Here is a 56,360-nt window from a genome sequence, read left to right on the forward strand (position 1 = left end):
GGATCCTCACCTCCATTCCCGACAAGGGCCATGTGCTGACGCAAACGGCGCGCTACTGGTTCGAGGCCACCAAGGATATCTGCCCCAACCACGTGATCGCCTACCCGGACCCGAATGTGGTGATCGGCAAGCGCCTCGACATCCTGCCGGTTGAGATCGTCGTGCGCGGTTATCTCGCCGGAACGACAGGAACCTCGCTCCTCACCCTCTATAAGAAGGGCGAACGCACGATGTATGGTCTCGACTTGCCCGATGGCATGAAGGACAACCAGGTCCTGCCGCATCCGGTGATCACCCCGACCAGCAAGGCCTTCGACGGCGGCCACGATGAACCGCTGACGCCGGCGGACATTGTCGAAAAGGGTCTCCTGACCAAGGAGCAATGGGAACAGGTGTCGAATTATGCACTGGCGCTTTTCAAGCGCGGGCAGGAAATGGCGGCAAAACGCGGCTTGATCCTCGTGGACACCAAATATGAGTTCGGCACCAACGAAAACGGCCGCATCCTGCTTGCCGACGAGATCCATACGCCCGACAGCAGTCGCTACTGGATCGCCGACAGCTATGACGCCGCTTTCCAGGCCGGCAGCCGTCCGAAAAGTTTCGACAAGGATTTTATCCGCGCATGGGTGGTGGAGCGTTGCGACCCTTACAAGGATGACATTCCGGCCATTCCGCAGGAACTCGTGGAAGAAACGGCTGCCGTTTATCGGACGGCCTATGAGACCATCACCGGCGAGCGTTTCGTGCCGGACACGACAGGGGAAACCGTGCTGGAGCGGGTTCGCAACAATCTGAAGCGCTATTTCGTTTCCAGCTGACCTCGAACAGCTGGAAGAACCGATGCATCAAGAGGTGAGCGTGCGCAGACCACGGCGGAAGGCTGAGGAGACACGGGAGGATATCCTCAACACGGCCGAAGCCATGTTCCGTGAGCGCGGCATCGCTAAATGTTCGATCGCCGACGTGGCGCAGGCGCTCAGCATGTCGCCTGCGAATGTCTTCAAGCATTTCCATTCGAAATCCGCGCTGGCGGACGCGATCTGCGAACGGCACATCAGCCGGATGATCGGCCGCTTCGAAAACCTGCACGAAACGGCGCCGGCGCCGCAGCGGCTCGAAATCGTCGTGCGCAAGCTGATGGAAGCGCATCTACAGGACCTGCGCGACAACCCTTACCTCTTTGAGATGATCTTCATCATGTCGGAGGCGGACCTGCCCAGCGGCCATCGCTATAAGGAACTGATCGATGCACTGTTCACCGAGCTTGTCCGGCATGGAACCGAGACCAGCGTCTATCGATGCGATGATGTGGTCGCGACCAGCCGGTATGTCGCCGCGGCCTTCGCCAGTGTCCTGCATCCGGCGCTTCTGGTAAAGTCGAGCGCGGAGGAACTGCGTGACCGTTGCGCCGGTCTTGCCAAACTCGTGAATGCCGCACTGCAAAATCAGCTTGTAAAGTGACGTTTTGTCAATTACGTCACCTTCTACTCGCGCTGATGAATCGGCCCGCGACCGCTGTTTTTCGTGAGGCAGCGCGTTAATCTTCTTCATACTCCCGCCGACGCAAGCTTGCGCCATGGCGGCCGCCAATCGTTTTTCTTGGATGACGCCATGACCGGACGCAGACTTCTCCTTCCCCTGTTCCTTTCCCTGGCGCTTGCGGCCTGCAGCGACTCCGGCCAGCAAAGCGCTGGTGGCGGTGCAGCGGGTGGCGCCCCCGAGCGTCCACCGCAGCCGGTAAGTTTCGTGGCCATGAAGAAGGCGGAGCAGCCGATCACCGCCGTGCTGCCGGGCCGCGCTTCAGCGTTCCAGTCTGCCGAGATCCGTCCGCGGGTGACCGGCGAGATCAAGGAGATTGCCTTCAAGCAGGGCAGCGAGGTCAAGGCGGGTGACCTTCTCTACAAGATCGAAGACAGCACCTATGCGGCCGAAGTGGCACAGGCCGAGGCCACCGTCGCGAAGGCTCAAGCCAGCATTCCGAGCGCCCAGGCGAACCTTGCGCGCTACGAGCGCCTGGTGAACAGCGGCGCGACGCAGATCGAATTCGAGAACGCCCGCGTCACGCTGCTTCAGGCGGAAGCCGACGTGGCGCAGGCCAATGCGGCGCTGAAGGCGGCGCAGATCAATCTGGAACTCACCGAGATCCGCGCACCCTTCGATGGCGTGACGTCGATCTCCAATGTCAGCATTGGCAATATCGTGACGGCGAACCAGACGAACGCTTTGACGACGCTGCGACGCATCGATCCGATCTATATCGACCTCATCGATTCCAGCGCCAACCTGTTGGAACTGCGCTCGTCGCTGGAATCGGGCAAGCTGAGCGGCGATCCGCGCAAGGCCGATATTCGCCTCGCGCTGGAAGACGGCACCGAATACCCAACGACGGGCAAGCTCGACATGGCCGACATGTCGGTAAGCGAGACCACTGGAACGTACCAGATCCGTGCGCTCTTCGATAATCCGCGCGACATCATCCTGCCGGGCATGTATGTGCGTGCCACGGTGACGCTCGGCAATCTCAACGGCTACCTCATTCCGCAGCGGGCCGCGACGCGCAACGCCCGCGGGGAACTGTCGGCGAAGTTCATCACGGCTGACAACAAGGTCGAAACCCGCATCTTCGCGAAAAGCTCGGTCTCCAACAACAACTGGCTGGTGACCGAAGGCATCAATGAAGGTGACCGCCTGATCGTTGACGGCTTCCAGTGGATCGGCGATGGCGCGACTGTACAGCCGGTCGAGGCGACCGTGGACGAACGCGGTTTTGTCGTCGAAGCACCCAAGCCTGAGGCGGCTAAGCCTGCCGCGGACGATTCGGCCGCGGAAAAGCCCGCGGACAAGCCCGCGGACAGGCCTTGACGGCTCGGCGGAACGACCAAGACGAAACGCGGCAAGGAAGCATCTGAAATGGCCAAATTTTTCATCCGGCGGCCGGTTTTTGCCTGGGTCATCGCGATCGTCATCATGTTGGGCGGCGCACTTGCCATCGCGACGCTTTCCATCTCGCAATATCCGGACATCGCGCCGACCACGGTGCGCATCAACGCGAGTTATAATGGTGCGAGCGCCGAAACAGTCGAAAAATCGGTGACCTCGATCATCGAGGACGGCATGACCGGTCTCGATGACCTGACCTACATGACCTCGTCGTCTTCGACGGGTCGCGCGAGCGTCGAGCTCACCTTCGGCAACAGCATCCTGCCGGACATTGCGCAGGTGCAGGTGCAGAACAAGCTGCAACTCGTGCAAAGCCAGCTTCCGGATGTCGTGCAGCAGGCCGGCATTGAAGTCGCCCGATCCACATCGAGCATCCTTCTCGTTGGAGCGCTGGTTTCGACTGACAAGAAGCGCTCGTCGGTGGACCTTGGCGACATCTTCTCCACCCAGATTGAAGACCAGGTAAAGCGCCTCGAAGGTGTCGGCAGCATCAATATCTTCGGGTCCGGTTATGCCATGCGCATCTGGCTCGACCCCTACAAGCTGCAGAAGTACCAGTTGACCGCGTCCGACGTGACGGGCGCTATCCAGGCGCAGAACACCCAGGTGTCGGTCGGTTCGCTCGGCGGTCTTCCCGCAACCGACAACCAGCAGCTGACCGTGACGATGACGGCGCAGAGCCAGCTCACCACGGTGGACGAGTTCGAGCGGATCATTCTGAAGGTCGAGCAGGACGGCGCAACGGTGCGGCTGAGCGATGTAGCACGCGTCGAGATCGGCCAGGAAAGCTACGGCGGCACGTCGCGCCAGAACGGCCTGCCCTCGACCGGCTTTGCCGTGAATCTTGCAACAGGCGCCAATGCTCTTGATACCGCAGACCTGGTGCGCGCCGAACTTGCCAAGATCGGGCCGAACCTGCCCGAGGGCGTCGAGATCACCTACCCCTACGACACGACCCCCTTCGTGGAACTGTCGATCGAGAAGGTCGTGCACACGCTGATCGAAGCGATCATCCTCGTCTTCGTCGTGTTGCTCGTGTTCCTCCAGAACCTGCGCGCAACGCTGATCCCGATGATCGCCGTTCCGGTTGTTCTGCTCGGCACCTTTGGCATTCTCGCCGTGGCCGGCTATTCGATCAATACGCTCACCATGTTCGCCATGGTGCTGGCGATCGGCCTTCTGGTCGACGACGCGATCGTCGTGGTCGAGAACGTCGAGCGAATCATGGATGAGGAAAAGCTCGGACCGCTCGAGGCGACGGAAAAGTCGATGGGCGAGATCACCGGTGCCATTATCGGCATCGCGCTGGTTCTGACCGCGGTCTTCATTCCGATGGCCTTCTTCGGCGGCTCGACAGGCATCATCTATCGCCAGTTCTCGATCACCATCGTTTCGGCGATGCTGCTGTCGGCACTGGTCGCTATCGTGCTGACGCCGGCACTTTGCGCCACGATGCTGAAGCCGATCGATCACCACAAGAAGGGTCGCGGCATCGGTGCGATGTTCAACCGAGGTTTCGACAAGACCACACATGGTTATGTCTCGACCATTGGTTACCTCCTGAAGCGTCCGCTGCGCGTCACCCTGGTGTTCGCGCTGATCATTGGCGGATGCGCATGGCTCTTCACCAAGCTGCCCAACTCCTTCCTCCCGCAGGAAGACCAGGGCGTGCTGCTGACGATCATCCAGACGCCGGTTGGTTCCACCACGCCGCGCACCGACGAGGTCGTCAAGAAGGTCGAAGCCTACTTCCTGGAAAAGGAAAAGGAGAACGTATCGGACGTATTCGGCGTGCTGGGCTTCAGCTTCGGCGGCAGCGGCCAGAACAACGCGATCGTCTTCACCAAGCTCAAGGATTTTGCGGAACGCACGCGACCGGAGCAATCGGCAGCCGCCGTCGTCCAGAGGGCGAGCGGCTACTTCTTCAGCCTGCGCGATGCCCAGGTGTTTGCGCTCCTTCCGCCTGCGATCCAGGGGCTTGGCACGTCTAGCGGCTTCTCGATGTATCTCGTCGACAGCGGCAACAACGGCAACGATGCGCTGACCCAGGCCTCGCAGCAGTTGATGCAGGCCGGTACCACCAACCCCAACATCGCGTCGCTACGTAGCAACACGCAGCGTTCCGAAACCCAGCTGAAGATCCTGCTCGACCAGGAAAAGCTCGGTGCGATGGGCGTTGATCTCGCTTCCGTCAACTCGATGCTGGCGACCATCTTCGCCGGCCGCGATGTCAACGACTTCACCCTGAACAACGAACTGAAGCCGGTTTACGTGCAGGCCGATGCGCCGTTTCGCATGCAGCCGGATGACCTGAAGCACTGGTACGCACGCAACAACAAGGGCGAGATGGTGCCGTTCTCATCGTTCAGCACCGTGGAATGGATCAGCGGCACGCCGCAGCTTGCCCGCTTCAACGGCACCAGCGCAATTCCGCTGGAAGGCGCGGCAGGACCCGGTGTCAGCACCGGTCAGGCCATGGAAGAAATGGAGCGGCTCACCGCGCAACTGCCGGGTGGTTACTCGGTGGCGTGGCAGGGCATTTCCTATCAGGAACGCCTGTCGGGTTCACAGGCGCCGATGCTCTACGCCCTTTCGGTCCTTATCGTCTTCCTGTGCCTTGCAGCGCTTTACGAAAGCTGGTCGGTGCCCTTCTCGGTCATCCTCGCTGTGCCGATCGGGGTGTTGGGCGCCCTTGGCGCGGCCTACCTCTTTGGCCAATCCAACGACGTCTACTTCAAGGTGGGCCTGCTGACGACAATCGGCCTGGCGGCAAAGAACGCCATTCTCATCGTGGAGTTTGCCAAGGAAAGACAGGAAGGTGGCATGAGCCTGCTCGACGCGACGCTTGAGGCAGCCCGCCTGCGCCTGCGCCCGATCGTCATGACCTCGCTCGCCTTTATCCTTGGTGTCGTGCCGCTGGCGATTGCGACGGGTGCCGGATCGGCGGCCCAGAATGCGATCGGTATCGGCGTGCTGGGTGGTATGCTTTCTGCAACACTTCTGGGAATTTTCTTCGTACCATCGTTTTTTGTGGTGGTCCGGAGGTTATCAAATCGTAAAAAAGCAACGATACCTGAAGCGACGCCAACAAACTGATTGGCAGTTTTATCGGCACCCTGACTGGTCGGTTCGCCGGTCAGGGCGTAGCGCAGGCGACGTGGCAATAGCCGTGCTCAGGAACCGCCCGAATTTGATCGGACATATGGATAAGATGATGTTGCTAGTTCGTGTTGTTGCTCCGCTTACTACCGCGCTTCTCCTTTCGGGTTGCGTCGTGGGCCCCAATCACACCGCGCCGGAAATTTCTCTGCCGGCCAAGTTTGCCGAAGCCAAGGCCTCCAGCAACGGCGATGTATCGCAGGTTGCCTGGTGGAAGGCTTTCAACGATAGCCGCCTGAATTCCTATATTCAGCAGGGCCTGAACCAGAACCTGAACGTGCTGCAGGCGCTTGAGCGGATCAACGCCGCCCAGGCCAACGTCGTCGTCGCCGGAGCCGGTGCCCTGCCGTCCCTCGACGCAGGCGCCAGCAACACAACGAGCGGGGCGAATACCAGCCCTGACTCGACACAGGAAAGCACGACGAGCGTAACGAGCGGTAACCTGACCGCGTCGTGGTTCCTCGACCTGTTCGGCCTCTACCGCCGGTCCAAGGAAAGCGCGCTCGCTTCGCTTGACGCAGCATACGCCGCGGCCGATGTCGCACGCCTCACCTATCTGTCGCAGGTGGCAGCGGCCTATATCGACGTTCGCTACTACCAGGAGCGCATCGCGATTGCGCGGCGCAACCTCGGTTCCCGCAACGAAACCCTGAGCCTCACCAAGCTTCAGCTGGAAGCCGGTGCAGCCTCGCGCCTCGATGTCGTACAGTCTGAAGGTCTGGTGAACTCGACGATCGCGGAAATTCCGGGGCTTGAAACCCAGTTCCGCCGCGCCGCCCACCGCATCGCAACGCTTCTCGGCCAGCCGGCATCTGCACTTCTTCCGGAACTGCAGCGCGGCGCCCGACAGCCGACTGCCCGCTTCAACGCGAGCGCCGGCGTTCCGGCCGACCTGATCCGCAATCGTCCGGACATCCGTGCGGCTGAACGCCAGCTTGCTTCGGCCGTTGCCGAGGTCGGCGTTGCAGAAGCGCAGCTTTATCCGTCGATCACGCTCGGCGGTTCGATCTCGCCGCGCTACACCGCAATCTCCGGCGCGATGGACACCCGGGCTCTGACCTGGTCCTTCGGTCCGCAGTTGAACCTGCCGATCCTTGATGGGGGTCGCCTGCGCGGCAACGTTCGCATCGCCGAATCGCGAGCACGCGAATCCTATCTCGCCTGGAAGGAAACGGTTCTCAACGCTGTTGAAGAAGTCGAGAACGCCCTTGCTGCCGTGTCGCGTGATCGCCGGACGGTGAACGCCCTGCAGTCGACGGTGAAGTCCTACGAAGAAGCCCTGCAGCTCGCCACCGCAAGCTACCGGGACGGTGCTTCCTCGCTGCTCGACGTGCTTGATGCGCAGCGCCAGGTCTCGCAGGCACAGGCAAGCCTGGCAGACGCAGTCCGCCAGGTCGCCCAGGACTACGTGGCACTGAATGTTGCCATCGGCGGCGGTTACGGCTGGGGCAAGGCCGACGCGGTTGTCGCGACCAAGGTCGTGCTCAAGGATTAAGTGAGGCTCGCAAGAGTCTTTCTTCCAGACAAAGAAAAACCCTCCAGCGCCGACGCACTGGAGGGTTTTTTGTTGGCTTGGCGCCAGATCAGCTCTTGGCGCGTTCCACGTAGGAATTGTCTTCCGTCGCGATGACGACCTTGATGCCGGCATCGATGTGCGGCGGCACCATGGTGCGGATGCCGTTGGACAGAATCGCAGGCTTGTAGGAGGACGATGCCGTCTGGCCCTTCACGACCGGTTCGGTCTCGACGATCTCGAGCGTCACGTGGCGCGGCAGCTGGATCGCCAGCGCAACCCCTTCGTGCATAGACAGGATGCAGGTCATGCCTTCTTGGAGATAAGCCTTCTGGTCACCCATGGTCTCGGCATCAACCACGACCTGGTCGTAGGTTTCCGGGTTCATGAAGTGGAAGCCTTCGCCGTCTTCATAGAGGTACTGGAAGTTCACGTCTTCAACGAAAGCGCGCTCGACCTGCTCGGTCGTCCGCCAGCGTTCGGACACCTTCACGCCGTCAACGATGCGGCGCATGTTGACCTGCGTCACCGGCGTGCCCTTGCCGGGATGGAAATTCTCGGCGGTGAGAACAACATAGAGCTTACCGTCGACATCGAGGACGTTGCCCTTGCGAACAGAAGAGGCGATGATCTTAACCATGGGTTTCCTTATGTGCCTGGCGGCTTGTCACTGCCGAAAATGCATCGTAGATGACCGGCGGTAACCGGTTCACCGGCGGCCGTGAGAGCCGCCTTCGAGTTTGAACTTTTGTTTCCGGGCGCACCTAGCCTAAATTTCGCAAAAGTGGAAGCCTCGCCAGCCAGAAGTGGCGAAGAAAGCCGCAAATGAACGCCTCCAGCACGCCGTCGTTCCGTTCTCCGTGGTGGAACTCAAATAGCCATGCCGACCGCAGACCTTTCCTCCTGGGGCGTAATGCGGTGCAGACGGCGCTGCGCGGCTTCTTCGGCGCTCGCGACTTCATCGAGGTCGATACCGCCACCTTGCAGGTTTCGCCCGGTAACGAGACGCATCTGCATGCCTTCTCCACAGAGGCAATCTCCATTGAGGGCCCCAGGAGCCCGCTCTACCTGCATACGTCGCCCGAGTTCGCATGCAAAAAGCTGCTCGCTGCCGGCGAGACACGCATCTTCACCTTCGCGCATGTTTACCGTAACCGCGAGCGCGGCCCTCTCCATCATCCGGAATTCACCATGCTGGAATGGTACCGGGTTGGCGAGACCTACGAACAGCTGATGGACGACTGTGCTGCGATGCTGGCGCTCGCCGCGGAAACGGCAAAAACCAAGCGCTTTGCCTTCCGCAACATGGAAGTGGATCCTTTCGCCGAGCCGGAACGTGTCACCCTTGCGGAAGCCTTTGATCGCCATGTTGGTATCGACCTCCTCGCATCAGTGGCGGCCAGTGGCGAGACCGATCGCGACCTTCTGGCGTCGCAACTGCACTCTGCCGGCATTGCCTTCGCCGAAGACGACACGTGGGCGGATCTCTTCAGCAAGGTGCTGGTCGACAGGGTGGAGCCGCATCTTGGCCAGGGACGCGCGACGATCCTGTGCGAATACCCGGTTTCGGAAGCCGCCCTTGCCCGCCCTTCGGAGCGGGATCCGCGCGTGGCAGAACGGTTCGAGCTTTATGCATGCGCTGTCGAGCTCGCCAATGCCTTCGGCGAACTGACGGATGCGGGGGAACAGCGCCGCCGGTTCGAGCATGAAATGGCCGAGAAGGCACGCATCTATGGTGAGCGTTATCCGCTGGACGAGGATTTCCTGGATGCCCTCAGTGCGATGCCGCAGGCGAGCGGGGCTGCACTCGGGTTTGATCGGCTCGCCATGCTGGCGACCGGCGCGACTCGGATTGACCAGGTCATGTGGGCACCGGTGGCCGAGGTTCTGGATTGATGGCGGACCGGGCACTCAAGACCGTCGAGGATCTGGCAACAGCCGGTCTGGTCCTGCCGGACCAGCTTCCCGACCTGCGCGCAGTTGCGGAGAAATATGCGGTTGCGCTGACGCCGACCGTTGTGTCGCTCATCGGAAGCGGGAAAACCAACGACCCGGTTGCGCGCCAGTTCATTCCCGATCCCGCGGAACTGCTGACGACGCCCGAAGAACGCGACGATCCGATCGGCGACCATGCCCACAGCCCGGTCAAGGGGATCGTGCATCGTTACCCAGACCGGGTGCTGCTGAAGGCGGTACATATCTGCCCGGTCTATTGCCGCTTCTGCTTCCGCCGCGAGATGGTCGGCCCACAGGGTGACGGCACGCTGGCACCCGACGAGCTTGAGAAGGCGTTAAGTTATATAGCCGGCAATGAAGACATCTGGGAAGTGATCCTGACCGGCGGCGACCCGCTGGTGCTGTCACCGCGTCGTCTTTCCGTGATCATGGAAGGCTTGGCAGCGATCCCGCATGTGAAGATCGTCCGCTTCCATACCCGCGTGCCCGTCGTCGATCCGGACCATGTCGATGAGGCGCTGATCGCGTCGCTGAAGAAGAGCGGCAAGACGGTTTACATCGCCCTGCATGCCAACCACCCAGCCGAACTGACGGAGAGGGCGCGCGCAGCCTGTGCTCGCCTTGTTGACGCGGGTTTCCCGATGATCAGCCAGACGGTGCTGCTTCGCGGCATCAACGACGATCCGGCCGTGCTCGGTGCGCTGATGAAAGCGTTCGTCGAGACGCGGGTGAAGCCATATTATCTTCATCACCCGGATCTCGCGCCCGGCACCAGTCATTTCAGGCTCGACATCGCCGAAGGGCAGAAGATCGTCTCAGCGCTGCGCGGCAATATCTCCGGCCTCTGCCAGCCGACCTATGTGCTGGATATCCCGGGCGGCCACGGCAAGGCCGTGATTTCCGAAGGTGCTGCACGGCCGGCCGACGGCTGCTACGCCGTCAGCGATTTCCGCGGCGCCGAACACGCTTATCCGCCGAAGGCATGACCTCGCCGACCTAGCGAACGCAGGCTGACTTTTCAAAAAGAAGGCGCGACAGCGTCTGCATCTGCGGGCGGTCGCCCCGCGCGGTCGGCTGGATGTTCAGCGGTTCCTCCTGCGGCCACCAGTCACCGCCAGCCCAATAGGACCAGCCGAGCCAGACATCAGGATCTTTCTCGACCGTCCTTACCATGTCTGCAAGAACAGCCTGGCACTGCGGATCCGCGGGCACGGCAAACTCGCCGAGAAAGCCGTGTTTCCCGTTTTCCCGCAGCCAGTCGGCAACGTCTTCAAGACCTTTCACGGCATCGGCTGCACGCGAACATTCGACGTTCTTGCCCGAGAAGTCGGTGTCCGCATATTGATGAACCTCGTAGGCATAGTTGTTTTCCGGATCGGAAACTTGTTCCATGACAGAAGCGTTCGGCGTGCCATAGCTGTCGGAGCGCCAGCTATGGGCGCCGGTCCAGGCAGTCCCGGGCACGAGGATGAGATTTCCCGCGCCGGTCAAACGGATGGCGCCGATGGCGCTATTGGCGGCAGACAGCCAGTCTTCGGCAGAAATGCCATGCGGCTCGTTCATCAGACCGAAGGCCACGCCTTCCCTGCCGGCAAAGGCCGTCGCGAGGCGCCTCCAGAAATCTGAGAATGCACTCTGCGGCACCGCTTCAGAGCCGATAAGATCGCCACGGAAGCGCGCGTAGTTGTGCGGGTCGAGGATCACCGCCATGTTCTGCGCCCGGACCTGCTTTACGGTATCTTGCAGCCGACCAAGCTCCACGGGGTCAAGCTCGTCGTAAAGCTTCGGCTGCAGGCGCTCCCACAGGAACGGCAGCCTGACAGTGTTGAGGCCCTTCTGGGCAAAGTAGGTGATCGTCTCAGCGGAGGGATAAAGGTAGCCCTTGCCATACTCATCCCCCGGGGCGCCGAATTCCGCACCGGCCAGGTTGATGCCGCGCAGGCAATAGACATCCGCTGATGCCGGCGACGCGGCCACGCCAAAACCTGTCATGGCGATCAGTAGCTTGGCCATCCACGCTTGACTTCCCATGCTCTCCCCTTCAAGCGCTTCTCCAGCCGTTCAAGGCAGGCTTTAGCGCATTCTAACCAGATGCGCAGGCTTATTGAATAAACAAGAGGGCGGGCTTGCGCGCTGCGACGGCGCAAAAGGAACGGAATTGGCGTCAGCGTCGGATATGTTAGGTGTGCGACGACATTTCAAAGGCGGATGTGTACATGCCGCTCCTGCAACTGAGACCTATCGCGTCGTAGGCTGGCTTGGCAGTTGTGCCTGTCGCACTAGATGTATACATTGCTGCCAGATTGAGGATGGGGAGATCAGATGAAGAATTATGTGCTGACCGTGTCGTGCAAGACCGCGCGTGGAATCGTCGCTGCCATCTCGGGTTTCCTTGCCGAAAGCGGCTGCAACATCATCGACAGCTCCCAGTTCGACGACCTCGATACCGGCAAGTTCTTCATGCGCGTCAGCTTCATCTCCGAAGAAGGTGCCGACCGCGCCCGGATGATGGAAGGCTTCAAGCCGATTGCTGACAAGTTCGAGATGACATGGGAGTTCTTCGACGCCGACGAGCGCATGAAGGTCCTCCTCATGGTCTCGCGTTTCGGCCACTGCCTCAACGACCTGCTTTACCGCTGGAAGATCGGCGCGCTGCCGATCGACATCGTCGGCGTCGTGTCGAACCACTTCGATTACCAGAAGCTGGTGGTCAACAACGACATCCCCTTCCACCACATTAAGGTGACGAAGGAAAACAAGCCGCAGGCTGAAGCCCAGCTGATGGAAGTGGTCGAATCCTCCGGCACCGAGCTCATCGTCCTTGCCCGCTACATGCAGGTTCTGTCCGACGGGCTTTGCCAGAAGATGTCAGGCCGGATCATCAATATCCACCACTCCTTCCTGCCGAGCTTCAAGGGTGCCAACCCTTACAAGCAGGCCTACCAGCGCGGCGTGAAGCTGATTGGCGCGACGGCCCATTACGTCACGGCGGATCTCGATGAAGGTCCGATCATCGAGCAGGACACCGTGCGCATTACCCATGCGCAGTCCGCAGAAGACTATGTGTCGTTGGGCCGCGATGTGGAAAGCCAGGTGCTGGCGCGTGCGATCCACGCCCATATCCACCATCGCACCTTCATCAACGGCAACCGCACTGTGGTCTTCCCGCCGAGCCCGGGCAGCTACGCCTCCGAGCGCATGGGCTAATCCCATACCGGCACAGATCAGGCCGCGCCGGATTCGGCGCGGCCTCGATCACTTCGATCTTCTACTTCCTCACGCGGAATCTTGCTGACCGGCCCTTGCCGGGTGGGAAGCAGTGCCTATCTTCGGGCCTGCTGATCCGGCGGCAAACAGCGAATGAAATTTCACATTTCCGCCTTCATCCTGTCATCAGCCAGAAAAAAATTCTAGCTAATCTGATTTTCATTGATCGAATCGACGGTTTGGCTTACATAGGCGTTGTGGCGGCTTCAGGCGAAGTCCCCGCAGTGGTGCAACTCAAGAGGGAGTGTGACATGCTGAATAATGTTTTCGTCGCCACCTTTTGCGACGTTGTACTCAAAGTACATGGCACGGATTGCCGCTCCCTTCCGTGCTGTCGAATGTAACGCTTTCGGTTCAACTGTTCCTGAAAATTCCATTCGTCAGTGCTGCATCTCAAGCGGCCAATGCGGGAGTCTGCCATGCAGAAGCAAGTCATAGAGTTCGGCGGCGAGCCGGTCGGCATCGTCATTCCGGATCAAGACCGGCTGAAGTTCATCGCCGTGAAATTCCACGTCATCGATCTCGATGAACAGCGGTTCGATACGCCGGACGACGTACGCTCGGCGATCCGGGATCTCGTGCGCGCGCGCAACGCGGCGCCGTCGGCGCATGTGTGAGCGTCCAGAGCTACAGAAAAAACGAGCCGCCCCAGGGCGGCTTTTTTGTGCCCCGCTAAAACGCCGTGAAGGTGATGGTCGTCAGTGAGCGCTCGATATTCGGGATCGAGGCGATCTTTTCCTGCACGAATCGGCCGATCTCTTCGTCATTGTTGATGTAGACCTTCAAAAGCAGGTCCCAGTCACCACTGGTGGAATAAAGCTCGGACACGAGTTCGGTCTTGTAGATGGCGTCAGCGACCTCGTAGGTCTTGCCGGGCTTGCAACGGAGCTGGACGAAGATTGGCTTCATGATGTTTTCCACGCGGTCGGATCAGGTACGATCAAGATGGATATAAGCGACTATTGGCCGATGCGCCCACCCTGCGCAAGCGTCTCCTCCTCCATCTCCCGGCTGATCCAGTCGCGGAAGGCGGCGAGCGGACCGTAGCTCGCCCGATCAGGTGGATAGGCCAGAAAATACTGCCCGGCCTCGACCGCCGGTGCCTCGACCGCCGGCACCAGCAGCCCTGCATCCAGTTCACGAGCAATCAGGAAGCGCGGCAAGAGTGCCGCCCCAAGCCCCGCCGCTGCGGCTTCCACCATCGGCATGAACTGGTCGAACAACATGCCGTGCAGCGCGTCGAAGCTGATCCCATGCGCCTTGAACCAGCTTTCCCAGGCGTCCGGCCGGCTGCTTAAGTGCAGCAGCGGCGCTTCCAGAAGCTCCGCCGGCGTCTGCAGCGCATGGCGCGTCTTAAACCCGGGACTGCAAACGGCAATCACGTCCTCGCTCATCAGGAACGTTAGTGCTGCGCCCGGCCAGCGCGCCGGGCCGAAATGGATGGCCGCATCCAGGGTGTCGAAGCGGAAATCGAACGGCTCCAGCCGGGTGATGAGGTTCACCACCATGCCGGGATGCGCATCGAGGAAACGGCCGATGCGTGGCGTCAGCCAGCGCGTGCCGAAGAAGGGCAGGATCGCGAGGTTCAGCGTGCCACCCGACGGATTGGCCCTGAGGTTCAGCGAGGCATTCGAAATTCGCCGCAGCGCCTCCCGCACTTCGCGCGCATAGGTGTCGCCGGCAAGCGTCAGGCGGATTGTCTGTCGTTCGCGCAGGAAAAGCGCCACACCGAGTTGCTTCTCCAGGGCCGAAATCTGCCGACTGACGGCGCTCTGGGTCAGGCCGAGTTCATTGGCAGCCGCAGTCACGCTGCCGCTGCGGGCAGCCGCCTCGAATGCTGCGAGCAGCGAAAACGATGGTAGAAACCGCCGGGGAGGCAGCATGTCATTCCCCCCTCGAATGACCTGTTGAGAACACGTCGATATTCATGGAGAACAGTCGCTTGTAAAGTGCGGGAACACGATCCTTCCGGACATTTCATGATGCTGAACGACACCCGCTCCCACGGTCTTTGGGAAAAGACTGCCCCGCCCGCCCCCGCAACACCTGCGCTTGACGAAAACGTTTCCGCTGACGTCGTTATTGTCGGTGGCGGTTACACCGGCCTCTCGGCCGCGCTGCATCTGGCAGAAGCGGGCGTCAACGTTCGGCTTCTCGAAGCGACCGAGATCGGCTTCGGCGGCGCCGGCCGCAATGTCGGCCTCATCAATGCCGGCATGTGGGTGATGCCGGACGATTTCCCCAAGCACCTCGGCCAGCATTATGGCGAGCGGGCGCTGGACCTGCTCGGCAATGGCCCTTACCTCGTTCGCGAACTGATCGAGAAGCACGGCATCGCCTGCGAACTGGAAAAGAACGGCACACTTCACCTCGCCGTCGGGCCTGAGGGTGTTAAGGAACTGGAAGAGCGCGCACGCCAGTGGCAAAAGCGCGGGGCTCCCGTGACGCTGCTGGATGCGGCGGAGACCGAACGACGCGTTGGGACCCGCGCCTATGCCGGCTCGCTTCTCGACATGCGCGCCGGCACGCTCCAGCCGCTCGCCTACGCACGCGGCCTCGCCCATGCGGCGGTGAAGGCTGGCGCCAAGCTGCATACCGGCAGTGCCGTCACCGAAACAACGCAAGCCGGCGGCAAGAAGATCGTCCGCACTGCTGCGGGCGAGGTCAAGGCTGACTGGATCATCGTCGCCACCGACGCCTATAGCCATGGCCCCTTGGCGCAGGTACGTCGTGAACAGGTGCACCTGCCGTATTTCAACCTGGCGACCACGCCGCTGAGCGACAATCTTCGCCGCTCCATCCTGGCCGGGCGTGAGGGCTGCTGGGACACCAAGGAAATCCTTTCGTCCTTCCGCATGGATCAGGCCGGACGGTTGGTGTTCGGCTCTGTCGGCGCGCTCCGCGGCACCGGCCTTCCCGTCCACAAGAACTGGGCGCGGCGGTCGCTGAAGCGCCTTTTCCCACAGCTCGGCGATGTCGAGTTCGAGGCTGAATGGTATGGCAAGATCGGCATGACCGACGACGCGCTCCCGCGCTTCCACAAGTTCGGCCAGAATGTCATCGGCTTTTCGGGCTATAACGGCCGCGGGATTTCGCCGGGCACCACCTTTGGCCGGGTGCTCGCCCAGCACATCCTGGGCCAGATCGCGGAAGTTGACCTGCCTCTGCCTCTGACCGAAGTGAAGGAGCCGGGCTTCCGCCCCATCAAGGAGGCCTATTATGAAGCGGGTGCCCAGATCGCCCACTTCGCCGGCGAACGTTTTTGACGACCACTCCATGGATTGCGTAAACGCAACCCGCCTGTAAATTGACGCACGATCGATACCGGAGACTATAATGACGCTTGCCCAACTGGATCTCGCCGCTGAGGTGAACACCATCCTGAGCGACCTCGGCGTTGCCGCAGACCGCTTTACCGGCGGCACGCTCGCCGTCCGCTCGCCGATCACCGGCAAGGAAATCGGCAAGCTTGCCGAAGTGAGCGCCACCGACGCCAAGCAGGCAATCGATGCCGCGCATGAAGCCTTCCTCGAATGGCGCCTTGTTCCGGCGCCCAAGCGCGGCGAATTGATCCGCCTGCTCGGCGAAGAACTGCGCGCTGCCAAGGCCACACTTGGCCGCCTCGTTTCCATCGAGGCCGGCAAAATCACCTCCGAAGGCCTCGGCGAAGTGCAGGAAATGATCGACATCTGCGATTTCGCAGTTGGTCTGTCCCGCCAGCTTTACGGCCTGACGATCGCCACCGAGCGCTCCGAGCACCGAATGATGGAAACCTGGCATCCGCTGGGTGTCACCGGCATCATTTCTGCCTTCAACTTCCCCGTCGCCGTCTGGTCGTGGAACGCGGCCTTGGCCATCGTTTGCGGTAACTCCACCGTCTGGAAGCCGTCTGAAAAGACGCCGCTGACGGCGCTTGCCACCCAGGCGATCTTCGAAAAGGCGCTCGCCCGCTATATAGCTGAAGGCAACACGGCGCCGAAGAACCTCTCGACGCTGCTCATCGGCGGCCGCGACGTCGGTGAAGTCCTGGTCGATCATCCGAAGGTGCCGCTGGTTTCGGCGACCGGCTCCACAGCCATGGGACGTGCGGTTGGCCCGCGGCTGGCGCAGCGTTTTGCCCGCTCGATCCTCGAGCTCGGCGGCAACAACGCCGCCATCATCACGCCGACGGCCGACCTCGACCTGACGCTGCGCGGCGTCGCCTTCTCTGCGATGGGCACCGCCGGCCAGCGCTGCACCACGCTTCGCCGCCTCTTCGTGCATGACAGCATCTACGATGCGTTCGTGCCGCGCCTGATCAAGGCTTACCAGTCCGTCACCATCGGTTCGCCGCTGCAGGACGGCAATCTCGTCGGCCCGCTGATCGACAAGGGGTCGTTTGAAAAGATGCAGCATGCACTGGAAGCCGCAAAGGCTGAAGGAGGCAAGGTATCTGGCGGCGAGCGCGTGCTCGATGACCAGGCGGCGGATGCCTATTACGTCCGTCCGGCAATCGTCGAGATGCCTGGCCAGACGGGACCGGTGAAGGAAGAGACTTTCGCGCCAATTCTCTACGTGATGCGGTACTCGGACTTCGATGAAGCGCTGCGTCTGCACAACGACGTGCCGCAGGGCCTGTCCTCCTCCATCTTCACCAACGACATGCGCGAAGCCGAAGCCTTCGTATCCGATCGTGGCTCCGATTGCGGCATTGCCAACGTCAACCTCGGTCCGTCGGGTGCCGAAATTGGCGGCGCCTTCGGTGGTGAAAAGGAAACCGGCGGCGGTCGCGAATCCGGCTCGGACGCTTGGAAGGCCTATATGCGCCGCGCCACCAACACGCTGAACTACGGTCGCACCCTGCCACTCGCGCAGGGCGTCAAGTTCGACGTGATCTAAGCGATTCGGTGGCGGAGCGCCTGAACCTGCTGACCGACATCGAGGGCGTGGCTGTCGGCCACGCCACCGATCTCGTCTTGGGGTCCGGTGTCACCGCCATCGTTTTCGACCAGCCGGCCATCGCTTCCGGCTCCGTGCTCGGCGGCGCACCTGGCGGGCGCGATACGGCTCTGCTTGATCCAGCCATGACAGTGCAGGCCGTCGATGCCTTCGTGCTTTCGGGCGGCTCTGCATTTGGGCTCGATGCCGCAGGCGGCGTGCAATCGGGGCTGCGGGAAATCGGCCGCGGCTTCGAGGTCGGCCCGGCGCGGGTGCCCATCGTGCCACAGGCCATCCTCATGGATCTGCTCAACGGCGGCAACAAGGATTGGGGCCTCCACTCGCCTTACCGGGACATGGGCTACGACGCCTTCAAGGCCGCCGCCAAAGGCCCGTTCGCGTTGGGGACCGTCGGTGCCGGAACCGGTGCAACGACCGCGACTGTCAAGGGCGGCATAGGCTCCGCAAGCGCCAAGACATCCTCTGGCCACACGGTGGCGGCGCTGCTGGCCGTCAATGCCATGGGCTCGGCAACCGTGGGCGATGGCCCACATTTCTGGGCCGCACCTTTCGAAGAGAATGGGGAATTTGGTGGCCTAGGCCTGCCGCGGGCTTTCACGCCCGAACATTCAGCAATGCGCATCAAGGGCGTGAAGCTCAAGGCGACCACGATCGGTGTGGTAGTGACCGACGCTGCCTTGACGAAAGCCCAGGCACACCGCCTCTCGATCATGGCGCATGACGGGCTGGCCCGCGCCGTGCTGCCGGCGCATCTGCCGGGTGATGGCGATACCATATTTTCTGCCTCAACCGGCGTCCGTCCGCTGGCCGACATGGCGGAGTTCGCCGAGCTTTGCCACCTCGCCACCCTGGTGACGGCCCGCGCCGTTGCCCGCGGCGTGTTCGAAGCCACCGCACTGCCGGTGCCGAACGCGCAACCTGCGTGGCGCGATAACTCTCCATAGGTTGCATTTTTATTTCTTGCAACTTTTAGCTTTATTGGTACTCTCTCGTGAGCTTAGGCAGCCGATGAACGCTGTCGCTCGTGGCACGGGAGGAAGTCAGGTGGAAGCAAGCGGAGATCTCATCACCGGCATAGCTTTCGGAGAGTTTGGGGCAATCATTTCGGCCATTGCAGCTCTCGGCACGGCTGCATTCGGGCTGGTCGATTCCTCCAAGGCCTTCAAAGGAGGAATATCGAACGTAGGGTACGGCTTCATCAAAGCAGCGTTGAAGCCTTTCGAACCGGCGCTCAGAGTCATCGACCACGATGATCCTTACGCTGTTGCAAAGGCGAACTGGTTAAATGGTTTGCCTCCTGGGGACCAGAAAGCCATTGTCAGGAACCTTATTCGGCTCGGCTTCAACTCACAGACGGCACCAGGGCTCGCCGAGCTTGTTCTTCCCGAGAACAGGGACCTGCTTACCGATATCGCTAGGAAAATAGAGCAGGGCGATACTCCGTCTGAAGCCGAGCTTGCAGTATTGGCACGCTTCGACGCCATCATCGATGCACGTCTGGATGCAGCCTTCGAACGAGCGGACCAGAAATTCCGCAACACGGCGCGCGTCGCCGCCGCGGGCGTGGCTATAGTCCTTGGCGAGGCAGGAGCCATGTTTGTTTATCAGTCGGCGGGTGCCGAGGTATTGCTTCTGGGTCTACTTGTGGGTGTGATCGCTGTACCCGTTGCGCCGATCGCCAAGGATCTCGCGTCAGCTGTCTCAACGGCGGTCATGACCTTCAAGACCATCAGGAGATAGGTGCTATGACCCTGTTCCTGAATTTTCGCACCAGTCCGGCTGGCGGCGCGATCGCGACGGAACCCGCGCTGCAAACCGCAAGCGACAGCTCGCCGCTTGCGCTCATCGACAATGTCTTGTTTCAAAGAGCTATTGCGGGTCGTGACCTGCTGTTTGCCATCCACGGCTACAACAACAATCAGAAGGAAGCGGTCTGCAAGCTGTCTCGCCTTGAGACGCTGCTGAAACTACCGGATCATGCAAACTTCATCGGCGTGTTATGGCCGGGCGATTCGCGTGCCGGGTTCATCAGCTATCCCGTCGAGAAACCGACAGCATCGAGAACGGGCCGCCTGCTGGCGGACTTCTGCAACCGAAGGCTGCAGCAAGCCGCAAGCTTTTCTTTTGTCAGCCATAGCCTTGGGGCACGCGTGGCACTCGAAACCATCCGGGGCCTGAAACGCGAAGCACGATCTGCGTGCCTTATGGCGGCAGCGATCGAGCGCACCTGCCTTGAGAAAGAATATGCCGATGCCTTTGCCAAGACGCACAGTATCTACGTCCTCGCATCAACGAAAGACGATATCCTCCGCTTCGCATTTCCTATGGGAAATTTCTTCGGTTACCTGCTTGATCCCACCAGCAACCCGCTTTCCAAAGCGCTTGGATATTCGGGGCCGCCGCGTGCCGTGGGCAACACGGTTCAGCCGTGGCAGATCGATCCCGAACTTGGATACGAACATGGCGAATACCTCCCACCTGCTCTGCCCCAGCCAGCCTTTCCCAATCCCAAAGGGACATGGATGAAGACAGCGCTTTTTGCCAAACGCGCGTTCAACCTTCAGCGGCAGAATTGGCCGTAAGCCCACCCACGGCCTTTGATCCAAAGGCCCAAGCCGCCTCTTCCACCCGCGCCCAGTCTCCCGGCCCCGGTAGGCCGAAGCGCAGATCACCCGGCCTTCCGTCGAAACGGCGGGTGATGATGCCGCGTTCGCCGAAGTGACGGAAGAGAGACTGCGCCCGAGCATCACGGATAAAACGGAACAGTGACGTCCCGCCATAGACGGGTATTCCGGCGGCAGCCAAAAGATGATCGAGGCGAACAGCATCCTCGGCCAACCTCTGCCGTGTTGCGGCCTGCCAGGCGGTGTCTGAAAGCGCTTCTCGAGCGATGTGCAGCGCGGGCCCTGAAACGGCCCAGGGGCCGAGCCTTGTCTCGACCTGTGCCGCCAGAGCGGGATGGGTGATGGCAAAACCGAGCCTCAAGCCCGCCATGCCGTAGAACTTGCCGAAGGAGCGGAGTACCACCAACCCGCCGTCGCCCGCGGCATCGGCGATTGAATCGGCTGCCGAAACATCGTTGAAAGCCTCATCGACCACCAGCATGCCGCCCTTCGTCCGCATCCTGCCGGCGAGCTCCAGCAAATCGTACCGCGGGATGACCCGCCCGGTTGGGTTATTGGGATTGACCACAATCACGAGATCAGCAGCCGCCAGTTCAGCAGGGTCCCCCGTCTCCAGCACCGCCAACCCGGCGAGACGTGCAGCACGGGCATGCTCGGCATAGGTGGGCGAAAGGATGGCCGCAGACTGAGCCCCCTGGCACAGTCCGGCAATGATCGGCAGCAGGATCTGGCTACCCGGTGCCGCCACGACATGTGCCGCCGACGGCGCGCCGTAAGCCTCGGCAGCAATCTCTTTGAGCCGCCTCACCGCGTCCGGCTCCGGCAGCCGCGCAAAAGCATTGGCGGGAATGGCTGAGTGCGGATAGGAATAAGGGCTGATGCCGGTGGAGAGATCTATCCAAGGCTCGGGCGCTTGCGGAAACAGTGCACGTGCACGGGAAAGGCTACCTCCATGGGTAATGGGATCCAATACCTCGTCTCCACCTGCCGGGCCTGTCACCGCTGATGTTCCTTCTCGCTTTCGCCGCCCTGATCGTGGAGCGGGTTGTCGGTTATCCGGACTGGCTGTTCCGCCGCATCGGCCACCCGGTCACCTGGATCGGCCACCTGATATCGCGAATGGACCGGGCGTGGAACCGCGAAACCGAAAGCTTTGCCACTCGCAGGCGAAACGGTGTTTCCGCCTTTATCGTGCTTCTCGGGATGACCATCGCCATTGCCTTTTTCGTCGAGAACATCCTGCTTTCTGTCCCGCTGGGCGCCATCACGCTGGTCCTGGTTGCGGCCAGTCTGCCCGCTCAGAGAAGCCTGGATGAGCATGTCGCTGCCGTCGCCACCGCTCTGGAAACAGGGGGTCTTCCAGCCGGGCGTAAGGCGGTATCGATGATTGTCGGGCGTGACCCGGAGCAACTCGATGAAGCCGCCGTCTGCCGTGCGGCGATCGAAAGCCTGGCGGAAAACTTTTCCGATGGCGTCGTGGCGCCCGCCTTCTGGCTGGGCCTTGGTGGCTTGGCTGGCGGCGCGGCCTACAAGGCGGCCAATACCGCAGACAGCATGATCGGCCACCGCAACGCGCGTTTCGAAGCCTTCGGCTGGGCTGCGGCGCGGTTCGATGACCTTATCAACCTGCCCGCCTCACGTCTCACTGCTCTGCTGTTCATCTGCGCGGCCTTCCTGGTCGAAGGCGCATCGCCACGGAACGCAGTGCGCGCCGTCCTGCGGGACGCCAAACATCATCGTTCGCCGAATGCCGGATGGCCGGAGGCGGCCATGGCCGGCGCTCTCGGCATCGCGCTCGCCGGCCCGCGCAGTTATGGCGGCCGGATGATCGAAGCACGGTTCATGGGGGAAGGCGGCAACCCACACCTGACGGCCGCGCATATCCATCAGGCCCTGAAGCTCGCGCGTGTCGCAGACGCGCTGCTGATCGGACTGTTCGGGCTCTTGGCGCTAATCATCTGGCTGATCTGAGAAGGGGCATTACCCGACTCACGACTGGAGGCTGAAGGCGGCCCTTCAGGCGCGTCAGCTATGCGGCCGCGAAAGGCCGCACGCAACCGGTCCCGCGACGCGGACGACACGCATCTCGCAACGTCTTTGATCGCGCTCTGCCGCACGTAGATTGTTTACAAAGAAACAATCCGCCTGTAAACAAATACCGGGCGGAGGAGATCGCCCATTGTTGATCTGGGAGGATCTTATGATGAACCGGTTCTTGTCCGGAATAGCGGCCGTTGCGACCGTTGTTTCTCTTTCTGCATTCTCAACGCCTGCCCTTGCCGACATCACCATCGGCGTCACCATTCCGACGACAGGCCCTGGCGCAGCACTGGGCATTCCCCTCAAGAACTCGATCGAGCTATGGCCTGAAGAAATCGGCGGCGAAAAGGTTAAGGTCATCCTGCTGGATGATGCCGGCGACCCATCGATTGCAACAACAAACGCGCGCCGTTTCGCCAATGACGACAAGGTCGACGTGATCATGGGCTCGGCCCTGACGCCGGCCGCCATTGGCGCCGCAGGCGTAGCCGCGGAAGTGGGCGTTCCGCATTTCGCGATCTCGCCGGTTCCGCCACCGGTTGCCAAGGGCAAGTGGACCTTCGTGCTGCCGCAGTATTCAAGCGTGCTGGCCAAGGCGATGTTCAGCCGCATGCAGAAGGACGGCATCAAGCGCGTTTCCTTCATCGGTTTCGCTGATTCCTACGGCCAGCAGTGGGTCGATGAGCTGAAGAACACCGGCAAGGAATACGGCCTCGAGGTCGTGTCTGATGAGCGTTATGCGCGTGCCGATACATCTGTTTCCGGCCAGGTGCTGAAGGCGCTTGCCGCCAAGCCCGACGCCGTCTTCATCGGTGCTTCCGGCACGGGTGCAGCGCTGCCGCAGATCGGCGTGCGTGAACGCGGCTTCAAGGGCCCGGTCTATGTGGTTTCCGGCGCGGTGACCTTCGAGTTCCTGCGCATCGCCGGCAAGGCCGTCGAAAACACCGTCTTCTCGTCTGGCCCGATCATGGTGGCTGAAGACCAGCCGGATGATTCACCGACCAAGGCTGAAGGCCTCGCTTACCTGAAGGCTTACGAAGGCAAGTTCGGCCCCAACACCCGCACGCAGTTCGGCTCGCACGTCTGGGACGCGATGGTGATCCTCAACAAGGCCGTTCCGGTTGCCCTGAAGACGGCAAAGCCCGGCACCAACGAGTTCCGCGCAGCCTTGCGTGACGCAATTGAGTCGAGTGGTCCTTACAACGCCACGCATGGTGTCTTCGAGTTCACGCCCGACGACCACTACGGTCTGGATGAACGCGGCGCCGTGCTGCTCACCGCAAAAGACGGCAAGTTCCAGCTTCTGAAGTAACAGCTGCCGTTCCTGAAAGCTCCGGCCAATCCGGCTGCCCGTCATTCAGAGGCGGTACCGGATTGGCAGGGCCGCCTCATCACATGCCTGAAATACGATCTCTTTTGAGGATATGGATTTTGGACGCCACCATTGCGACCTTTCTGATCCAGGACGGCGTGACCAATGGCGCGATCTATGCGCTGCTCGGTCTAGCCCTGGTTCTCGTCTTCGCGGTGACCCGCATCATCTTCATTCCTCAAGGCGAATTCGTCACCTATGGCGCGCTGTCGCTTGCCGTTCTTGATGGCGGACGTGTACCAGCCACCACCTCCATGCTCGTCTGCTTCGGCATCGCGGCCCTGCTTTTCGACCTCTGGGGCATGCGACGAAGCTTCTCAGCCCCACCACTTCTGCGGGCACTCGGCATCAACATCCTGCTGCCGGTCGCGATCTATGCAGTGGTTACGGTGCTGGCACCGCTTCAGCCGGCGCCCATCCTGCGTGCGGCTATGGCCGTGCTCATCATCGCCCCGATGGGCTACTACATCTACCGCATTGCCTATCGCCCGCTGGCGGATGCGACGGTTCTCGTTTTGCTCATCGCATCGCTTGGCGTCCATCTTGCGATGATGGGGCTTGGCCTCATCTTCTTCGGGCCGGAAGGTCTTCGCGCCGAACCTCTTTCGTCGGAAAGCTTCACGCTTGGCCCGGCACTCGTCAGCTACCAGAGCGTCGGCATCTACATCACGACGATCCTCATCATCATCGGGCTTTATTTCTTCTTCGAGCGGACTCTGATCGGCAAGGCTCTGCGCGCCACCGCCGTCAACCGCCTTGGCGCCCGCCTCGTCGGTGTGCGCACCCAGCTCACCGGCAGCACCGCGCTGATCATGGCCGCGGCCATCGGCGCTGTGTCCGGCGTACTGATCGCGCCGATCACCACCATCTACTACGACACCGGTTTCATGATCGGTCTCAAGGGTTTCGTTGCCGCGATCCTGGGCGGCCTTGGTAACTTCCCGCTTACGGCCGTCGGTGCCATTGCGGTTGGCATCGTTGAAGCCTTCGCCTCGTTCTGGGCCAGTGATTACAAGGAAATCATTGTGTTCAGCTTGATCATCCCTGTGCTCGTCTGGCTGTCGTTCAGCGTCGGCTCCCATGAGGAAGAATGATGAACAGCACCCGGTTGCGTAACATCATGCCGCTTGCCGCCTTTGCGGTCGTCCTTGCCATTCTCCCGCAGTTGCCGATCCCGACCTTCTGGATCACGCTGATGAACAATATCGGGCTGGCGTCGCTGGTGGCGATTGGCCTCGTGCTCCTGACCGGCGTCGGCGGCCTCACCTCCTTCGGGCAGGCCACCTTTTGCGGTTTCGGCGCCTATTTGACCGCCGTGTTGACGACCAACTACGGCTTCTCCCCATGGCTCACGCTGCCGCTCTCCATACTGGTCGGCGCTGGTGTCGCGCTTCCGCTCGGCCTCATCACAGTGAGGTTGTCGGGACACTTCCTGCCGCTCGGCACCATCGCCTGGGGGCTCGCCTTCTATTATCTGTTCGGCAAGATCGAATTTTTGGGCCGGTATGACGGGATCACCGCCGTTCCACCGCTCGAGATCGCCGGCTACCAGTTCTTCAGCAGCTCCTCGATCTTTTATGTGATCTGGGCCTTCGTGATCCTCACCGTCATCTGCGCGCAGAACCTGTTGAGCTCCCGCGTCGGACGCGGCATCCGGGCGCTGCGTGGTGGCGGCCAGGCAGCCGAATCCTTCGGCGTCAACATCGTCCGGGCCAAGCTCATTGTCTTTGTTTTCGCCGCCGCCGCTGCCGCGCTCTCCGGCTGGCTTTATGCCCATATGCAGCGCTCGGTAAACCCGACCCCCTTTGGCCTGAACATGGGTATCGAATACCTGCTCATGGCGGTCGTCGGCGGCTCCGGACATGTCTGGGGCGCGATCTTTGGCTCCGCGATCGTGCTGATCCTGAAGGAAATCCTGCAGCGGGTGATGCCGAGCCTCATCGGCAGCGGCGCCAATGTCGAGATGATCGTCTTCGGGATACTCCTTGTCGCCATTCTCCAGATGGCGCGCAACGGCATCTGGCCCTTCGTGCTGCGTTTCCTGCCCGCAAAACCGCCCCAGGAGATCCCGCCGACCGACGGCAACCTGCCCAAGCGGACGCTGGCCTGCGCGGGCTCACCGCTGATCAAGGTGGAAAAGGCGCGCAAGGCCTTCGGCGGTCTGGTCGCCGTCAACGATGTCAGCTTTGAAGTGCCGGCCGGCCGGATCGTCGGCCTGATCGGCCCGAATGGCGCCGGCAAGAGCACGACCTTCAACCTGATCACCGGCATTGCGTCGCTCACCAGCGGCTCGGTCTACTACCAAGGCGAACCGCTGACCGGCGACAGCCCGCGGCAGATCGCCCGGCACGGCATTGCCCGCACCTTCCAGCACGCCAAGATCCTGCCCGAGATGACGGTGCTGGAAAACGTCGCGCTCGGCGCGCACCTGCGCGGTTCTGCGGGTGTTTTCAAAAGCCTGCTGCACGCCGAACGCGTCGAAGAAGCGACACTTCTGGCCGAAGCGGCCCGACAGATCGAGCGCGTCGGGCTCGGTGCCTATCGCGACCGTTTGGCGGGCGACCTCGCGCTCGGCCAGATCCGCATCGTCGAGATTGCCCGCGCGCTGGCGGCCGATCCGGCGGTCCTGCTGCTCGATGAGCCGGCGGCGGGCCTGCGTCATGGTGAAAAGCAGGAGCTTTCGAACCTGCTCAAGAAGCTGCGGGAAGAAGGCGTGGCCGTTCTCCTGGTTGAGCATGACATGGGCTTCGTTATGGGGCTCGTGGACCACCTCGTCGTGCTCGATTTCGGCACCCTCATTGCTGAAGGAAAACCCGCTGACGTGCGCCAGCACCCCGCCGTCGTCGCCGCTTATTTGGGAACCGCAGCATGACGAAGCCGCTTCTCGAGGTCTCGGATATCCACGTTTCCTATGGGCGCGCCGAGGTGCTGCACGGCATCTCGCTTGAGATGCAGCCCGGCAGTATCGTCACTGTCATCGGCGCCAACGGGGCAGGAAAATCCACGCTCCTCAATGCGATCATGGGCATCGTCCCGTCAAAGGGCACGATCCTCTATGACGGCGCGCCAGTGCCGCGTTCGGTGGAAGAGCGTGTCGCCGCCGGCCTCTGCCTCGTTCCGGAAAAGCGCGAACTCTTCTCCACCATGTCGGTCGAAGACAATATCGAGCTCGGCGGCTTCCTGCGCAACGCAGCCGACCGGGACAGGACGCGGGCGGACGTCTATGAACGCTTTCCGCGGCTGAAGGAGCGGCGCAAGCAGCTTGCCGGCACATTGTCAGGCGGTGAGCGGCAGATGCTGGCGCTGGCGAGAGCGCTGATGGCGCGGCCGCGCCTGCTGTTGCTTGATGAACCGAGCCTTGGTCTCGCACCAAAGATCGTCATCGACATCCTCAACATCGTCTCGGAATTGCGCAAGACCGGCGTCTCGATCCTGCTGGTCGAGCAGAATGCCCGCGCGGCCCTCGAGATCGCCGATCACGGTTATCTGGTGGAGCTTGGCGAAGTGAAACTCTCGGGCGCCGCATCTGACCTCGCCAGCAACCCGGCCCTGATGGAAAGTTACCTCGGCACCCACGCCTGACCGGAAGCAGGACACTTCAGCCGCAATCTCATCAGTGATGCCCTGAAGAGCAGGGACCCTTTCACTAACCACATACGCCAGGATCGCAGCGAGATCATCCTGCCCGGTGCCGAGACCAGCGGCGGCTTCATGGCAGACATCGATTCTTTGGGCAGGTAACTTCGACAGCTATGTCTGGACCAACCGGACCGGGCCTTTGTAAGGGGCATCTAGCCATAGCTGGTAGCGGCGGGGTGACCACTCGTCTAGACGGGTATTGCCCATCAGATGGCGGAGAGGGTGGGATTCGAACCCACGATACGGTTGCCCGTATGCCGCATTTCGAGTGCGGTGCTTTCGACCACTCAGCCACCTCTCCGGTCGATTCTGGTCGGCGCTCTGTGGCGCGGGCTGTCTCATAGCGACGATTGGTGGTGCTGGCAAGAGGCCAATCTCACTCATCTGCATCCATTTATCTTGACAGCTGTTTGTTCGTCGCGTATCGGGGCAAGCAAGTGGGAGTAGAAGAGATTCCGTTCCCCTGCTTGCGCTTTGGCTTCAGGCCGTTGCGCAGTTCACCGGCAGATATCCCCGAAGATTGTTCTTCGAAAACCCTGCTCAAGTCCGACTGATAAAAAGACGGCCGCCTTGCCAAAGGCAGAGCCGGAACGAACATGAAAGGATAAAAAATGTTCGCAGTCATCAAGACCGGCGGTAAGCAGTACCGCGTGGCAGCCAACGACGTGCTTACCATCGAAAAGCTGGAAGCCGAAGCTGGTTCCGTCGTTGAATTCAACGAAATCCTCGTAGTCGGCGTTGGCGCCGATGCCAAGATTGGCGCACCTTTCGTTTCCGGTGCGACGGTCAAGGCCGAAGTGGTCGAGCATAACCGCGGCAAGAAGGTCCTGTCCTTCAAGAAGCGTCGCCGCCAGAATTCCAAGCGGATTCGCGGCCATCGCCAGCACCACACGGTTGTCCGCATCACGGACATCCTGGCTTAATTTCAAGGGTTTCGAAGGTTAAAGGAGCACTCCAATGGCACATAAAAAAGCTGGCGGTTCGTCGCGCAACGGTCGCGACTCACAGTCCAAGCGCCTTGGCGTAAAGAAGTTCGGCGGCGAAGCCGTCATCGCAGGCAACATCATCGTGCGCCAGCGCGGCACGCAGTGGCATCCGGGCGCCAATGTCGGCCTCGGCAAGGACCACACCATTTTCGCGCTGACGGCCGGTAATGTGAACTACCGTAAGAAGGCCAATGGCCGAGTGTACGTGTCGGTAATGCCGAAAGCCGAAGCAGCAGAATAACCGGTGAGCGTTCTTAAGCAGCCGGTGTCACATCGACCCGGTTGAACGCTCAAGGTTCAGTCAGAAAAAAGGGAAGATGGGACACCACCATCTTCCCTTTTCCTTTGCCAACAGGAGGACTGAACCATGCAAGGCGAATTACTGAGGGCGAGCCAATCCCGGCCGCCGGAAGAGCGGTTGCGGCCCGGCGGGCTGGAAACCTTGTCGAGAAGCGATTGCCCTGTCTTACTGTCGCAGAGCCTGGTGCTCCGCGCGCCCCATGAAGAAGACATCGACGCACTTGCCCATCTCGCCAACAATGCGAACATTGCGATCATGGTATCGCGCATGCCGCATCCCTATACGGCTAAGGACGCAGCCGATTTCGTGCGACGCACGAAGACCGGCGAGATCGGCAAATGCGTCTACGCCATCACCTTGGCGGAAAATGGTGCCTTCATCGGCTGCTGCGCGCTGGAGCCGCAGGAGGATGAGCGTACCCTCGAGCTCGGCTACTGGCTGGGCGAACCCTACTGGAACCGCGGTTATGCCACGGACGCCGCTCATGCGCTGGTCGACATGGCCTTCCGCACCCGCAACCACGTCGATTATATCGACGCGCGGTGCCGGGTGACCAACATCGCCTCCCGGCGGGTCATCCAGAAATGCGGCTTCCAGTTCCAGGGTACCGGCATGATCGATTGCCTGGCCGTTGGCGCCATGGTCGCGGTGGAATGGTACCGGCTGGACCGCAAGACCTGGATGTCGTTGAGAAGCTGGGGAGAAATGCGATGAATGCCGCCCTGCTTCAGGCAACGCCTTCGGTTGTTTTGCCCGCGCCCTGCCCGGTCATCACCAGCGAACGGTTGATGCTCAGGCCGCACCGGCTGGAGGATGCGACCGCAATCGCCGAGTCTCTCAGCGACTTCAAGGTTGCCCGGATGCTGGCCCGCGTTCCGCAGCCCTACCACCGGCAGGATGCGCTCGACTGGCTGGTTTCGCATGCTTCAGGCGCCCTGCCGGACTGGATGCTCGCCATCACCGCCGGTGATGACAGACACATAGGCATGGTCAGCCTGGAAAGCCGGCCGACCAGGTTCGGATCGAACACATGGCGGCTCGGTTACTGGCTGAACCGCAACCACTGGGACCGCGGTTACATGACGGAAGCCGTCGCAGCGACTCTCGAGCAGTTCTTCCGGTACCTGCCGGATGCAACGATCTCCTCGGGCGCATTCGCGGATAACCTTGCTTCGCTGAACATCCAGAAAAAGCTGGGCTTCCGCATTGTTGATGCGAACCAGGTGTTCAGCCTTGCCCGCAATCGAATGGTGCCCCACGTGGAAACCTTGCTCGTGCCGGAAGATTTCCGCCCCACCGCGGCAATCCGCCCGTGACATCCAACGGAACCGGCGGGCAAGCCGCCGGTTCCTCATCAAGACGCAGCTATTCGTCCGGCATCGCGACCATTGTCCCTGCCGATGCCCTATTGGCGCTTATAGCTGGCGCACATCATGATAATCTTTGACCTGCGCCCTTACCGGCGATATCGACTTTGACAACATGCCCCTCATCAAAAGGTCAGGTGACCGGGCGAACACAAGATTGACGGCAGCAAGATGAAATTTCTCGACGAGGCAAAAGTCTACATACGCTCCGGCGACGGCGGCGCAGGTGCAGTCTCGTTCCGGCGAGAAAAGTTCGTTGAATTCGGCGGCCCTGACGGCGGCGATGGCGGACGCGGCGGCGATGTCTGGGTGGTCGCGGTTAACGGGTTGAACACGCTGATCGACTTCCGCTTCCAGCAGCACTTCAAGGCGCAAACGGGCACGCACGGCATGGGGCGCAACCGCACAGGCGCAAACGGCGGCGACGTGACTTTGAAGGTGCCGGTCGGCACGCAGATCTTCGAGGAAGACAACGAAACGCTGATCGTTGACCTCACCAAGGAAGGCCAGAAGTTCCGGCTTGCCAAGGGCGGCAACGGCGGCTTTGGCAACACGCATTTCAAGAGCGCCACCAACCAGGCGCCCAACTGGGCCAATCCCGGTCTCGAAGGTGAAGAAAAGACGATCTGGCTGCGGCTGAAGCTGATTGCCGATGCAGGCCTCGTTGGTTTGCCGAATGCCGGCAAGTCGACGTTCCTGGCGAGCGTCACCCGCGCACGGCCGAAGATTGCCAACTACCCCTTCACGACGCTGCATCCGAACCTTGGCGTCGCGACCATCGACGGGCGCGAATTCGTGCTGGCTGATATTCCCGGCCTCATTGAAGGCGCGCATGAAGGGGTCGGCATCGGTGACCGGTTCCTCGGCCATGTGGAGCGCACCCGCGTGCTGCTGCATCTGGTTTCGGCAGTCGAGGAGAAGGTCGGCCAAGCCTACAAGACGGTGAAGACCGAACTCGAAGCCTATGGTGGTGGCTTGATCGACAAGCCGGTCGTCGTTGCGCTGTCGCAGATCGACGTGCTCGATGAAAAGGAACTGAAGAAGAAGGCCAAGGAGCTTGAAAAGGCGTCTGGCCAGACGCCGTTCCTGATTTCGGCTGTCAGCGGCAAGGGCATGACGGAAGTCCTGCGTGCGCTTCGCGATGTGATCGTGGAAACGAGCGGCACCGGGGAAACGGCACTTCCCGATCGTTCGACGCCGATCCAGGAGTTCGAAGAGGAAGACGAGGAATGACTGCCGACCGCAAGCCGATCACGAGCCACCGTCGGGTGGTGATCAAGATTGGCTCCGCCCTGCTTGTCGATCGCAAGACCGGCCTCAAATCGCAGTGGCTGGACGCGGTCTGCGCAGATATTGCGGCTCTGAAGGCGCGGGGCATCGACGTGCTGGTGGTCTCCTCGGGCGCCATTGCCATGGGTCGTACGGTACTTGATCTCCCGTCGGGCGCCCTGAAGCTCGAGGAAAGCCAGGCAGCGGCCGCGGTTGGCCAAATCGCCCTTGCACGCGCCTGGTCCGAAAGCCTGTCGCGGGACGGCATCGTGGCTGGCCAGATCCTGCTGACACTCGGCGACACGGAAGAGCGTCGGCGTTATCTGAATGCGCGCGCCACGATCAACCAGTTGCTCAAGATCGGGGCCGTGCCGATCATCAACGAGAACGATACGGTCGCGACGACAGAAATCCGCTATGGCGACAACGACCGTCTGGCGGCTCGCGTCGCCACCATGACCAGCGCCGACCTGCTGATCCTGCTGTCCGACATTGACGGGCTTTATACGGCACCGCCGCATCTTGATCCGGACGCTCAATTCCTGGAAGTCATTCCGGCCATCACGCCGGAGATCGAGGCGATGGCGGGCGGCGCGGCATCCGAACTGTCGCGCGGCGGCATGCGCACCAAGATCGATGCTGGCAAGATTGCAACCGGCGCCGGCTGTGCCATGATCATCGCGTCGGGCAAAACGGAGCATCCGCTGCGGGCCATCGAACAGGGCGCCCGCTCCTCCTGGTTTGCAGCCTCGGGCTCTCCGGTGACGGCACGCAAGACCTGGATTGCCGGGCAACTTCTGCCGGCGGGCGAACTTCACATCGATGACGGCGCCAAGCGCGCGCTCGGTAGCGGCAAGAGCCTGCTGCCGGCAGGCGTGCGGCAGATCGAAGGCAGCTTCCACCGCGGTGATACGGTCGCCATCATCGGCACCGATGGACGCGAGATCGCCCGCGGCCTTGCCGGTTACGATGCCGACGAGGCACGCCAGATCATCGGCCGCAAGTCGGCTGAAATTGAAGCCATTCTCGGTTACCCGGGCCGTTCCGCCATGGTGCATCGCGACGATCTCGTGGTGACCGGCACCCTGCAGGAACATGCTGCGACGGATGGGATGAACAAGGATGCGGCACATGCTTGATAAGGTCACCCAGGTGGATGACGTCTCCGCAATCATGGCCGAGATCGGTCGCAATGCCAGGCAGGCTGGGCGCGCACTCGCTACGGCCTCCACGGAAGCGAAGAACAAGGCCCTGCATGCGATGGCCGATGCCATCATCGCCGCTGAGGCCGATATTCTCGCGGCCAACGCCGCGGACCTGAAGGAGGTCGAAGGCAAGGACCTGCTGCCGTCCTTCATCGATCGCCTGACGCTGACCGAGAAGGGTATTGCCGGCATGGCGCAGGCGCTGCGCGAGATTGCCGAGTTCAAGGATCCGGTCGGAGAAATCATCGCCGCCTGGGACCGTCCTAATGGCCTGCATATCGAGCGCGTGCGCACCCCGCTTGGCGTGATCGGCGTGATCTATGAAAGCCGTCCCAATGTGACGGCCGATGCGGGCGCGCTGTGCCTCAAGGCCGGCAATGCCGTCATCCTGCGCGGCGGCTCTGACTCAGCCCGCTCCTCCAAGGCAATCCACGCCTGCCTCGTCGCTGGCCTGAAAGCTGCCGGCCTGCCGGAGCATGCGATCCAGATCGTGCCTACCACTGACCGTGCCGCTGTTGGCGCCATGTTGTCAGGCCTTGATGGTGCGATTGATGTCATCGTGCCGCGCGGCGGAAAAAGCCTTGTTGCACGCGTCCAGAACGAGGCGAGGGTGCCGGTCTTCGCCCATCTTGAAGGCCTGTGCCACATCTATGTCGATGCGTCGGCCGATCTTGAAATGGCCAAGTCCATCGTGGTCAACGCCAAGATGCGCCGCACCGGCGTTTGCGGCGCAGCCGAGACGCTTCTGGTCGACAGTGCTGCAATCGGCACGCATCTGATGCCGATCCTTGAAGCACTTACCGAGGCCGGGTGCGAAATCCGGGCATCGGCGGCGGTGCTGAAGGTGTTTGCAGGCTTCAAACCGGCGACGGAAGAGGATTGGCGCACGGAATATCTGGATGCCGTCATCTCGGTTGCGATTGTCGATGGCATCGGCGGCGCGATCCGCCATATCAGCACCTATTCGTCCAACCATACGGAAGCGGTGATCGCCGAGGATCCGGCGGTTGTTGCGCAGTTCTTCAACGAGCTCGATTCCGCAATCCTGCTGCACAATGCCTCGACGCAATTCGCCGATGGTGGGGAATTCGGCATGGGCGGCGAGATCGGCATCTCGACCGGCAAGATGCATGCGCGTGGACCGGTCGGTGTCGAACAGTTGACGTCGTTCAAATACCGCGTCCATGGCACCGGCCAGACACGACCCTGATCACGTGGCGGGGGAGAGGGTCGAGCGCAAATATCTGATGATGCCGCATGTGGAGCGCGGTATGGTGGTTGGCCTTTTCGGCGGATCCTTCAACCCGCCGCATGCCGGCCATCAACTGGTGAGCGAGATCGCGCTGCGAAGGCTTCAGCTCGACCAGATGTGGTGGATGGTGACGCCGGGTAATCCGCTGAAGAGCAGGTCGGAACTTGCCTCGCTCAGCGACCGGATCGCCATGAGCGAAAAGCTGAACCACGATCCCCGCATCAAGGTCACTGCCTTCGAGGAAACGCTCGGCGGCGCCTACACCGCCGATACGCTGGCCTACGTCAAGGCTCGCAATCCGCAGGTTCACTTCGTCTGGATCATGGGTGCCGACAGCCTCAAGACTTTCCACCTGTGGCAGAAGTGGCGCCGCATCGCCTGCACCTTCCCGATCGCCGTCATCGACCGGCCGGGGTCGACGCTGTCATTCCTGTCGTCCAAGATGGCCCGCACCTTTGATTACGCGCGAATTGACGAAGACGATGCCGCGACGCTTTGGAAACGCCCGGCCCCCGCATGGACCTTCCTGCACGGCCCGCGCTCCAGCCTGAGCTCAACCGCGCTTCGTGCTGCCGCTTCGCGCGCCCGATGAGCCGCGTGTACGCCAGCGGACGAAAGCCGGATTCGATGACCTCGCCGCCTTTCAGATCCCTTGAAAGATCGACGGTTCGATGCCACCTTAAATTAGCGGCCGAGTCTTTTGCCCGGGACCGCTTCAAGTGCTGTTACGGAAGAAAGGAACAACCCTGACAACAGTACACGCCAAGGGAAAGATGGCCTCCGTCCTCCCACAGAGCCTGGAACGTGGCGCCGATGCTGCCGCCCGTGCTCTAGAACTGGTCCTCGCAAGCCTTGAGGACTCCAAAGCCGAAGATATCGTCACCATCAACATTGCCGGAAAGTCGGCGCTGGGAGACTACATGGTTGTTGTCTCCGGGCGATCGAGCCGCCATGTCATGGCCATCTGCGAACACCTGATCTCCGACCTGAAGGACGAGGGACTGGGCGGCGCACGCGTCGAAGGCCAGGAAGCAGGCGACTGGGTCCTGATTGACACGGGCGATATCATTATCCATGTGTTCCGCCCCGAAGTCCGCGAGTTCTACAACATCGAAAAGATGTGGGCCGCTCCGGAAGTCGAGGAAGGCACATCGTTGCACTGAACGGTTCGGGCGTAGCCTGAACCGGTGCCGCTGCTAGATTGAATACGCGCCGGGCCATTGTTCGGTGCAGAGTTGATTTCGGCGGCAAAAATCACGGGTTCTGGGATATGCGCATCAGCCTTTTTGCCGTGGGACGGCTCAAAACCGGACCGGAGAAGGATCTTGCGTCCCGTTACCTCGATCGTTTTGCAAAAGCTGGTCCGGCAATTGGCCTGGAGCTTGCAAAGCTCGTTGAAGTCCAGGAAAGCCGCGCCTCAAACAGCGACACCCGAAAACGCGAAGAAGCAGACATGCTGGAAAAGGCGCTGCCCGATGGGGCGGTGCTTGTGCTTCTGGATGAACGGGGCAAGACCTTCGACAGCGAAGGCTTCGCCAACCTGATCGGTCGCTACCGGGACGACGGAAAACGCGACTTGATGCTCGCGATCGGCGGCGCGGACGGGCTCGACCCTGATCTGCGAAGCAAGGCTGACGTCGTTCTGAACCTCGGCGCGATGACCTGGCCGCATCAACTGGTGCGGATCCTGATCGCCGAGCAGCTTTATCGCGCTGTGACCATTCTTTCCGGCCATCCGTACCATCGCGTATAGACTTTGTTTACCATCAAACACGATGTTGTTTGTGGCCTCGCAGCAGGATCCAGCTTACGCTTTTCCTGATCCGGCGAGAATTCGGGGTTCACATGAGGCACCAGACGCGATCGCACCGAAGGGCTCTGCTGTTGGCGGCGGGGCTTGGCCTGTCGCTGCTCTCTCCTCCGTTGTGCGTTCCGCAGGCCGCAGCGCAAACGGTTGACGCCTCCCCCTCCGAACAGACCGTAGACCCCACTGCCGATCTTCAGCGCCGCCGCAACGAGACGCGCGGTGAGCTGGAAGTGCTCACCAAGACGATGAAGCTGTCGCTTGAAAAGATGGCAGCGATCGAACGCAGCATTGCCGACACGCGCAAGAACAGTGCCGACATCCGCCAAGCCCTGATCGCATCCGCCGCGCGCCGCAAGGAGTTCGAGGAGAAGATCTCTGCGAGCGAAAAGCGCATCACAGATCTCAAGGTCGAGCAGGACAAGATCCACGCTTCCCTGCGCAGCCGTCGCGCGGTCCTTGCTGAAGTGCTGGGCGCGCTTCAGCGCATGGGCCGCAACCCTCCGCCTGCCCTCCTTGTCACGCCCGATGATGCGCTCGCATCCGTCCGAAGCGCTATCCTGCTGGGCGCCGTCGTGCCAGGCATGCGTGGAGAAGCCGAAAAGCTGGTCGCGGACCTGCGCGAACTAGTGGCGCTGCAGGCGCAGGCAGAGGTAGAGAAAAAGGCCGTTTCCGAAACGATCAGCGCCAGCCTTGAGGAAGAGCGGCGCATGGATCTTCTGCTCGCCGAAAACGACAAGCTGAACCAGCAGAGCGTCGCCGAGCTTGACGCCGAACGTCGCCGCTCGGAGGAACTCGCAGGCCGCGCCAACACGCTCGACGGGCTGATCCAGTCGCTCGAAAGCGAGATCGCCTCCGTGCGGGAAGCAATCGACCAGGCGCGGGCGGAAGAAGAACGGCAACGGCTGATGTCGGAGGCGGAGCGCGAAAAAGCCCGGCAACTGGCCGAAAGCGGCGTGCCTGACAAAAACCGCATTGCGCCCGCATATGCGTTTTCAAGCCTCAAGCAGAAGCTGGAGCTTCCTGTGGCGGGAGAAGTATTGCGTTGGTTCGGTGATGCCGATGGGACGGGTCACACGGCAAGGGGCATGACGGTTGCTTCCAATCCAGGTGCGGTCGTAACCGCGCCAGCGGATGGCCTGGTCGTGTTCGCCGGTGCTTTTCGTAGCTACGGTCAAACCATCATCCTCAATGCCGGAGACGGATATCATCTCGTTCTCACCGGCATGGACCAAGTGAATGCGCGGCAGGGAAAGTTCGTATTTGCAGGCGAACCCATTGCCGTGATGGGTGAGAAAAGAGTGGCAAGTGCAATGGCATTGGCGCTGGAAACAGATCGTCCAACGCTTTACATTGAATTTCGAAAAGACGGCACTCCGGTTGATTCTAAGCCGTGGTGGGCCGCGAAGGAAACTGGAAGGGCACGAAATGATTCGTAGGGCTTCTCTTGTGATCGTTGGCGCGCTGATGGGCGCAACTGCGATGAGCGTGATTTATTCCGCCGGCATGCCAGCGCAAGCCGCCGGCCCGTCCACATACAAGGAACTGTCCATCTTCGGTGATGTGTTCGAACGCGTACGTGCCCAGTACGTGACGCCGCCGGATGAGCAGAAACTGGTCGAGAACGCCATCAACGGCATGCTGACCTCGCTTGATCCGCATTCGAGCTACATGAATGCCAAGGATGCCGAGGACATGCGCACGCAGACGCGTGGCGAGTTCGGCGGTCTCGGCATTGAAGTCACCATGGAAAACGAGCTCGTCAAGGTCATCACGCCGATCGACGATACGCCCGCTTCCAAGGCCGGCATCCTGGCAGGCGACTTCATCTCGGAAATCGACGGCAAGCCCGTCCGTGGCCTGAAGCTCGAAGAAGCCGTCGAAAAGATGCGCGGCGCGGTCAACACGCCGATCAAGCTGACGGTCATCCGCCAGGGCGCCGACAAGCCGCTCGACATCACCGTTGTTCGAGACATCATCGCGGTTCGTGCGGTCAAGTCGCGCGTTGAAGGTGGCAATATCGGTTACCTGCGCGTCATCTCCTTCAGCGAGAAGACCTATGACGACCTCGAAAAGGCGATCAAGAAGATCAAGGCAGAGGTCCCGGCTGACCAGCTGAAGGGCTACGTGCTTGACCTGCGCCTCAACCCGGGCGGTCTTCTGGATCAGGCAATCAACGTCTCCGACGCCTTCCTGGAGCGCGGCGAAGTGGTTTCCACCCGCGGCCGCAATGCGGAAGAAACCCGCCGCTTCAACGCCGGCCCGGGCGACCTGACCGATGGCAAGCCGGTGATCGTGCTCGTCAACGGCGGCTCGGCTTCCGCTTCGGAAATCGTCGCCGGTGCGCTGCAGGACCTGCGTCGCGCCACTGTTCTCGGCACGCGTTCCTTCGGGAAGGGTTCGGTCCAGACCATCATCCCGCTCGGTGACGCCGGTGCTCTGCGTTTGACGACGGCGCTCTATTACACACCGTCGGGCAAGTCGATCCAGGGCACCGGCATCAACCCGGACATCAAGGTCGAGCAGCCGCTGCCGCCGGAACTGCAGGGCCGCGTGCGTGCCGAAGGGGAATCCAGCCTGCGTGGTCACATCCAGGGCGCCGCCGAAACCGAAGAAGGTTCAGGCTCGGTTGCTTACGTCCCGCCGGAAACCAAGGACGACATCCAGCTCAACTACGCGATGGACCTGCTGCGCGGCGACAAGACGGATCCGGCTTTCCCGCCGAACCCGGAAAAGGCTGCCGCCAACATCAAGAAGTAATCCACCTTCACGCGGCCAGCGTCCCACTTCGGAACGCTGGCCGCATCTGCTTTGCGCAAAGCTGATGCGGGACTGAACTTGGGAACTGATTTCCACGCACCGCTTGGGCAGGACCGGCCGCCTGCACGGCCGAAACGCCGCATCCTTTCTTCCGCACGTCTTCTTTCCACTATTGCTGTCGCGGCCGTACTCGCCCTGTCGCTCTACGCCATGCAAGGCGACGAGGCGCTGAAGCAGGTCGAGTCGAACGAAGCATCCAGCGCGAAGCCGGAAGCTGCGACAACAACTGCGAACACTGATCGCCCCGCAAACGAGCAACCGGCGGGCATGCCGCTCTCCAATCCCAATTCCGGTGCAACGATCGAGCGGACGACGACGGACGACGGATCAGTCGTCACGAAGTACTCGCCGCGGGCGCGCGACGGCAGCGGGCCAGTGCTCATCAATGCCCAGCGCGTCGGGCAGGATCCACGCGTTGCAGCCCAGCCCAACGAAGCTCTCCTCGAAGATTCACCGCACGGGCGGCTTCCGATCATCGGACCGGATGGGTTGCGTCCGATGGACCAATATGCCCGGCCATGGTCCGGTGCGCGCGGCACCCGCATCGCGATCATTGTCAGCGGTCTTGGGCTCAGTCAGACGGGCACCCAGCACGCAATCAAGGAACTGCCGGGAGGCGTGACGTTGGCCTTTGCAGCAAGCGGCAACAGCCTGCAGCGCTGGATGCAGGAGGCGCGGCGCAGCGGCCACGAGATCCTGGTGCAACTGCCGCTGGAGCCCTTCGATTATCCGGCGAACGACCCCGGTCCCGATACGCTGCTGGTGAAGAGCTCGGCCAAGGAGAACCTCAACCGCCTCCATAGCGCCATGGGCCGGATCACCAACTATACCGGCATCATGAACTATCTCGGCGCCCGCTTCCTGTCGGACCCCGACGCGCTGGAGCCTGTGCTGCGCGACATTGAAAAGCGTGGCCTTCTGTTCCTCGATGACGGCACCTCGGCCCAATCGCGCACCGAGGTCATATCGAAAACGATCCAGCTTCCGCACGCCTTTGCTGACCTGACGCTCGACGGCCAGTTGCAGACGGACGCCATCCTCAAGAAGCTCGATGAGCTGGAGCGTATCGCAGCACGCAAGGGCAGCGCGATTGGTGTCGCTTCGGCTTTCAACGAAAGCGTCGCCGCGATAAGGAAGTGGAGCGAGGAAGCAAGCCAGCGCGGCATCGAGATCGTTGGCGTCTCGACGCTTGCCTCCGAGAGTGTCGCACCCTGATCGGATAACCATGACAGAAACTGCAAAAAGCCCGATGCGCGCCGAAGACCTGCCCTACCGCCCTTGCGTTGGCGTCATGGTGCTGAACCGGCAAGGCCTTGTGTGGGCCGGCCGCCGCATCGCCGAAGGCAATTCCGAATATGATGGATCTCCACAGCTCTGGCAGATGCCGCAGGGCGGCATCGACAAGGGCGAAGATCCCCTGCCCGCCGCCTATCGCGAACTTTACGAAGAAACCGGCATGAAGTCGGTGACGCTGCTGGGCCAGTCGCGCGACTGGATCAACTATGACCTGCCGGCGCATCTGATCGGCATCGGGCTTAAGGGAAAATACCGCGGCCAGACCCAGCGGTGGTTTGCCTTCCGCTTCGAAGGCGACGAGAGCGAAATCGCCATCAATCCGCCGCCGGGCGGTCACCAGCCGGAATTTGATGCCTGGGAATGGAAGCCGATGGCGGAGCTTCCCGGCCTGATCGTGCCCTTCAAGCGGGCAGTCTACGACCAAGTTGTCGCAGAGTTTGCGCATCTGGCGAAGCCGATCGCCTGAGCGGCTAACGCGGCGACTTCTCACTGTCGCCGCATCAGGCCCAAGACCAGTGGCACCCGAACAAGTGGGGCCACTGTAGGTTTTGAATTACTCGGCGCTTTCAGCCGATTCTGCGTTGAGCAGGCCGTACTTCTCTTCACCGATCTTGGCGAGCAGGTCGAGCTGGGTTTCGAGGAAGTCGATATGGCCTTCTTCGTCCATCAGAAGTTCTTCAAACAGTTTCATGGAGACGTAGTCGCCGGCGGCGTGACAGACGTCGCGGGATGCCTTGTAGGCGTTGCGGGCATCATATTCGCCGGCGAGATCGGCTTCCAGAACTTCCTTGACGTTCTGGCCAATGCGCAGCGGCGCAACCGTCTGGAGATTGGGGTGACCTTCGAGGAAGATGATGCGGTCGATCAGGCGATCCGCATGCTGCATTTCCTCGATGGATTCGGCACGCTCCTTCTTCGCGAGCTTGGTGAAGCCCCAGTCGTTGAGAAGGCGATAGTGCAGCCAATACTGGTTGACTGCGCCGAGTTCGAGAAAGAGGGCCTCGTTAAGCCGCTCGATGACCTTTAAGTCGCCTTTCAATGTCCGCTCTCCTGTTCTCTTCGTGGAATTGTCTCAGGCGGGACATATATACGGTCAGCTCGGCTTCCGTCGAGTGCCGCATGGCATGATATTCTTCGGTCGTGCGGATGATCAGGTCCACCACGTTGGGGAAGCAGCCGCAGCAGCGACCGCGTTTGGACATTGCGTGATAAACTTTTGCCGGAACGATCAACTGCCAACAGTCTTCGTCTAGGAGTTGGACAATCGTGTCTTTGATGTCTTTATCGGTAATGTAATTGCAACTGCAAACCAGCATTCTCGGTCGACCTGCTAAACCTGACCAGTGGCGTCCTCTTTATTTGCGAAAGAGGATATTAGATGTCAAGAAAAAACAACGCGAGCTCCAGGGAGAACTCCCGGGGGAATGTCCGGCAGCGGACTAGCCACCCGGCACGCCAGCGATAATGCTGCAGAACAAGGCCATCTGATGGCCGTGGGCGCCTCCTGTCACGAAGGTTTTATGGCCACACCCTCAATGGAAATTTCGCCCCTTCGGCATCACGCTGCCGGCCTCGGCTGAGAACAACTGGCCCTGGTCGACCGACTGCCGGCTGTTTCCGCTGCCGGTTTTCCCTCGGCCCCTGTAGCTGCCGCAACCCGAGTTGAGCGTTTCATCAGAGCGAACTGACGCCGCGAACCGGCGCGCCTCCTTCTGCAGCAGCCCGAGCATTGGCGTGATGTCTTCGATATGCTCCACCACCGTGTGGATGACGCCGTGCACGCTTTGCAGCTTGCCGGTGATCTTCACCATGCGCGCGCCCATGACGACCGGCCGGTATTGTTCAAACACCTTGGGCCAGACGATCGCATTTGCCACCCCTGTCTCATCCTCGAGTGTCATGAAGATCACCCCCTTGGCCGAGCCTGGCCGCTGGCGCACCAGCACGATGCCGCCGATCGTCACTCGCCGGTTGTTCGGGATCGACAGGAGATCGACGCTGCGGGTGATGCCCATCCGCTTGAAGTCATCCCGCAGGAAGGCGACCGGATGCCCCTTCAGCGAAAGCTTCAGATAACGGTAATCCTCGATCACCTCCTCGCCCGGCAGCATTTGCGGAAGGTCGAGTTCCGGCTCCGGCCGCAGATCGGCATTGTCGGGCGCATCCAGAAGAGGGAGACGATCGCGAACCTTGCCCTTATCGAGCCCCTGGACGGCCCAAAGCGCCTCGCGCCGCCGCAGGCCGAGGCTGCCAAAAGCATCGGCATCGGCCAGCCGCGTAATATCGGCCTTGTCGAGGCCGGAGCGGAGCCAGACATCGTGGATGGAGGTGTAGCCCGATCCGCGATTGGCGATCAGCTTTTCCACCACCTCCCTCTCGGGCAGGCCTTTGACATACCGGAGCCCAAGCCGCACCGCATACCGTGTCTTGATGACATCGCGCATCGACTGGTGCCGCCGGTTGATGGCCTTCTTGTCGAAGCCGCTCTCCACGAGCGTACAGTCCCAATCCGACCGGTTGACGTCCACGGGCAGGATCTTCACCCCGTGTTCTGCGGCATCGCGGATGAGCTGCGCCGGCGCATAAAAACCCATGGGCTGGGAGTTCAGGATCGCCGCGCAGAAGACATCCGGGTAATAGGTCTTGATCCAGGATGAGGCGTAAACCAGCAGCGCAAAGGATGCCGCGTGGCTTTCGGGAAAGCCATATTCGGCAAATCCCTCGATCTGGCTGAAGCAGCTTTCCGCAAACTCCTGCGAATATTCGTTCTTGAGCATCCCGTTGATGAAGTCGTTTCTGAACTCCTCGATGCGGCCAGACCGCTTGAAGGTTGCCATCGAGCGGCGCAACCTGTCCGCCTTGGCCGGTTCGAAACCAGCGGCCGTGATGGCGATCTGCATTGCCTGCTCCTGGAACAGCGGAACACCGAGCGTGCGGACCAGCACCTCCTTCAGCTCAGGCCTTTCATACGGGATCTCTTCTCCCCGGTTCTGCATGTCCCGCCGCTTCAGGTAGGGATGCACCATATTGCCCTGGATCGGGCCCGGCCGGACGATCGCCACTTCGATGACGAGATCGTAGAACCTGCGCGGCCGAAGCCGTGGCAGCATGCTCATCTGCGCCCGGCTTTCGATCTGGAAGACACCGATCGTGTCGGCCCGGCAGATCATGTCATAGACATTCTGATCCTTGTCGTTCTTGGTGAACCAGTTCAATGTCTTCTGCTGCCCATAATGGCTTTCCATCAGGTCCAGGCACTTCTTGAGGCAGGTCAGCATGCCGAGCGCCAGCACGTCGATCTTCAGGAGCTTCAACGTGTCAAGGTCATCCTTGTCCCATTCGATCATGTAGCGGCCGGGCATCGCCGTCTTCATGATCGGCACGACCTCGTCGAGCCGGTCGCGGGTAATCAGGAAACCGCCGACATGCTGGGTGAGATGGCGCGGAAAGCCCATCAATTCCTTGGCATGCGCGATCACCTGCCGTGTGGTCCGGTCATTGATATCGAGCCCTGCGACCTTGGCCTCCCGCTCCGAAATCCCGTCTTCCGACCACCCCCACACGGTGCTGGAAAGGGCGGCCTGCACATCCTCCGAAAGCCCGAAAGCCTTTGCCACCTCGCGCCCTGCCATACGGGTGCGGTAGCTGGTGATCGCGGCGGTGAGGCCCGCATGCCGATAGCCGTAATGCTTGTAGATATACTGGATGATGTCTTCCCGGCGTGCGTGCTCGAAATCCACGTCGATATCCGGCGGCTCATTGCGCTCGGTCGAAATGAAGCGGGCAAACAGCAATGTGGTGGACATCGGGTCCACCTCGGTGATCTCTAGGCAGTAACAGACGGTGGAATTGGCCGCTGAACCGCGCCCCTGGCACAGGATCCCCAGGACATGCCGGGCATGCCAGACGATGTGGCGCACGGTGAGGAAGTAGGGTTCGTATCCCATCTTTTGAATGAGGGCGAGTTCCTCATGGATCTGCTCGCTGACCTTCTGAGGAATACCTTCGGGATACCGCCGGTGAGCGCCTTCCCATGTCAGCCGCTCCAGCGTTTCGGCCATGGTTTCACCCGGAATGCTTTCATCCGGATAATTGTGGCTCAGTTCATCGAGCGAAAATTGCAGGCTCCTGCAGAACGCCTGCGTGTTGGAAACAGCCTCGGGATAAGCGTGGAAAAGCCGCGCCATCTCACTGGGCGGCTTGATGTAGCGTTCGCCATTCGGCGCAAATCGGAAACCGGCCTCCCGAATTGTCACGTGTTCCCGGATCGCCGTGACGACATCCGACAGGGACCGGCGCGCCGGAAGGTGGAACGCGGGCAGGTTGGTTGCCAGAAGCGGCAAGTCGCTTCCCTGAGCAAGCTGGGCGAAGGCTGCGAAAACAAAGGCATCGCGCCCATCATAGGTCGGCGTCAGCGCCAGGTAGATCCGCCGTCCGAACCGCTTGCGGTAGTCCTTCAGCCTGCGGCCGAGGTCCAGCATGTAATCTTTGTTTTCGGCGCGCCGGTAATCCGGAACCACGGCGAGCATCATCTCGTCGCACCATTCCAGGAAATCCCATTCCTCCAGAATGCAGGAGCCCTTTTCGGTGCGCAGGTTCCCGCGGCTCAGCAGCCGGCACAGATTGGCCCAGCCCTTCCGGTTCTGCGGATAAGCGAGGACCTCTGGCGTGCCGTCGGAGAAAACCAGACGGGCGCCAGGATGAAGGGCACAGGGCTTGGGGGCATCCGGCTCGTCCTTCTTCTTGCCCTGCGTCTGCTGGCGGTCGAACATCTCCCGCATTTCCTTGGCGTGGCTATGGGCGCGCACCACGCCCGCCACCGAATTGCGGTCGGCAATGCCAAGCCCGGACAGGCCAAAGATGCTCGCCGCCACCACCATTTCCTCGGGCCGGGCCGCCCCTTCCAGAAAGGAAAAGTTGGTCTTGGCGCCGATTTCGAAGAATGGCGGCGCCTGTCTCATGCGAAGATCCCGTGGACATGCCAGGTGGGCGCGTTACCGGGAAGATAATGCCCACGCCGGAACACCCAGAAGCGGCGACCGGCATCGCTTTCCAATCGGAAATAATCCCGCTCCTGCGCATTTTCCGGATCGAACCACCATTCCGGCGATATCCGCTCAGGACCCTCGGCTCTCACGACCTGGTGCAGGATGCGCCGCCAGCGAAACCGTTGCGGCGGTCCGTCCGGCACGGTGGCGGCAATTGCCTCAACAGGCTCCGGATGGCGGAAAAGCCGCAGGGGCCGGTCGGCATTCGGGAAGAAAGCAAGAAGCTCCTCGGCCCGGTCTTCGGACGACCATGTCGCAATGGCAGGAATAAAAACCTCTGCCCGCTCCGGCACATGGCTATGCTTCAGCCGGGCGACTTGCAGGCAGTCAGCACCGAGCCTGGCCGAGACACGGTCAACAAAATCGGCAAGCGGGACCTCGCCGTTATTGTCGGCGGTGAAGTTTCCTTGCGCGTTCTGGAAAGCTTCATGCTGCAGCACGTTGAGACGCAGGAGCTCGAAACCATACCCGGCATCGAGATCATCATGAACGGCAGTGAGGCGCTCGCAAAACAGTTTCGAGATGCGTTGGGGATCGCGTAGCGGCTGCGATGCACCGGCAGCGATCCTGAACACCCGCCCGTCAATCCGGAAAAGCACAAGCTCGAATAGCCGCCCTCCGGCACCACGCGCCTCAAGGCCGGATTTGAGGGAGATCGCCACCTGGCCGGTGAGTTCCAGAATATCGTCCTCGGCTGCAATCGGCTCGGCCAGCTTGCGTTCGGCCGATAAGGCGGCAACGGGTCGTCGGGGCGAAATGGCTTCTTCGTTGGCACCGCGCGCCTGGTCGAGGCGAAGCAGAAGCTGCATGCCGAAACGGCGGGCGAGCGGAGCCCGCGGCATGTGAAGGAGATCGCCGATCCGCTTCAAACCGACCTTGCGCAACGAGGCGGCGACACCTTGATCGATGCGCAGCGCCTCGACCGGCAGCGGAGCAAGCACCTCATCCGCCACGCCCTGCGGGATAATGCCACCGTCGCCGAAACGACAGGCTGCCCAGGAGAGTGCCGGAGAGGAGGAAATGGCGCCTTTGACATCAAAACCGATCTGGAAGAGCCGCCCAAGAATGTCCTTGAGCATCACCTCCTCGCCGCCGAAAAGATGCGCGCAGCCGGTAATGTCGAGAAAGAGCCCGCTCGGCCCGTCGAGCGACACAAGTGGTGTGTAGCGGTCGCACCAGTCGGCAATGGCCTCGAGCAGGGCCCGGTCCGCTGCCTCGTCCTCATCCACCACATCGATCTGCGGGAACATGGCGCGCGCTTCCGCGAGCCCCTGGCCGAGCTTCAGCCCGAGGCTTTCGCTCACCTCATCGAGCGCCGTCAGCCGCTGCGCATTGTCGCGCCGCCCGGCGCACAACACAGGTGGATGATCAGGACGCCCTTTCAAACGCCACGATATGCCCCACAGCCGGCGGGCGACCCTGTCGGTCGGCAGATGCGGGAAAACGAGCGCCAGGATGCGCTGGTGCGTTGCGATGGGTAAAGGTTTCTCCTGCCTGTCGGCCAAGGAAAAATTGACGGTCATTGGGGTTCCACTCCAGAAGAACGGAGAGCGGAGCCGGATTGCGGCTCTTCTCCAAGGTGAGTCGGAAAACCGGATGGCCCACGCTGCCGCCAAGCAGTGATCCATCCGTCAGGCGCCGCTCGGAAGCCGGCGCTGGCTCGACAAGAAAGCGGAAGGAAGCACTGCTTGCTTCTTCTTCGCCTGCATGTCGCATCAGAAAAAGGGGCCGTCCCACGGCCCTGGCGCGCAGGCTGAGCCTGCGGCTTTCGGTCAGCCCGAAATGTTTCAGATTGCCGCGAAGTTCGAGGATGGTTGCAGCGAGCGCTCCACTGCCAACCGCCGTTTCAGCGAGCCACAGGGCATCTTCCAGCTTGCGGGGTGAGGCATAGAGCATGTCCTTCGGCTGCAGGCCGAACCGGCTGATGCCGGGCGCATAAGGAGCCCCCGCTTCCAGCGTCGACACGACGTCGCCGATCCACAGAACCGGAGCATCGGCAAGCTCCCGCGCCTTCACGTAAGCGGCAAGCGCCAGCGTAAAACCGTTGACGGCACCGGCATCGCCCATCAACCGGGTGCGGATTTCGGTGACCCCGTTCAACGGAATGCCGCCTTCCATGGCATCATCCAGAACCGGAATGCTGAACGGAATACGCTTTTCGCCCTTTGCTTTCTGCTTTTCCGGTTGAACGGCAATCTCTGCCTGCTGCGCTGCAGCCAGCGCCGGAAGCGGTTTTCCTTCCATCTTGGCGATCTGTTCGCGCAGGGCAAAAATAGTCTCCTGCGCCGTGGCGTTGGCGGCCATGGCGTCAGCTCCATTCATCATGTTCACTTTATGTTCTTATGGATTCCAGAGGGCTCAAAAAGAGTCAACAGAGGAATCGGAAAGGAATCTATTCCTGCATGCTATGCCGATGATTCTTCTCTCGAAAAAATTTCGGGAAGGCACTATATCGGCCTGACAAGAAGGAGAGCCCATGGCCCGCATAAACCAGACCGAAGATTGGCAGGATCGGCACGCGCCGACGATCAGCACGTTCGAGTCGCTGGCGATAGAGGCCTATGGCAATCTTCCTGAAGAATTCCGGGCACTTACGACCAATCTGACCATCGAGATCGAAGATTTTCCCGATGACGAGGTCTTCGAGGACATGGCGCTTGAAACGCCGTTCGATCTTCTCGGCCTGTTTGAAGGGCGCGGCATCTCGGAACGGTTTTCCATGGAAACCGGCGAGTTGCCGAACCGCATCCGGCTTTATCGCCGGCCCATCCTCGACTACTGGGCCGAAAACGATGAGACGCTTGGCGATATCATCACCCATGTCCTGATCCACGAGATCGGCCACCATTTTGGCTTGAGCGATGATGACATGGAGCGGATCGAAGCCAGCGCCGAGGATGCTGCCCAGCGCTGACCTTCAGAAGGCGCTTATTGCTCGCCGAGCTTCATGCTCGGGTCGTATTCCTTGCCATGCACCGTCTTGGTAACGGCTTGGCCGCACTGCATTTCGCCGGTGGTGGCGTTGAAGGCATAGGTCGGCGAGCCATGCAGTTCCCAGCCCTTGGAAAGGGCCAATGAGACCTTGTGACAGAAAGCGGAGTCGTCTGCGCCGGTGAGAAAGCGGTAGAGCTTCATGAGGTTTTCTTTCGTTCTGCGATGATATGCGCGAGGTCCAGGAGCTTATGGGCCTCTTCCAGGTGAAGCCGCTCGACCATCTTGCCGTCAAGGTTGATGACATTGAGGCTTTGCGCCTCGGGAAGAGCAAAGGCGGCAATGATCGCCTCCGCCTCCCGGACCGCATCCGGATCCGGACCGAAATGGGCGTTAGCGGCTTCGATCTGGTTCGGGTGGATCAGCATCTTTCCGGAAAAGCCCATGGCGCGGCCTTGCGCGCATTCGGCTTCGAAACCTGCCATATCCTTGAAGTCGTTGAAGACGCTGTCGATCACGTCGATGCCATAGGCGCGTCCGGCAAGAACGATCTGCATCAGCCAGGGCACGAGATAAGCACGGTCCGGCTGCGGCAGCACACCGGTTGCCTTGCGCAGGTCGTTGAGCCCGACCACGAAACATTTGAGCCGCTCGTCCACCCCGGCAAGCGTCGGGGCATTGATGACGCCTCTCGGCGTCTCGATCATCGCCCAGATGGCGAGGTCGTCGGGTGCCCCCGCTTCTGACAGGAGATCGGCAACTTCCTGGATCTGCGCCACGCGCTCGACCTTGGGAATGAGAACGGCATCGGGCGAAGCCTCAATGACCAGTTCCATGTCCGCATGGCCCCAGTCCGTGTCGAGCGGATTGATGCGAATGACCGTCTCACGACCCTTCACATCTTGCCGTTCAAAAAACACGCGAAGGTGATCGCGGGCTTCCGCTTTCTTCTCTGGAGCCACGGAATCCTCGAGATCGAAGATGAAACCGTCGCTGTCGAGGCCAGGAACTTTCTCCAAAGCCCTCGCGTTTGCCGCAGGAACGCTCAGGATCGAGCGCCGAAGGCGAGACAAGGCAGGTTTGTTCTGGGTTGAAGCGGGCATGCCGCTTTCTGCCAATCTTTTCGATCTGCGGCAATACCGCGCGCTATCAAAGCCCTTGCAAGCAAGGCTCGCAGGGCCCACATTCTCAGGTGAGAAAGGTATCGTCCATGCAAAACATCCGCGCATTCCTTGTCATCGTATCGGCCATCGCAGTGCTTGCCATGGCAGCTCTCCTGACGGCATCGCTGACTGTCGCGTTTGCGGGTACGCTCGCAATCCTGTCGATCGGTCGTGCAGTTTCGATGCGCCTCAAGCCGGTTCCGGTGAAGGCAAAGGCCAAGCAGGACCAGATGCGCGTCTGGAATGACGGCCGCGGGACAATCATCGACCTTTAATCAAGGCCGATGGCGCAACCGGTCGCAGGCCTTCGGCGTACCGGTTGTCCCCAAACAGTCCTTCAAATTCCCGGACTTTTGCTTTAAGGCAGCTTCCACATCATCCCCATGTGGAGGCCGATCATGGAAAAGTTTACAAAGCTCACCGGCGTAGCCGCGCCGCTTCCGGTCATCAATATTGACACGGACATGATCATTCCGAAGGATTACCTCAAGACCATCAAGCGCACCGGTCTTGGCAAGGGTCTCTTCTCCGAAGCCCGTTACAACGACGACGGCACGGAAAATCCGGATTTCGTTCTCAACAAGCCCGCTTATCGCAACGCCAAGATTCTGGTCGCCGGCGATAATTTCGGCTGCGGCTCGTCGCGCGAGCACGCGCCCTGGGCGCTTCTCGACTTCGGCATCCGCTGCGTGATCTCCACCAGCTTTGCGGACATCTTCTACAACAACTGCTTCAAGAACGGCATTCTGCCGATCGTCGTCTCTCCGGAAGACCTGGAGAAGCTCATGGACGATGCCGAGCGTGGCGCCAACGCCATCCTGACGGTTGACCTCGAAGCCCAGGAAATCACCGGTCCCGATGGTGGCTCGATCCATTTCGACATCGATCCCGGCCGCCGCCACATCCTGCTCGAAGGGCTGGACGACATCGCCTCCACGCTGAAGAGCGACAGCGCCATCAGCAGCTTCGAAAGCAAGACCAGCGCCCAGCGCCCCTGGCTCTGACCGGAGCCCGTCATGGTCCAGCGCATCTCATCCGGATCGCCCTTTGAAGCGCGGATCGGTTATTCGCGTGCCGTCGTTGACCGGGACATGGTCTATGTCTCGGGCACGACCGGCTACGATTATGCCACGATGCAGATGCCGGATGATGTTGCAGCCCAGACCCGCAATGCGCTCGGCACCATCGAAAAGGCATTGAAGGAAGCGGGCAGCGGCCTGCAGGATGTTGTGCGGGTGCGTTATTACCTCGTCGACATGGCCGATTACGATGCCGTGGTTGCGGTTCTTGGTGAAACATTTGCCGACATCCGCCCCGCCGCGACAATGGTCGTGTGCGGGCTGACCACGCCGGACATGAAGATCGAAATCGAGGTGACGGCCCGCATCGGCGCCGGCGCTTCCTGAACCATCAAAGCCTCGTCCTGCGCGGCAGGCTCGGACGAGGTATGCCAGACGCGGATGTCCCGCGGCGGGAGGATCAAGAGCCTGCTCGTGAAAAGGGATATACATGGCAAAGAACCTCTTCCTCCTCCCCGGTGATGGCATCGGCCCCGAGGCCATGGGCGAAGTCCGCAAGATCATCGCCCACATGAACGACGCGATGGGCGCCGATTTCGCACTCGATGAAGGCCTCGTCGGGGGTAGCGCCTATGACGCCCATGGCGCCGCGATCTCGGAAGAGGACATGGCCAAGGCCATGGCAGCAGACGCGGTCCTGTTTGGCGCGGTCGGCGGCCCGAAATGGGATCACGTTCCTTATGAAGTACGCCCGGAAGCCGGCCTCCTGCGACTGCGCAAGGACATGGAGCTCTTCGCCAACCTTCGCCCGGCGATCTGCTACCCGGCACTGGCATCGGCTTCCTCGCTGAAGCCGGAACTCGTTGAAGGCCTCGACATCCTGATCGTCCGCGAACTCACCGGCGGCGTCTATTTCGGCGAACCGAAGGAGATCATCGATCTCGGCAACGGCCAGAAGCGCGGCATCGACACCCAGGTCTACGACACCTATGAGATCGAGCGCATCGCCGGCGTCGCCTTCGAGCTGGCACGCACCCGCAAGAACGCCGTCTGCTCCATGGAAAAGCGCAATGTCATGAAGTCGGGCGTGCTTTGGAACCAGGTCGTCACGGAAACCCACAAGCGCTCCTACTCCGACGTCAAGCTTGAGCACATGCTGGCCGATGCCGGCGGTATGCAGCTTGTCCGCGCGCCCAAGCAGTTCGACGTGATCGTCACCGACAACCTGTTCGGCGACATGTTGTCTGACGTCGCGGCCATGCTCACCGGCTCGCTCGGCATGCTGCCGTCGGCCTCGCTCGGCGCACCGGACGCCAAGACCGGCAAGCGCAAGGCGCTTTATGAGCCGGTGCACGGGTCGGCGCCGGATATCGCCGGCAAGGGCATTGCCAACCCGATCGCCATGATCGCCTCGTTTGCCATGTGCCTGCGCTATTCCTTCAACATGGTGAAGGAAGCCGACAACCTCGAAAAGGCGATCGCGAACGTGCTCGACCAGGGCATCCGCACGAGCGACATCATGGCCGAAGGCGCCCGCCAGGTCGGCACGACCGAGATGGGCGACGCGATCCTCAAGGAATTCGCAAGCCTCTCTGCCTGACATTTGAATCAAGGCCTCCCCACACGGGGAGGCCTTAGCCCCCCTGCTGCGGTCACAACCTCTACCCAAGTTTCAGATTCTATGGGAGAAGCAGGAGCGAAATCCTGCCTTTGGAAGAGGTCGATGAAGCGCACGATCGGGAAGCTGAGACTACGGCGCGACCGTTACCGGTCGGCGCCACCTTTACCGCGCCTGTGGTCTTTCGCTTTGGTGACGATCAACCTGATCCTCATCGCCTTCCTGATCCTTGATACACCGGTCGGATCCTACGCGCCGCACACCCCTTATATCCTCAGGCGCATCGGCCGTATCGTCACCGAATTCGGCAATTCCGGCTGGGTCCTGCTCGCAAGCGCCTTGCTGTTCTTTGAAGCTTGGGCCGTGACCCGCCTGGCGCCGACATGCAAGGCCCGCGTTCAGGCCATGTATGTCACGCATATCGCCGCCTTCATGTTGATCTCGGTCTCTCTGTCGGGACTGGCTGCAAACGTGCTGAAACGGGCGATTGGCCGAGCCCGGCCAGGCATGTTTGCCGAATGGGGTGCCTTCGGTTTCCAGCCCTTCGCGCATAACTCGCGATTTGAAAGCTTCCCCTCCGGTCATGCGACAACGGTGGGTGCCATTCTCATGGTGCTTGCGCTTCTCGCGCCGCGCTACCGGGTCTTGTTCGTGATCTCGGCGCTGTGGCTTGGCTTGTCGCGCGTGCTGGTGGCCATGCATTACCCGAGCGACGTGGTGGCAGGCCTCACCTTCGGTGCCTGGTGTTCGCTGCTCGTCGCCATCATGTTTGCCCGCCACGGCCTCCTGTTCCGGCAGGCGACAGACGGTTGGCCGGTGCTGCGTCGTCCGATCCCGTTCGGGCTGCGGCCCAACTGGACGGCACTGCCGCTGCCGCCCCGCGGCGTGCCTCCCAAGCCACCGACACCCGTCGACGTCACGCCGCCAGCCGGCCTGAAGCCGCTGTAACGCAAATCGGCTACGACTGACCCGCGCAGTCCAACCCGCGCGGGTGACGACCCTCCTGCCATGCTTCCCTTGACTCGCGCCAAAAATCTTCTAAACAGCTTCGCGAACGGGAAAACACCCATGCGCGTCCGCGAGCACCACATCGCTGCTTTCGCATCGCCGGCCTTCCAGGCCGGTCAACGGGCATGTTTTGCCGCTTTCTCCAAAACCAAGGCCAAAACGACGACGAAAACCGTCTGACGTCTCTGGCCCGCCGCTCTCTCCCCGGCAAGGCCGGGGACCGGAACTCCGCGCCGGCTAAAGGTGCGGCTTCCCCCTCACCAGATCGAGGAGAGACAGAAAAGAGAGCAAGATAATGGGTTTCAAGATCGCAGTCGCCGGAGCAACCGGCAATGTCGGCAGGGAAATGCTGACCATCCTCTCCGAGCGCGGCTTCCCGGCCGATGAAGTCGTGGCTTTGGCTTCCGCCCGCAGCCAGGGCACGGAAGTTTCCTTTGGCGACAAGACGCTGAAGGTTGCCAACCTGGAGAACTACGATTTCTCCGATACCGATATTTGCCTGATGTCGGCTGGCGGCGATGTGTCCAAGAAGTGGTCGCCGAAGATCGGCGCGCAGGGCTGCGTCGTGATCGACAACTCGTCCGCCTGGCGTTACGACGCCGAGGTGCCGCTCATCGTTCCGGAAGTGAACGCCGACGCGATCTCGTCCTTCTCCAAGAAGAACATCATTGCGAACCCGAATTGCTCGACCGCCCAGCTCGTCGTGGCACTGAAGCCGCTGCACGACGTGGCGAAGATCAAGCGCGTTGTGGTTTCGACCTACCAGTCCGTTTCGGGCGCCGGCAAGGAAGGCATGGACGAGCTTTTCACGCAGACGCGCGCTGTCTTCGTCGCCGACCCGGTCGAATCCAAGAAGTTCACCAAGCGCATCGCCTTCAACGTCATTCCGCACATCGATAGCTTCATGGAAGACGGCTACACGAAGGAAGAGTGGAAGGTCCTGGCCGAAACCAAGAAGATGCTTGATCCCAAGATCAAGGTCACCTGCACGGCCGTGCGCGTTCCGGTCTTCATCGGCCACTCCGAGTCCGTCAACATCGAGTTCGAAAACGAGATTACCGCTGACCAGGCGCGTGAGATCCTGCGCGAAGCACCGGGCTGCCTTGTCATCGACAAGCACGAGAACGGCGGATACATCACCCCGGTCGAATGCGCCGGCGAAGACGCCACCTACATCTCGCGTATCCGCGAAGACGCAACCGTCGAGAACGGCCTCAACATGTGGGTCGTCTCCGACAACCTGCGCAAGGGCGCGGCTCTCAACGCCGTCCAGATCGCCGAACTGCTGGTCAACCGCGCGCTGATCAAGCCGCGCAAGGCCGCAGCCTGAGCGTATCGGATTATTAAGCATGTTGAAGTAGTAGACCTCGCCAGAAATGGCGGGGTTTACTTGTCATCGCACCGGGTTCACGAACTATTCATGAGCCTCAGGCTTGCGATTGTTTGTTTGCACCGTCATAAGGCCGCCTTCAGCACACATTCCGGGCGCTTCCGGCCGAGCGGCCCGGCATTAGAAACGGGTTTGACAGCATGAAAAAGATATTGCTGGCAGGATTGATCGCTTCGGGCTTCATGACCGCCAATCCAGCACTGGCTGCCCTTCAATGCGGCAATGACTCTTCCGGCTTTGCCCGCTGGGTCGATGAATTCAAGCGCGTGGCACCCGCCAACGGCATCAACCCGTCGGTCGTGGAACGTGCTTTCGCCAACGTTTCCTACAACCGCGCCACGATCAGCGCTGACCGCGGCCAGAAAAGCTTCAAGCTTTCCTTCGAGGAATTCCTGAAGAAGCGCGGCGGAGCGGCGATTGTTTCGCGCGGCAAGACCATGAAGAAGAACCAGGCCCAGTTGCTGGCGTCGATCGAGCGCCGTTACGGCGTGCCGGCAGGTCCGCTGCTGGCGATCTGGGGCATGGAAACCGGCTTCGGCAACTTCATGGGCGACCAGCACACGCTCTCGGCTGTTGCAACGCTCGCTTACGACTGCCGCCGCTCTGCCTATTTCACCGAACAGCTTTACGCAGCACTTCAGCTCGTGGCCCGCGGTGATCTTAGCGTAAATGCCCGTGGCGCCGCCCATGGCGAAATCGGCCAGACGCAGTTCCTGCCACTCAACGTCATCCGCTACGGCGCTGACGGCGACGGCGACGGCCATGTCGATATGGTCCGCTCGCGTGCCGACGCACTGGCGTCGACCGCAAACTTCCTGAAGGGCCATGGCTGGCGTCCGGGTGCTGGTTACCAGCCGGGTGAGCCGAACTTCGTCGCCATCCAGGGATGGAACGCTGCAAGCGTTTATCAGCGCGCCATCGCCTATCTCGGCGCGCAGATCGACGGGAAGTAATCAGAAAAGACCGTAAAGTTTCAGGCCGAGGTCTGCTCGGCCTGAACGTTTACGCCGTTAAGCTCGGGGCGCATGAAGTCGCCCTGCTCGTCCATCACCCAAAGTTCGCCGGTCGAAATATCAAACCAGGCGCCATGGACGTCGAGCGCGCCGGTTTCGATCCCGTTGCGGACGAACGGGAACGTCTTCAGGTTGGCAATGGAGTTGCGGATGGAGACGCGCTCCAGCGCGGTCTGCCGCTCGCTTGCCGTCATCAGGTTGTTGCTCTGGATCTGTTCGGCGGCCGGCCGCACCAGCGACATCCAGCGGCCGATGAAGTCACCGGGCGAAAGCGGCTCGAGGTTCGGGTCGAGCGCCGCCTGGATGCCCCCGCAGCGGCCATGGCCCATCACCACGATATTGTCGATCTCCAGCACCTGCACGGCATATTCGATTGCCGCCGACGTGCCGTGGAACTGGCTGTCCGGCTCGTAGCGCGGCACCATGTTGGCGACGTTGCGGACCACGAAGAGCTCGCCCGGACCGCAATCGAAGATGGTTTCCGGCGCCGCGCGTGAATCGCAACACGCAATCAGCAGCGTGTGGGGCTTCTGCCCCTTTTCAGCCAGGAGCCGGTAGCGTTCACGCTCGTCGGTGTAGCGACCGCTCATGAAGTTGCGGTAACCCGCAAGAAGCCTGTTTGGAAAATCGGTCATGGCTAAAACGCTTATCCCTCACCCAGTCGAAGATCAACGGTGCCAGTCGAAGATCAACCGTGATTCTGCGCCAGTGACCTAACGCTGGCGCTTGCTTTGCAGCGGATGCACGAGCCGGCGCATCTGTACCATCGCCATCGGCGTGGAGAGGCTGTTCGCGTCGGTTTCGAGCGTCAGTTCGTCGCCACCGCGCTTGGACGTGCGCGCCAGGATCTCGAACACGCTTGCCGTCGAGAGCTGAAGCGCTCTCTCCTCGTCCATGCCTGCGAGGATCCGGCCGGTGAACAAGGCGCCCAGCAGGTCGCCGAGCCCGTTCGGCGGATTGTCGATCAGGCGGTGCTCGGCGAGCAGCGCATGTTTTCCGGTAAGGTAGAGGTTGCCCGTGCCTCCCGCCATCATCGGCACGGCCGAGGTCACGAGAATGCGAGGCGGACCAAGCGCCACGGCCGCATCCATGATCGCGGCATTGGTTTCGAGCGGGGCGCCCGAGAGCCAGGCGAGCTCGTAGCGATTGGGCGTCGCAATCGTTGCAAGCGGGATCAGCTCGTCACGAATGGCTTCGGCCGTCGGCTGCGGAATGTAGAGCCCGCCAAGGTCGCCCATGACGGGATCGCAGACATAAAGCAGGTCCGGATTCTTTTCCTTCAGCGCTCGGATCAGGCGCGCCACCGCACGCGGCTGCCCGGCATTGCCGAAATAGCCCGTCAGCACCGCCTTTACCTCACCCAGCCATGGCGCGCGAATGAGATCGTCTATAGCTTTGTCGAAATCTGATTCGGGGAAA

Annotated in this window: 55 protein-coding genes and 1 tRNA gene (2 of these 56 only partly in view); 41 read left to right on the plus strand and 15 right to left on the minus strand. The window is 61.3% G+C overall.

Features of this window, described 5'->3' with window-relative positions:
- The 5 genes from CYG48_RS14655 to CYG48_RS14675 form a co-directional block, all read left to right on the plus strand.
- Nucleotides 1-821, plus strand: the 3' portion of a protein-coding gene (locus CYG48_RS14655; RefSeq protein ID WP_118851049.1) for a phosphoribosylaminoimidazolesuccinocarboxamide synthase. The gene continues 130 nt to the left of window position 1, outside the view; 821 of the gene's 951 nt are visible here — the last part of the coding sequence; the start codon falls outside the window, past its left edge; it ends in the stop codon at nt 819-821.
- A 40-nt stretch (nt 822-861) separates the two neighbouring features.
- Entirely contained in the window at nt 862-1,464 is a 603-nt protein-coding gene (locus tag CYG48_RS14660; RefSeq protein ID WP_199925154.1) for a TetR family transcriptional regulator, read from the plus strand.
- A gap of 150 nt (nt 1,465-1,614) precedes the next feature.
- Nucleotides 1,615-2,865 (plus strand): efflux RND transporter periplasmic adaptor subunit, encoded by a 1,251-nt coding sequence (locus tag CYG48_RS14665; RefSeq protein WP_118851051.1) that lies wholly within the window; start codon nt 1,615-1,617, stop codon nt 2,863-2,865.
- A gap of 48 nt (nt 2,866-2,913) precedes the next feature.
- Nucleotides 2,914-6,039 carry an efflux RND transporter permease subunit gene (locus tag CYG48_RS14670; RefSeq protein ID WP_118851052.1) on the plus strand — a complete coding sequence of 1,042 codons (3,126 nt, stop codon included), beginning with the start codon at nt 2,914-2,916 and terminating at the stop codon, nt 6,037-6,039.
- 118 nt (nt 6,040-6,157) lie between these two features.
- Nucleotides 6,158-7,597: an efflux transporter outer membrane subunit gene (locus CYG48_RS14675; protein WP_118851681.1), complete on the plus strand. Its 1,440-nt coding sequence runs from the start codon at nt 6,158-6,160 to the stop codon at nt 7,595-7,597.
- An 88-nt stretch (nt 7,598-7,685) separates the two neighbouring features.
- Here the strand turns inward: CYG48_RS14675 and efp are convergent, their stop codons facing one another.
- Nucleotides 7,686-8,255 (minus strand): elongation factor P, encoded by a 570-nt coding sequence (gene efp / locus CYG48_RS14680; protein WP_118851053.1) that lies wholly within the window; start codon nt 8,253-8,255, stop codon nt 7,686-7,688.
- Nucleotides 8,256-8,440: 185 nt separating this feature from the next.
- On the opposite strand from efp, the gene epmA reads away from it, so the two are divergent.
- Together epmA and CYG48_RS14690 are read left to right on the plus strand one after the other, a co-directional pair.
- Nucleotides 8,441-9,511, plus strand: coding sequence for an EF-P lysine aminoacylase EpmA (gene epmA, locus CYG48_RS14685; RefSeq protein ID WP_118851054.1), 1,071 nt, complete (start codon nt 8,441-8,443; stop codon nt 9,509-9,511).
- Nucleotides 9,511-10,557 carry a lysine-2,3-aminomutase-like protein gene (locus tag CYG48_RS14690; RefSeq protein ID WP_445304307.1) on the plus strand — a complete coding sequence of 349 codons (1,047 nt, stop codon included), beginning with the start codon at nt 9,511-9,513 and terminating at the stop codon, nt 10,555-10,557. Before epmA ends, CYG48_RS14690 begins: the two co-directional genes overlap by 1 nt.
- A 10-nt stretch (nt 10,558-10,567) precedes the next feature.
- On the opposite strand, the gene CYG48_RS14695 is transcribed toward CYG48_RS14690, so the two are convergent.
- Nucleotides 10,568-11,602: a glycoside hydrolase family 5 protein gene (locus CYG48_RS14695; RefSeq protein ID WP_118851056.1), complete on the minus strand. Its 1,035-nt coding sequence runs from the start codon at nt 11,600-11,602 to the stop codon at nt 10,568-10,570.
- A gap of 291 nt (nt 11,603-11,893) precedes the next feature.
- Here CYG48_RS14695 and purU point away from each other — a divergent pair, with 291 nt between their 5' ends.
- A complete protein-coding gene (gene purU / locus CYG48_RS14700; RefSeq protein WP_118851057.1) occupies nt 11,894-12,778 on the plus strand; it encodes a formyltetrahydrofolate deformylase in 885 nt (294 codons plus the stop codon).
- Between the two features lie 479 nt (nt 12,779-13,257).
- Nucleotides 13,258-13,455, plus strand: a complete 198-nt coding sequence (locus CYG48_RS14705) for a hypothetical protein (RefSeq protein WP_118851682.1) — start codon at nt 13,258-13,260, stop codon at nt 13,453-13,455.
- A 55-nt stretch (nt 13,456-13,510) separates the two neighbouring features.
- On the opposite strand, the gene CYG48_RS14710 is transcribed toward CYG48_RS14705, so the two are convergent.
- Both CYG48_RS14710 and CYG48_RS14715 read right to left on the minus strand, forming a co-directional pair.
- Nucleotides 13,511-13,747, minus strand: coding sequence for an Lrp/AsnC ligand binding domain-containing protein (locus tag CYG48_RS14710; protein ID WP_118851058.1), 237 nt, complete (start codon nt 13,745-13,747; stop codon nt 13,511-13,513).
- Between the two features lie 50 nt (nt 13,748-13,797).
- On the minus strand, nt 13,798-14,721 hold the full coding sequence (locus CYG48_RS14715) for a LysR family transcriptional regulator (protein WP_118851059.1): 924 nt from the start codon (nt 14,719-14,721) through the stop codon (nt 13,798-13,800).
- A gap of 99 nt (nt 14,722-14,820) precedes the next feature.
- Here CYG48_RS14715 and CYG48_RS14720 point away from each other — a divergent pair, with 99 nt between their 5' ends.
- The 5 genes from CYG48_RS14720 to CYG48_RS14740 all read left to right on the plus strand — a co-directional run bounded on the left by CYG48_RS14720 (nt 14,821) and on the right by CYG48_RS14740 (nt 20,358).
- The gene (locus CYG48_RS14720; protein ID WP_118851683.1) at nt 14,821-16,104 is read left to right on the plus strand and encodes an NAD(P)/FAD-dependent oxidoreductase; all 1,284 of its coding nucleotides are present in this window, start codon (nt 14,821-14,823) and stop codon (nt 16,102-16,104) included.
- 70 nt (nt 16,105-16,174) lie between these two features.
- Nucleotides 16,175-17,716, plus strand: coding sequence for an L-piperidine-6-carboxylate dehydrogenase (amaB, locus tag CYG48_RS14725; RefSeq protein ID WP_118851060.1), 1,542 nt, complete (start codon nt 16,175-16,177; stop codon nt 17,714-17,716).
- 8 nt (nt 17,717-17,724) lie between these two features.
- Complete coding sequence (locus CYG48_RS14730; protein WP_118851061.1) at nt 17,725-18,720, plus strand: P1 family peptidase; 996 nt, start codon at nt 17,725-17,727, stop codon at nt 18,718-18,720.
- A gap of 100 nt (nt 18,721-18,820) precedes the next feature.
- Nucleotides 18,821-19,516, plus strand: coding sequence for a hypothetical protein (locus CYG48_RS14735; RefSeq protein WP_118851062.1), 696 nt, complete (start codon nt 18,821-18,823; stop codon nt 19,514-19,516).
- Nucleotides 19,517-19,521: 5 nt separating this feature from the next.
- A complete protein-coding gene (locus tag CYG48_RS14740; protein ID WP_118851063.1) occupies nt 19,522-20,358 on the plus strand; it encodes an alpha/beta hydrolase in 837 nt (278 codons plus the stop codon).
- Here CYG48_RS14740 and cobD read toward each other — a convergent pair.
- Complete coding sequence (gene cobD, locus CYG48_RS14745; RefSeq protein ID WP_118851684.1) at nt 20,330-21,361, minus strand: threonine-phosphate decarboxylase CobD; 1,032 nt, start codon at nt 21,359-21,361, stop codon at nt 20,330-20,332. The two genes, CYG48_RS14740 and cobD, sit on opposite strands and share 29 nt — an antisense overlap.
- A 41-nt stretch (nt 21,362-21,402) precedes the next feature.
- Here cobD and cbiB point away from each other — a divergent pair, with 41 nt between their 5' ends.
- The 5 genes from cbiB (at nt 21,403) to CYG48_RS14770 (ending at nt 27,394) form a co-directional block, all read left to right on the plus strand.
- A complete protein-coding gene (cbiB, locus tag CYG48_RS14750; protein ID WP_118851064.1) occupies nt 21,403-22,371 on the plus strand; it encodes an adenosylcobinamide-phosphate synthase CbiB in 969 nt (322 codons plus the stop codon).
- Between the two features lie 232 nt (nt 22,372-22,603).
- A complete protein-coding gene (locus CYG48_RS14755) occupies nt 22,604-23,752 on the plus strand; it encodes an ABC transporter substrate-binding protein (RefSeq protein WP_118851685.1) in 1,149 nt (382 codons plus the stop codon).
- A 119-nt stretch (nt 23,753-23,871) separates the two neighbouring features.
- Complete coding sequence (locus tag CYG48_RS14760) at nt 23,872-24,906, plus strand: branched-chain amino acid ABC transporter permease (RefSeq protein ID WP_118851065.1); 1,035 nt, start codon at nt 23,872-23,874, stop codon at nt 24,904-24,906.
- Nucleotides 24,903-26,684, plus strand: coding sequence for a branched-chain amino acid ABC transporter ATP-binding protein/permease (locus CYG48_RS14765; protein WP_245450350.1), 1,782 nt, complete (start codon nt 24,903-24,905; stop codon nt 26,682-26,684). Before CYG48_RS14760 ends, CYG48_RS14765 begins: the two co-directional genes overlap by 4 nt.
- Nucleotides 26,681-27,394, plus strand: a complete 714-nt coding sequence (locus tag CYG48_RS14770) for an ABC transporter ATP-binding protein (RefSeq protein WP_118851066.1) — start codon at nt 26,681-26,683, stop codon at nt 27,392-27,394. The genes CYG48_RS14765 and CYG48_RS14770 overlap by 4 nt, the downstream gene beginning before the upstream one ends.
- 268 nt (nt 27,395-27,662) lie before the next feature.
- Here CYG48_RS14770 and CYG48_RS14775 read toward each other — a convergent pair.
- Nucleotides 27,663-27,752, minus strand: a tRNA-Ser gene (locus CYG48_RS14775).
- A gap of 310 nt (nt 27,753-28,062) precedes the next feature.
- Here CYG48_RS14775 and rplU point away from each other — a divergent pair.
- The 14 genes from rplU to CYG48_RS14845 all read left to right on the plus strand — a co-directional run bounded on the left by rplU (nt 28,063) and on the right by CYG48_RS14845 (nt 40,217).
- The gene (rplU, locus tag CYG48_RS14780; RefSeq protein ID WP_118851067.1) at nt 28,063-28,374 is read left to right on the plus strand and encodes a 50S ribosomal protein L21; all 312 of its coding nucleotides are present in this window, start codon (nt 28,063-28,065) and stop codon (nt 28,372-28,374) included.
- A gap of 34 nt (nt 28,375-28,408) precedes the next feature.
- Complete coding sequence (rpmA, locus tag CYG48_RS14785) at nt 28,409-28,678, plus strand: 50S ribosomal protein L27 (protein WP_118851068.1); 270 nt, start codon at nt 28,409-28,411, stop codon at nt 28,676-28,678.
- Between the two features lie 126 nt (nt 28,679-28,804).
- Complete coding sequence (locus tag CYG48_RS14790) at nt 28,805-29,452, plus strand: GNAT family N-acetyltransferase (protein ID WP_118851069.1); 648 nt, start codon at nt 28,805-28,807, stop codon at nt 29,450-29,452.
- Complete coding sequence (locus CYG48_RS14795; RefSeq protein WP_118851070.1) at nt 29,449-30,054, plus strand: GNAT family N-acetyltransferase; 606 nt, start codon at nt 29,449-29,451, stop codon at nt 30,052-30,054. Before CYG48_RS14790 ends, CYG48_RS14795 begins: the two co-directional genes overlap by 4 nt.
- Before the next feature lie 222 nt (nt 30,055-30,276).
- On the plus strand, nt 30,277-31,338 hold the full coding sequence (obgE, locus tag CYG48_RS14800) for a GTPase ObgE (protein ID WP_118851071.1): 1,062 nt from the start codon (nt 30,277-30,279) through the stop codon (nt 31,336-31,338).
- Nucleotides 31,335-32,513, plus strand: coding sequence for a glutamate 5-kinase (gene proB / locus CYG48_RS14805; RefSeq protein ID WP_118851072.1), 1,179 nt, complete (start codon nt 31,335-31,337; stop codon nt 32,511-32,513). The genes obgE and proB overlap by 4 nt, the downstream gene beginning before the upstream one ends.
- Complete coding sequence (locus tag CYG48_RS14810) at nt 32,506-33,789, plus strand: glutamate-5-semialdehyde dehydrogenase (protein WP_118851687.1); 1,284 nt, start codon at nt 32,506-32,508, stop codon at nt 33,787-33,789. Before proB ends, CYG48_RS14810 begins: the two co-directional genes overlap by 8 nt.
- A complete protein-coding gene (locus CYG48_RS14815) occupies nt 33,764-34,423 on the plus strand; it encodes a nicotinate-nucleotide adenylyltransferase (protein ID WP_118851073.1) in 660 nt (219 codons plus the stop codon). Before CYG48_RS14810 ends, CYG48_RS14815 begins: the two co-directional genes overlap by 26 nt.
- A 181-nt stretch (nt 34,424-34,604) precedes the next feature.
- On the plus strand, nt 34,605-34,994 hold the full coding sequence (rsfS, locus tag CYG48_RS14820) for a ribosome silencing factor (protein WP_118851074.1): 390 nt from the start codon (nt 34,605-34,607) through the stop codon (nt 34,992-34,994).
- A 107-nt stretch (nt 34,995-35,101) separates the two neighbouring features.
- Nucleotides 35,102-35,584: a 23S rRNA (pseudouridine(1915)-N(3))-methyltransferase RlmH gene (rlmH, locus tag CYG48_RS14825; RefSeq protein WP_118851075.1), complete on the plus strand. Its 483-nt coding sequence runs from the start codon at nt 35,102-35,104 to the stop codon at nt 35,582-35,584.
- A gap of 92 nt (nt 35,585-35,676) precedes the next feature.
- Complete coding sequence (locus CYG48_RS14830; protein ID WP_118851076.1) at nt 35,677-37,074, plus strand: murein hydrolase activator EnvC family protein; 1,398 nt, start codon at nt 35,677-35,679, stop codon at nt 37,072-37,074.
- Complete coding sequence (locus CYG48_RS14835) at nt 37,064-38,395, plus strand: S41 family peptidase (RefSeq protein ID WP_118851077.1); 1,332 nt, start codon at nt 37,064-37,066, stop codon at nt 38,393-38,395. Before CYG48_RS14830 ends, CYG48_RS14835 begins: the two co-directional genes overlap by 11 nt.
- 78 nt (nt 38,396-38,473) lie before the next feature.
- Nucleotides 38,474-39,670, plus strand: a complete 1,197-nt coding sequence (locus tag CYG48_RS14840) for a divergent polysaccharide deacetylase family protein (RefSeq protein ID WP_118851688.1) — start codon at nt 38,474-38,476, stop codon at nt 39,668-39,670.
- Nucleotides 39,671-39,680: 10 nt separating this feature from the next.
- A complete protein-coding gene (locus CYG48_RS14845; RefSeq protein ID WP_118851078.1) occupies nt 39,681-40,217 on the plus strand; it encodes an RNA pyrophosphohydrolase in 537 nt (178 codons plus the stop codon).
- A gap of 87 nt (nt 40,218-40,304) precedes the next feature.
- On the opposite strand, the gene bfr is transcribed toward CYG48_RS14845, so the two are convergent.
- The 5 genes from bfr to CYG48_RS22670 form a co-directional block, all read right to left on the minus strand.
- Nucleotides 40,305-40,790 (minus strand): bacterioferritin, encoded by a 486-nt coding sequence (gene bfr, locus CYG48_RS14850; protein WP_118851079.1) that lies wholly within the window; start codon nt 40,788-40,790, stop codon nt 40,305-40,307.
- On the minus strand, nt 40,756-41,067 hold the full coding sequence (locus CYG48_RS22665; protein ID WP_118851080.1) for a (2Fe-2S)-binding protein: 312 nt from the start codon (nt 41,065-41,067) through the stop codon (nt 40,756-40,758). Before CYG48_RS22665 ends, bfr begins: the two co-directional genes overlap by 35 nt.
- 216 nt (nt 41,068-41,283) lie before the next feature.
- Entirely contained in the window at nt 41,284-44,712 is a 3,429-nt protein-coding gene (locus CYG48_RS14860; RefSeq protein WP_118851081.1) for an error-prone DNA polymerase, read from the minus strand.
- Nucleotides 44,709-46,184 (minus strand): Y-family DNA polymerase, encoded by a 1,476-nt coding sequence (locus CYG48_RS14865; RefSeq protein ID WP_245450506.1) that lies wholly within the window; start codon nt 46,182-46,184, stop codon nt 44,709-44,711. The genes CYG48_RS14860 and CYG48_RS14865 overlap by 4 nt, the downstream gene beginning before the upstream one ends.
- Complete coding sequence (locus CYG48_RS22670) at nt 46,168-47,103, minus strand: ImuA family protein (protein ID WP_245450508.1); 936 nt, start codon at nt 47,101-47,103, stop codon at nt 46,168-46,170. Before CYG48_RS22670 ends, CYG48_RS14865 begins: the two co-directional genes overlap by 17 nt.
- Nucleotides 47,104-47,275: 172 nt before the next feature.
- On the opposite strand from CYG48_RS22670, the gene CYG48_RS14870 reads away from it, so the two are divergent.
- Nucleotides 47,276-47,713: a metallopeptidase family protein gene (locus tag CYG48_RS14870; protein WP_118851083.1), complete on the plus strand. Its 438-nt coding sequence runs from the start codon at nt 47,276-47,278 to the stop codon at nt 47,711-47,713.
- Nucleotides 47,714-47,727: 14 nt separating this feature from the next.
- On the opposite strand, the gene CYG48_RS14875 is transcribed toward CYG48_RS14870, so the two are convergent.
- Entirely contained in the window at nt 47,728-47,934 is a 207-nt protein-coding gene (locus CYG48_RS14875; RefSeq protein WP_118851084.1) for a DUF1737 domain-containing protein, read from the minus strand.
- The gene (locus tag CYG48_RS14880; RefSeq protein ID WP_118851085.1) at nt 47,931-48,833 is read right to left on the minus strand and encodes an HpcH/HpaI aldolase/citrate lyase family protein; all 903 of its coding nucleotides are present in this window, start codon (nt 48,831-48,833) and stop codon (nt 47,931-47,933) included. Before CYG48_RS14880 ends, CYG48_RS14875 begins: the two co-directional genes overlap by 4 nt.
- A 107-nt stretch (nt 48,834-48,940) precedes the next feature.
- Between CYG48_RS14880 and CYG48_RS14885 the strand changes: the two genes are divergently transcribed.
- The 7 genes from CYG48_RS14885 (at nt 48,941) to CYG48_RS14915 (ending at nt 54,881) form a co-directional block, all read left to right on the plus strand.
- Nucleotides 48,941-49,168, plus strand: coding sequence for a hypothetical protein (locus tag CYG48_RS14885; RefSeq protein ID WP_118851086.1), 228 nt, complete (start codon nt 48,941-48,943; stop codon nt 49,166-49,168).
- A 123-nt stretch (nt 49,169-49,291) separates the two neighbouring features.
- Nucleotides 49,292-49,897: a 3-isopropylmalate dehydratase small subunit gene (gene leuD, locus CYG48_RS14890; RefSeq protein ID WP_118851087.1), complete on the plus strand. Its 606-nt coding sequence runs from the start codon at nt 49,292-49,294 to the stop codon at nt 49,895-49,897.
- Between the two features lie 12 nt (nt 49,898-49,909).
- On the plus strand, nt 49,910-50,299 hold the full coding sequence (locus CYG48_RS14895; RefSeq protein ID WP_118851088.1) for a RidA family protein: 390 nt from the start codon (nt 49,910-49,912) through the stop codon (nt 50,297-50,299).
- 103 nt (nt 50,300-50,402) lie between these two features.
- Complete coding sequence (gene leuB, locus CYG48_RS14900; RefSeq protein ID WP_118851089.1) at nt 50,403-51,512, plus strand: 3-isopropylmalate dehydrogenase; 1,110 nt, start codon at nt 50,403-50,405, stop codon at nt 51,510-51,512.
- A 123-nt stretch (nt 51,513-51,635) separates the two neighbouring features.
- Nucleotides 51,636-52,478: a phosphatase PAP2 family protein gene (locus CYG48_RS14905; RefSeq protein ID WP_118851090.1), complete on the plus strand. Its 843-nt coding sequence runs from the start codon at nt 51,636-51,638 to the stop codon at nt 52,476-52,478.
- A 355-nt stretch (nt 52,479-52,833) separates the two neighbouring features.
- Nucleotides 52,834-53,868, plus strand: a complete 1,035-nt coding sequence (locus tag CYG48_RS14910; protein ID WP_118851091.1) for an aspartate-semialdehyde dehydrogenase — start codon at nt 52,834-52,836, stop codon at nt 53,866-53,868.
- 200 nt (nt 53,869-54,068) lie between these two features.
- Nucleotides 54,069-54,881, plus strand: a complete 813-nt coding sequence (locus tag CYG48_RS14915) for a lytic murein transglycosylase (RefSeq protein ID WP_118851092.1) — start codon at nt 54,069-54,071, stop codon at nt 54,879-54,881.
- A gap of 20 nt (nt 54,882-54,901) precedes the next feature.
- On the opposite strand, the gene CYG48_RS14920 is transcribed toward CYG48_RS14915, so the two are convergent.
- A complete protein-coding gene (locus CYG48_RS14920; protein WP_118851093.1) occupies nt 54,902-55,576 on the minus strand; it encodes a carbonic anhydrase in 675 nt (224 codons plus the stop codon).
- Nucleotides 55,577-55,654: 78 nt separating this feature from the next.
- Nucleotides 55,655-56,360: the 3' portion of a pyridoxal kinase PdxY gene (pdxY, locus tag CYG48_RS14925; RefSeq protein ID WP_118851094.1), read on the minus strand. It continues 170 nt past the right edge of the window; the window shows 706 of its 876 coding nt (coding positions 171-876); its start codon lies beyond the right edge, outside the window; it ends in the stop codon at nt 55,655-55,657.

The organism is Neorhizobium sp. SOG26 (assembly GCF_003491345.1).
GTDB classification, from domain to species: domain Bacteria; phylum Pseudomonadota; class Alphaproteobacteria; order Rhizobiales; family Rhizobiaceae; genus Neorhizobium; species Neorhizobium turbinariae.

Excerpts from the sequence above, each read along its gene's own strand:
- CYG48_RS14905 (WP_118851090.1), top strand. The coding sequence starts at position 51,636 with ATGAAGCGCACGATCGGGAAGCTGAGACTACGGCGCGACCGTTACCGG.
- CYG48_RS14915 (WP_118851092.1), top strand. The coding sequence starts at position 54,069 with ATGAAAAAGATATTGCTGGCAGGATTGATCGCTTCGGGCTTCATGACC.
- CYG48_RS14830 (WP_118851076.1), top strand. The coding sequence starts at position 35,677 with ATGAGGCACCAGACGCGATCGCACCGAAGGGCTCTGCTGTTGGCGGCG.
- CYG48_RS14765 (WP_245450350.1), top strand. The coding sequence starts at position 24,903 with ATGATGAACAGCACCCGGTTGCGTAACATCATGCCGCTTGCCGCCTTT.
- CYG48_RS14885 (WP_118851086.1), top strand. The coding sequence starts at position 48,941 with ATGCAAAACATCCGCGCATTCCTTGTCATCGTATCGGCCATCGCAGTG.
- CYG48_RS14710 (WP_118851058.1), bottom strand. The coding sequence starts at position 13,747 with ATGAAGCCAATCTTCGTCCAGCTCCGTTGCAAGCCCGGCAAGACCTAC.
- rplU (WP_118851067.1), top strand. The coding sequence starts at position 28,063 with ATGTTCGCAGTCATCAAGACCGGCGGTAAGCAGTACCGCGTGGCAGCC.
- rpmA (WP_118851068.1), top strand. The coding sequence starts at position 28,409 with ATGGCACATAAAAAAGCTGGCGGTTCGTCGCGCAACGGTCGCGACTCA.
- proB (WP_118851072.1), top strand. The coding sequence starts at position 31,335 with ATGACTGCCGACCGCAAGCCGATCACGAGCCACCGTCGGGTGGTGATC.
- CYG48_RS14740 (WP_118851063.1), top strand. The coding sequence starts at position 19,522 with ATGACCCTGTTCCTGAATTTTCGCACCAGTCCGGCTGGCGGCGCGATC.
- CYG48_RS14790 (WP_118851069.1), top strand. The coding sequence starts at position 28,805 with ATGCAAGGCGAATTACTGAGGGCGAGCCAATCCCGGCCGCCGGAAGAG.
- CYG48_RS14920 (WP_118851093.1), bottom strand. The coding sequence starts at position 55,576 with ATGACCGATTTTCCAAACAGGCTTCTTGCGGGTTACCGCAACTTCATG.
- CYG48_RS14860 (WP_118851081.1), bottom strand. The coding sequence starts at position 44,712 with ATGAGACAGGCGCCGCCATTCTTCGAAATCGGCGCCAAGACCAACTTT.
- CYG48_RS14815 (WP_118851073.1), top strand. The coding sequence starts at position 33,764 with ATGGCACCGGCCAGACACGACCCTGATCACGTGGCGGGGGAGAGGGTC.
- CYG48_RS14755 (WP_118851685.1), top strand. The coding sequence starts at position 22,604 with ATGAACCGGTTCTTGTCCGGAATAGCGGCCGTTGCGACCGTTGTTTCT.
- CYG48_RS14845 (WP_118851078.1), top strand. The coding sequence starts at position 39,681 with ATGACAGAAACTGCAAAAAGCCCGATGCGCGCCGAAGACCTGCCCTAC.
- CYG48_RS14835 (WP_118851077.1), top strand. The coding sequence starts at position 37,064 with ATGATTCGTAGGGCTTCTCTTGTGATCGTTGGCGCGCTGATGGGCGCA.
- CYG48_RS14690 (WP_445304307.1), top strand. The coding sequence starts at position 9,511 with ATGGCGGACCGGGCACTCAAGACCGTCGAGGATCTGGCAACAGCCGGT.
- CYG48_RS22670 (WP_245450508.1), bottom strand. The coding sequence starts at position 47,103 with ATGGCCGCCAACGCCACGGCGCAGGAGACTATTTTTGCCCTGCGCGAA.
- CYG48_RS14695 (WP_118851056.1), bottom strand. The coding sequence starts at position 11,602 with ATGGGAAGTCAAGCGTGGATGGCCAAGCTACTGATCGCCATGACAGGT.
- obgE (WP_118851071.1), top strand. The coding sequence starts at position 30,277 with ATGAAATTTCTCGACGAGGCAAAAGTCTACATACGCTCCGGCGACGGC.
- efp (WP_118851053.1), bottom strand. The coding sequence starts at position 8,255 with ATGGTTAAGATCATCGCCTCTTCTGTTCGCAAGGGCAACGTCCTCGAT.
- CYG48_RS14670 (WP_118851052.1), top strand. The coding sequence starts at position 2,914 with ATGGCCAAATTTTTCATCCGGCGGCCGGTTTTTGCCTGGGTCATCGCG.
- CYG48_RS14720 (WP_118851683.1), top strand. The coding sequence starts at position 14,821 with ATGCTGAACGACACCCGCTCCCACGGTCTTTGGGAAAAGACTGCCCCG.
- CYG48_RS14895 (WP_118851088.1), top strand. The coding sequence starts at position 49,910 with ATGGTCCAGCGCATCTCATCCGGATCGCCCTTTGAAGCGCGGATCGGT.
- CYG48_RS14675 (WP_118851681.1), top strand. The coding sequence starts at position 6,158 with ATGTTGCTAGTTCGTGTTGTTGCTCCGCTTACTACCGCGCTTCTCCTT.
- CYG48_RS14795 (WP_118851070.1), top strand. The coding sequence starts at position 29,449 with ATGAATGCCGCCCTGCTTCAGGCAACGCCTTCGGTTGTTTTGCCCGCG.
- CYG48_RS14665 (WP_118851051.1), top strand. The coding sequence starts at position 1,615 with ATGACCGGACGCAGACTTCTCCTTCCCCTGTTCCTTTCCCTGGCGCTT.
- rsfS (WP_118851074.1), top strand. The coding sequence starts at position 34,605 with ATGGCCTCCGTCCTCCCACAGAGCCTGGAACGTGGCGCCGATGCTGCC.
- CYG48_RS14705 (WP_118851682.1), top strand. The coding sequence starts at position 13,258 with ATGCAGAAGCAAGTCATAGAGTTCGGCGGCGAGCCGGTCGGCATCGTC.
- CYG48_RS14910 (WP_118851091.1), top strand. The coding sequence starts at position 52,834 with ATGGGTTTCAAGATCGCAGTCGCCGGAGCAACCGGCAATGTCGGCAGG.
- CYG48_RS14715 (WP_118851059.1), bottom strand. The coding sequence starts at position 14,721 with ATGCTGCCTCCCCGGCGGTTTCTACCATCGTTTTCGCTGCTCGCAGCA.
- CYG48_RS14875 (WP_118851084.1), bottom strand. The coding sequence starts at position 47,934 with ATGAAGCTCTACCGCTTTCTCACCGGCGCAGACGACTCCGCTTTCTGT.
- purU (WP_118851057.1), top strand. The coding sequence starts at position 11,894 with ATGAAGAATTATGTGCTGACCGTGTCGTGCAAGACCGCGCGTGGAATC.
- CYG48_RS14770 (WP_118851066.1), top strand. The coding sequence starts at position 26,681 with ATGACGAAGCCGCTTCTCGAGGTCTCGGATATCCACGTTTCCTATGGG.
- CYG48_RS14880 (WP_118851085.1), bottom strand. The coding sequence starts at position 48,833 with ATGCCCGCTTCAACCCAGAACAAACCTGCCTTGTCTCGCCTTCGGCGC.
- CYG48_RS22665 (WP_118851080.1), bottom strand. The coding sequence starts at position 41,067 with ATGCTGGTTTGCAGTTGCAATTACATTACCGATAAAGACATCAAAGAC.
- CYG48_RS14870 (WP_118851083.1), top strand. The coding sequence starts at position 47,276 with ATGGCCCGCATAAACCAGACCGAAGATTGGCAGGATCGGCACGCGCCG.
- rlmH (WP_118851075.1), top strand. The coding sequence starts at position 35,102 with ATGCGCATCAGCCTTTTTGCCGTGGGACGGCTCAAAACCGGACCGGAG.
- epmA (WP_118851054.1), top strand. The coding sequence starts at position 8,441 with ATGAACGCCTCCAGCACGCCGTCGTTCCGTTCTCCGTGGTGGAACTCA.
- leuD (WP_118851087.1), top strand. The coding sequence starts at position 49,292 with ATGGAAAAGTTTACAAAGCTCACCGGCGTAGCCGCGCCGCTTCCGGTC.
- CYG48_RS14810 (WP_118851687.1), top strand. The coding sequence starts at position 32,506 with ATGCTTGATAAGGTCACCCAGGTGGATGACGTCTCCGCAATCATGGCC.
- amaB (WP_118851060.1), top strand. The coding sequence starts at position 16,175 with ATGACGCTTGCCCAACTGGATCTCGCCGCTGAGGTGAACACCATCCTG.
- leuB (WP_118851089.1), top strand. The coding sequence starts at position 50,403 with ATGGCAAAGAACCTCTTCCTCCTCCCCGGTGATGGCATCGGCCCCGAG.